45 protein-coding genes (2 of these 45 cut by a window edge) are annotated in these 57671 nt (G+C 37.6%); 24 read left to right on the top strand and 21 right to left on the bottom strand.

Going from position 1 to position 57671, the window contains the following annotated elements; genetic code table 11:
- Window positions 1–1164, bottom strand: partial view of an AAA domain-containing protein gene (locus tag CYTFE_RS0100600; protein ID WP_027470221.1) — the 5' portion only. 753 nt of this gene lie to the left of the window's left edge; 1164 of the gene's 1917 nt are visible here — the first part of the coding sequence; the start codon lies at window positions 1162–1164; the stop codon falls past the left edge of the window.
- Window positions 1165–1293: 129 nt separating this feature from the next.
- Between CYTFE_RS0100600 and CYTFE_RS0100595 the strand changes: the two genes are divergently transcribed.
- The 10 genes from CYTFE_RS0100595 (at window position 1294) to CYTFE_RS0100550 (ending at window position 13129) form a co-directional block, all read left to right on the top strand.
- On the top strand, window positions 1294–1626 hold the full coding sequence (locus CYTFE_RS0100595) for a zinc-ribbon domain-containing protein (RefSeq protein WP_027470220.1): 333 nt from the start codon (window positions 1294–1296) through the stop codon (window positions 1624–1626).
- A 329-nt stretch (window positions 1627–1955) separates the two neighbouring features.
- Window positions 1956–3551, top strand: a complete 1596-nt coding sequence (locus CYTFE_RS0100590) for a carboxyl transferase domain-containing protein (RefSeq protein ID WP_027470219.1) — start codon at window positions 1956–1958, stop codon at window positions 3549–3551.
- A 5-nt stretch (window positions 3552–3556) separates the two neighbouring features.
- Window positions 3557–4357, top strand: a complete 801-nt coding sequence (locus CYTFE_RS0100585; protein WP_044262454.1) for an enoyl-CoA hydratase-related protein — start codon at window positions 3557–3559, stop codon at window positions 4355–4357.
- The gene (locus CYTFE_RS0100580; protein ID WP_027470217.1) at window positions 4332–6311 is read left to right on the top strand and encodes an acetyl/propionyl/methylcrotonyl-CoA carboxylase subunit alpha; all 1980 of its coding nucleotides are present in this window, start codon (window positions 4332–4334) and stop codon (window positions 6309–6311) included. Before CYTFE_RS0100585 ends, CYTFE_RS0100580 begins: the two co-directional genes overlap by 26 nt.
- Window positions 6312–6370: 59 nt before the next feature.
- Window positions 6371–7513 (top strand): acyl-CoA dehydrogenase family protein, encoded by a 1143-nt coding sequence (locus tag CYTFE_RS0100575; protein ID WP_027470216.1) that lies wholly within the window; start codon window positions 6371–6373, stop codon window positions 7511–7513.
- Between the two features lie 138 nt (window positions 7514–7651).
- On the top strand, window positions 7652–8638 hold the full coding sequence (locus CYTFE_RS0100570; RefSeq protein WP_027470215.1) for a beta/alpha barrel domain-containing protein: 987 nt from the start codon (window positions 7652–7654) through the stop codon (window positions 8636–8638).
- Window positions 8639–8687: 49 nt separating this feature from the next.
- Entirely contained in the window at window positions 8688–10076 is a 1389-nt protein-coding gene (locus CYTFE_RS0100565) for a hydroxymethylglutaryl-CoA reductase (protein WP_235208127.1), read from the top strand.
- A gap of 46 nt (window positions 10077–10122) precedes the next feature.
- Window positions 10123–11070 (top strand): GYDIA family GHMP kinase, encoded by a 948-nt coding sequence (locus tag CYTFE_RS0100560; RefSeq protein ID WP_044212690.1) that lies wholly within the window; start codon window positions 10123–10125, stop codon window positions 11068–11070.
- Between the two features lie 43 nt (window positions 11071–11113).
- Entirely contained in the window at window positions 11114–12169 is a 1056-nt protein-coding gene (gene mvaD / locus CYTFE_RS0100555) for a diphosphomevalonate decarboxylase (protein WP_044212688.1), read from the top strand.
- A 3-nt stretch (window positions 12170–12172) separates the two neighbouring features.
- Window positions 12173–13129, top strand: a complete 957-nt coding sequence (locus tag CYTFE_RS0100550) for a mevalonate kinase family protein (RefSeq protein WP_027470211.1) — start codon at window positions 12173–12175, stop codon at window positions 13127–13129.
- A gap of 18 nt (window positions 13130–13147) precedes the next feature.
- Here CYTFE_RS0100550 and CYTFE_RS0100545 read toward each other — a convergent pair whose 3' ends face one another.
- Window positions 13148–13768: an aldo-keto reductase family protein gene (locus CYTFE_RS0100545; protein WP_027470210.1), complete on the bottom strand. Its 621-nt coding sequence runs from the start codon at window positions 13766–13768 to the stop codon at window positions 13148–13150.
- A 1126-nt stretch (window positions 13769–14894) separates the two neighbouring features.
- Between CYTFE_RS0100545 and CYTFE_RS0100535 the strand changes: the two genes are divergently transcribed.
- The 6 genes from CYTFE_RS0100535 to CYTFE_RS0100510 all read left to right on the top strand — a co-directional run bounded on the left by CYTFE_RS0100535 (window position 14895) and on the right by CYTFE_RS0100510 (window position 21982).
- The gene (locus tag CYTFE_RS0100535) at window positions 14895–15392 is read left to right on the top strand and encodes a hypothetical protein (protein WP_152541732.1); all 498 of its coding nucleotides are present in this window, start codon (window positions 14895–14897) and stop codon (window positions 15390–15392) included.
- 47 nt (window positions 15393–15439) lie between these two features.
- Complete coding sequence (locus CYTFE_RS0100530) at window positions 15440–16684, top strand: C10 family peptidase (protein WP_027470207.1); 1245 nt, start codon at window positions 15440–15442, stop codon at window positions 16682–16684.
- Window positions 16685–16999: 315 nt separating this feature from the next.
- Window positions 17000–17374 (top strand): BACON domain-containing protein, encoded by a 375-nt coding sequence (locus CYTFE_RS0100525; protein ID WP_027470206.1) that lies wholly within the window; start codon window positions 17000–17002, stop codon window positions 17372–17374.
- A gap of 4 nt (window positions 17375–17378) precedes the next feature.
- Entirely contained in the window at window positions 17379–19814 is a 2436-nt protein-coding gene (locus CYTFE_RS24315; RefSeq protein WP_052342895.1) for a TonB-dependent receptor, read from the top strand.
- 5 nt (window positions 19815–19819) lie between these two features.
- Window positions 19820–20734, top strand: coding sequence for a DUF4249 domain-containing protein (locus CYTFE_RS0100515; RefSeq protein WP_027470205.1), 915 nt, complete (start codon window positions 19820–19822; stop codon window positions 20732–20734).
- A gap of 117 nt (window positions 20735–20851) precedes the next feature.
- A complete protein-coding gene (locus tag CYTFE_RS0100510; RefSeq protein WP_052342894.1) occupies window positions 20852–21982 on the top strand; it encodes a clostripain-related cysteine peptidase in 1131 nt (376 codons plus the stop codon).
- 450 nt (window positions 21983–22432) lie between these two features.
- Here the strand turns inward: CYTFE_RS0100510 and CYTFE_RS24310 are convergent, their stop codons facing one another.
- The 3 genes from CYTFE_RS24310 to CYTFE_RS0100490 form a co-directional block, all read right to left on the bottom strand.
- Window positions 22433–23056 carry a GNAT family N-acetyltransferase gene (locus CYTFE_RS24310; RefSeq protein WP_052342893.1) on the bottom strand — a complete coding sequence of 208 codons (624 nt, stop codon included), beginning with the start codon at window positions 23054–23056 and terminating at the stop codon, window positions 22433–22435.
- A 383-nt stretch (window positions 23057–23439) separates the two neighbouring features.
- Window positions 23440–26067: a valine--tRNA ligase gene (locus tag CYTFE_RS0100495; protein ID WP_027470203.1), complete on the bottom strand. Its 2628-nt coding sequence runs from the start codon at window positions 26065–26067 to the stop codon at window positions 23440–23442.
- A 348-nt stretch (window positions 26068–26415) separates the two neighbouring features.
- Window positions 26416–29133: a DUF5686 family protein gene (locus CYTFE_RS0100490; RefSeq protein ID WP_027470202.1), complete on the bottom strand. Its 2718-nt coding sequence runs from the start codon at window positions 29131–29133 to the stop codon at window positions 26416–26418.
- A gap of 183 nt (window positions 29134–29316) precedes the next feature.
- Between CYTFE_RS0100490 and CYTFE_RS0100485 the strand changes: the two genes are divergently transcribed.
- From CYTFE_RS0100485 to CYTFE_RS24305, 3 genes are all read left to right on the top strand, one after another.
- Window positions 29317–30516 (top strand): pyridoxal phosphate-dependent aminotransferase, encoded by a 1200-nt coding sequence (locus CYTFE_RS0100485; RefSeq protein ID WP_027470201.1) that lies wholly within the window; start codon window positions 29317–29319, stop codon window positions 30514–30516.
- A gap of 157 nt (window positions 30517–30673) precedes the next feature.
- Window positions 30674–31918, top strand: coding sequence for an ABC transporter permease (locus CYTFE_RS0100480; RefSeq protein ID WP_027470200.1), 1245 nt, complete (start codon window positions 30674–30676; stop codon window positions 31916–31918).
- 631 nt (window positions 31919–32549) lie between these two features.
- Window positions 32550–33224, top strand: a complete 675-nt coding sequence (locus CYTFE_RS24305; RefSeq protein WP_044212683.1) for an NUDIX hydrolase — start codon at window positions 32550–32552, stop codon at window positions 33222–33224.
- On the opposite strand, the gene CYTFE_RS0100470 is transcribed toward CYTFE_RS24305, so the two are convergent.
- Both CYTFE_RS0100470 and CYTFE_RS24300 read right to left on the bottom strand, forming a co-directional pair.
- Window positions 33175–34599: an MltF family protein gene (locus tag CYTFE_RS0100470; protein ID WP_027470199.1), complete on the bottom strand. Its 1425-nt coding sequence runs from the start codon at window positions 34597–34599 to the stop codon at window positions 33175–33177. The genes CYTFE_RS24305 and CYTFE_RS0100470 overlap by 50 nt on opposite strands.
- 92 nt (window positions 34600–34691) lie before the next feature.
- Window positions 34692–36758 carry a putative porin gene (locus CYTFE_RS24300; RefSeq protein ID WP_044212682.1) on the bottom strand — a complete coding sequence of 689 codons (2067 nt, stop codon included), beginning with the start codon at window positions 36756–36758 and terminating at the stop codon, window positions 34692–34694.
- 379 nt (window positions 36759–37137) lie between these two features.
- Here CYTFE_RS24300 and CYTFE_RS0100460 point away from each other — a divergent pair, with 379 nt between their 5' ends.
- The 3 genes from CYTFE_RS0100460 (at window position 37138) to CYTFE_RS0100450 (ending at window position 40840) form a co-directional block, all read left to right on the top strand.
- Window positions 37138–37833, top strand: coding sequence for a DUF5020 family protein (locus tag CYTFE_RS0100460; protein WP_027470198.1), 696 nt, complete (start codon window positions 37138–37140; stop codon window positions 37831–37833).
- Between the two features lie 10 nt (window positions 37834–37843).
- Window positions 37844–39148 carry an NCS2 family permease gene (locus CYTFE_RS0100455; protein ID WP_027470197.1) on the top strand — a complete coding sequence of 435 codons (1305 nt, stop codon included), beginning with the start codon at window positions 37844–37846 and terminating at the stop codon, window positions 39146–39148.
- Between the two features lie 333 nt (window positions 39149–39481).
- A complete protein-coding gene (locus CYTFE_RS0100450; RefSeq protein ID WP_027470196.1) occupies window positions 39482–40840 on the top strand; it encodes an MATE family efflux transporter in 1359 nt (452 codons plus the stop codon).
- A 990-nt stretch (window positions 40841–41830) separates the two neighbouring features.
- Here the strand turns inward: CYTFE_RS0100450 and CYTFE_RS0100440 are convergent.
- The 8 genes from CYTFE_RS0100440 to nusB form a co-directional block, all read right to left on the bottom strand.
- Complete coding sequence (locus CYTFE_RS0100440; protein ID WP_027470194.1) at window positions 41831–42406, bottom strand: DUF6515 family protein; 576 nt, start codon at window positions 42404–42406, stop codon at window positions 41831–41833.
- Window positions 42407–42734: 328 nt separating this feature from the next.
- Window positions 42735–43187, bottom strand: a complete 453-nt coding sequence (locus tag CYTFE_RS0100435; RefSeq protein ID WP_235208123.1) for a DUF5606 family protein — start codon at window positions 43185–43187, stop codon at window positions 42735–42737.
- Window positions 43188–43286: 99 nt separating this feature from the next.
- A complete protein-coding gene (locus tag CYTFE_RS0100430; RefSeq protein WP_044212679.1) occupies window positions 43287–44024 on the bottom strand; it encodes a TerB family tellurite resistance protein in 738 nt (245 codons plus the stop codon).
- Window positions 44025–44110: 86 nt separating this feature from the next.
- Complete coding sequence (gene coaE / locus CYTFE_RS0100425) at window positions 44111–44701, bottom strand: dephospho-CoA kinase (protein ID WP_027470191.1); 591 nt, start codon at window positions 44699–44701, stop codon at window positions 44111–44113.
- Window positions 44698–45720 (bottom strand): CdaR family protein, encoded by a 1023-nt coding sequence (locus CYTFE_RS24295; RefSeq protein ID WP_152541731.1) that lies wholly within the window; start codon window positions 45718–45720, stop codon window positions 44698–44700. The genes coaE and CYTFE_RS24295 overlap by 4 nt, the downstream gene beginning before the upstream one ends.
- Window positions 45721–45776: 56 nt before the next feature.
- Window positions 45777–46097 carry a preprotein translocase subunit YajC gene (yajC, locus tag CYTFE_RS0100415; protein ID WP_027470190.1) on the bottom strand — a complete coding sequence of 107 codons (321 nt, stop codon included), beginning with the start codon at window positions 46095–46097 and terminating at the stop codon, window positions 45777–45779.
- 15 nt (window positions 46098–46112) lie between these two features.
- Window positions 46113–46433 carry a DUF1573 domain-containing protein gene (locus CYTFE_RS0100410; protein WP_162150062.1) on the bottom strand — a complete coding sequence of 107 codons (321 nt, stop codon included), beginning with the start codon at window positions 46431–46433 and terminating at the stop codon, window positions 46113–46115.
- Window positions 46434–46515: 82 nt separating this feature from the next.
- Window positions 46516–47463, bottom strand: a complete 948-nt coding sequence (nusB, locus tag CYTFE_RS0100405) for a transcription antitermination factor NusB (protein WP_027470188.1) — start codon at window positions 47461–47463, stop codon at window positions 46516–46518.
- A 379-nt stretch (window positions 47464–47842) separates the two neighbouring features.
- Between nusB and CYTFE_RS0100400 the strand changes: the two genes are divergently transcribed.
- The gene (locus tag CYTFE_RS0100400; RefSeq protein ID WP_027470187.1) at window positions 47843–48205 is read left to right on the top strand and encodes a DUF3276 family protein; all 363 of its coding nucleotides are present in this window, start codon (window positions 47843–47845) and stop codon (window positions 48203–48205) included.
- A 299-nt stretch (window positions 48206–48504) separates the two neighbouring features.
- Here CYTFE_RS0100400 and xseA read toward each other — a convergent pair whose 3' ends face one another.
- The 6 genes from xseA to hydE all read right to left on the bottom strand — a co-directional run bounded on the left by xseA (window position 48505) and on the right by hydE (window position 56314).
- The gene (gene xseA / locus CYTFE_RS0100395; RefSeq protein WP_027470186.1) at window positions 48505–49875 is read right to left on the bottom strand and encodes an exodeoxyribonuclease VII large subunit; all 1371 of its coding nucleotides are present in this window, start codon (window positions 49873–49875) and stop codon (window positions 48505–48507) included.
- A gap of 3 nt (window positions 49876–49878) precedes the next feature.
- Window positions 49879–51516, bottom strand: a complete 1638-nt coding sequence (locus tag CYTFE_RS24290) for a S8 family serine peptidase (RefSeq protein WP_052342891.1) — start codon at window positions 51514–51516, stop codon at window positions 49879–49881.
- Window positions 51517–51605: 89 nt separating this feature from the next.
- On the bottom strand, window positions 51606–52469 hold the full coding sequence (locus CYTFE_RS24285) for a toxin-antitoxin system YwqK family antitoxin (protein WP_052342890.1): 864 nt from the start codon (window positions 52467–52469) through the stop codon (window positions 51606–51608).
- Between the two features lie 242 nt (window positions 52470–52711).
- Complete coding sequence (pgl, locus tag CYTFE_RS0100375) at window positions 52712–53425, bottom strand: 6-phosphogluconolactonase (RefSeq protein ID WP_244880301.1); 714 nt, start codon at window positions 53423–53425, stop codon at window positions 52712–52714.
- A 66-nt stretch (window positions 53426–53491) separates the two neighbouring features.
- Window positions 53492–55027, bottom strand: coding sequence for a glucose-6-phosphate dehydrogenase (gene zwf, locus CYTFE_RS0100370; protein WP_027470184.1), 1536 nt, complete (start codon window positions 55025–55027; stop codon window positions 53492–53494).
- 207 nt (window positions 55028–55234) lie between these two features.
- Window positions 55235–56314: a [FeFe] hydrogenase H-cluster radical SAM maturase HydE gene (gene hydE / locus CYTFE_RS0100360; RefSeq protein WP_027470183.1), complete on the bottom strand. Its 1080-nt coding sequence runs from the start codon at window positions 56312–56314 to the stop codon at window positions 55235–55237.
- 316 nt (window positions 56315–56630) lie between these two features.
- Between hydE and CYTFE_RS0100355 the strand changes: the two genes are divergently transcribed.
- Window positions 56631–57671 carry the 5' portion of an acetate--CoA ligase family protein gene (locus tag CYTFE_RS0100355; protein ID WP_027470182.1) on the top strand. The gene runs 1017 nt beyond the window's last position, so 1041 of the gene's 2058 nt are visible here — the first part of the coding sequence; it begins with the start codon at window positions 56631–56633; its stop codon lies off the right edge, out of view.

Here is a 57671-nt window from a genome sequence, read left to right as displayed (position 1 = left end):
ACGATTGGCCTTTAATATAGGAATCCAAGTGGCAGGTTCCAATCCCTGTGCAGCCTCATCAATAAAAACAGTATTAAATCTTCGGTCTCTAATATGATAATTAGAAGCGCCCACCATAGTGCTGGCAATCACCTGAGCACTGCCCAAAATATCATTGATAATATAATACTCTAACTGTTCCACCTCCTTTTTCAGCTTACTGGATTCCTGCAACAACAACCTTCTTTGCTGACGTTCTTCATGCCCGAAATTACGTTTGTATTTCATGGCTGTACGATAGTATTCTTCGCTCTGTTTCTTTAGTGCCTTTAAATCTTTATAATTACTATGGTGCGCAATATTGGCATCAAGCGTTTTACTTAAAATCTCCTGTGTCACCCTTGCCGGATGTCCAATACGTACCACGCGCAACCCTTTATTTCCTAACTTCTCGCACAATAAATCGATGGCTGCATTGCTGGGAGCACATACCAGCACCTGGCTCTCTGACTTTAATGTATGGTAAATACTCTCCACCAAAGTCGTTGTTTTTCCGGTACCTGGAGGGCCATGCACAATGGCCAAATCATTGGCCGACAAGATACGATTCAGAGCTCTATTTTGACTTTCATTCAAATGGGGTATCACCACTTCTTGTTTATCTGCAAATGTGGCTTCTTGCGATTCCAGCAACAAACTTCTCAGATACATCAAACGATCATCCTGAGGATGCATCACGATACCCAAGGCTCTCTCCATCTCCAAATAAGCATTCTCATCGAACATCAATTGAACACCCACATTACCATCGTGCAACCATTGAGGTTCCTCATCGCTATTGAGTGTAATCATCATTTCGCTATCATTTGCTCTATTCACCACTCCACTAACCGCATGTTTATTTTCATTATTATTGCCCGAATTGGAAAATAAGGAAACCAATTTTCCTGACTGAAAAAGGTGTGACTCTCGGTGTTCCTTAGGTCTGGATACTTTCACCAACAAACGTTCTCCCGCATCAAATTTTGTACGCTCAATGCCTAAGGGATACCAACACACTCCTTCCCTTCTTCGTTCAACAACAGAAGTATCAGACACCTTACGTTTATACTGAAGCAAGTCTTCTTCCTTTTCCTTCAATAGAAGTGCATGTATTTTTTGAAGTTCCTTCATAATCCTACTCATAGAATAATTCAAATGATTGAATGGCGAAATTAACACTTCAAAATTTAATTATAAGCTATGGGCTTAAATTTATCTGTAACCATACCAAGACATTTACGTTATAGCTACTTTAAAACAAAAAAGTAAAATATGATTATATACGGATGGCGCTCGTCTCACATTAAAACACTACAATCTAAAAACATCACATGCCCCAATTGTCATGAAAAAGGTGGCATCGAGAACAGTTTTTACGGAAAATATTTTCATTTTTTCTGGATTCCCACTTTCTCTCTGGGAAAAAAAGGAGCATCCAGGTGTGTCAAATGCAACCATATCTATGAACCTAAGCACATGCCAGAAAATATTGATCGACAGTTTAGAGAGATGAAAAGCGAAGTAAGACTGCCTTTTTGGCATTTTTCTGGACTTATTATTATCGCTTTCCTATCCATTGCCATCGCCTTTTCCAGTACAATATAAACACCACTCCATTATAAATAAAAAAGTGCGAAGGCTAAAACTTTCGCACTTTTTTTATGCCCCCACATAAGACCAACGACTCCGCCCCTGTAAAGATCATAAATAATGCGCTTTACATTCAAAATAAATTAGTATTTTACAGTAGATATTTTAAACCCAGAAAATGCATTAGAAAATTTATAACGAAGATCTGATACATTATCCGGGTTAAACCGTACCTATGAGGTAGAAAAATGCTGGCCCTACAGAATACCTAAATACTTTGATAAATTTAGCAACGTGCAAACATTTTTCAGATCCCATGGTTATTTAAGCATGCCTTTTTATTCATGACAAAAATGACGAGTATCAGAAACAATAACACCATTCCCAATCACCCCGAGGTGAATTTGGAGATAAGTAAATTTAATCAAATCATACAAAGCCTCAATCAACTAAACACCAAGCAAAAAGAGCGTCACAAAAAGCGAGGCAAACTACTTGCTCACGAGCGGATCAACCTATTGATTGACAAGCAAACACCGTTTGTTGAGTTATCACCATTGGCAGCATACGGCCAATATAATGATAGTTTTCCTTCCGCCGGAATCATCACTGGTATCGGCATTATACAAGGACGCGAATCAATTATTATCGCCAATGACGCATGCACCAAGGGAGGCACTTACGTTAAGGAAACTATCAAAAAACATCTGAGGGCACAGGAGATTGCCGAACAAAATAATTTAGCCTGTGTCTACCTGGTTGATTCTGGTGGTATATTTTTACCCGAACAAGCCCAGGTGTTTCCCGACAAAGAAGACTTTGGGAGGATCTTTTATAATCAAGCCCGATTATCATCCATGGGTATTCCACAAATCAGCATTGTGATGGGATCATGTACCGCAGGAGGAGCATACATTCCAGCCATGAGTGACGAAACCATTATCGTTAAAAACCAAGGCACCATATTCCTCGGAGGCCCCCCCTTGGTAAAAGCAGCTACCGGAGAAGATGTTACGGCCGAAGAACTAGGAGGAGGAAAACTACACACCTCAGAATCGGGAGTGGCAGATCATTTAGCAGACGACGATCACCATGCCATTGAAATATGCAGAGAAATATTCAAATCTCTACCACACCCCTCTAAGGAGAACTACAAACGTACTCAAGAGGCTCCTCCTCAATACCCACGAGAAGCTATTTATAATGAGATACCCAACATTGGCAGTAAACAAAGAGATGTACGGCCATTGATTAAGTGTCTTACAGACCATAGCGAATTCAATGAATTTAAACCTGATTACGGTTCTACCTTAGTGACCGGATATGCGAATATCAATGGATTTTCGGTTGGGATACTAGCCAACAATGGCATTTTGTTTTCAGAGTCAGCACAGAAAGGAGCCCATTTTATTCAACTATGCAATAACCGCAACCTCCCTATGATATTTTTGCAAAATATAGCTGGATTTATGGTTGGCAAGGAATATGAGAAACGGGGCATTGCCAAAGATGGCGCTAAAATGGTCAATGCACTGGCCAACTCCCGGGTACCTTTTTTCACCATCATCACAGGTGGAAGTTATGGTGCAGGCAACTACGCCATGGGAGGACGGGCATTTGGCCCTCGCCTATTGTTTACCTGGCCCAACTCAAGTATATCGGTAATGGGTCCCCGACAGGCAGCCGATGTGTTGGCCACCGTAAAAAAAGACCAGGCCAAAGCGGCAGGTGTAGAAATATCAGAAGATGAATTAAACCAGCTTAAAAATAAAACCCGACAAGGCTTTGAGAAAGAAGCCTCTCCTTATTATGCCACCAGCCGACTATGGGATGATGGTATTATTGACCCTGCCGATACCAGAATGATTCTGACCATTGGCTTAACTATTGCACAAAATAAACCCAACAATACTTCTACTTACGGTATTTTCAGAATGTAAGCTCCATGAAAACAATCAAATTTTATATTGAAGATCGAATTGCTTTTTTAGGTTTAAACAGACCCGAAAAGAAAAACGCCATCAATAAAACGATGATAGAAGAAATAATTGGCACCCTCGCAGAAAATAAAGCCAACAGAAATTTCAGGGTACTGGTGATCTATGGTGAAAGTGATCATTTTTGCTCAGGAGCCGACTTAGAATGGATGAAAGCCGGGATACAACAATCCAAAACCGAAAACATCGACGATGCCAAACTATTCAACACCTTATTCGAGAGCATTCACACCTTTCCAACGCCAGTGATCTGTGAAGTCAAGAAATCGGCATTTGGAGGAGCCGTAGGACTAATGGCAAGCGCTGATATCGTAGTGTGCGAAGCCTGCTCTACATTTGCATTCCCGGAGGTAAAGCTAGGCATTATTCCAGCCACCATAGCGCCTTACATTATCTCTAAGATGGGCAACAGCAACGCACGCAAGCGTCTTTTAATACCCAATCCGTTTACTGCAAAAGAAGCACAAGCTGAATCATTGGTGCACTTCATTGCCGACAACGTTCCTATCCGAGAAAAGACACTCAGCATTGCACAAGCCGTTGCGCAAGGTGCTCCCGATGCACTGATACAAACCAAAGCCCTCATACAACGTCTAGAAGAATGTGTAGATGATGAATCGGCCTTTTTATTTTGTGCACGAATGATTGCCAATGCACGGATCTCCAGCGAAGGCCAGGAAGGTGTTAAAGCATTTTTTGAAAAACGAAAACCAGCATGGAACAATGAAGAAAATATACCATCAGTTTAATAGGATACTCATTGCCAACAGAGGCGAAATAGCCGTAAGAATCATAAAAACGGCCAAAGAAATGGGATTGGAAACGGTGGCCATTTATACAACCGAGGAGAAAGATGCCCTGCATGTTGAGAAAGCAGACCTAAAAGCCTTGATGAATGGAACAAGGCTTGAGGAAACCTATCTGAACGCGCATCAAATCATTGCTCTGGCACAACGCTACCAGGTAGATGCCATCCATCCCGGCTACGGATTTTTATCTGAGAATGAAGTATTTGCCGAGCTATGTAATCAACACAATATTGTTTTTATCGGCCCCGAAGCCCGCCATATTAAAATGATGGGAAACAAAGAGGCGGCCAATAAGATAGCTGCACGCTGCGAAATACCATTGCTGCAAAAAATAAATGGTTCTGTTGCACAAATACTGAAAGGCGCAAAAACACTAAGCCTACCCATTGTTATCAAAGCGTCTGCAGGAGGCGGAGGTAAAGGAATGCGCGTCGTTCACCACTTAAACGAATTAGAAAGAGAAATTAAACGCGCCGCATCCGAAGCTCTTAGATATTTTGGAAATGCTTCAGTTTACATAGAAGAATACATCCAAAACCCCAGACACATAGAAGTACAAATACTGGGCGATCATCATGGAAACACGGTTCATTTATTTGAGCGGGAATGCTCCATACAGAGGCGCCATCAAAAAGTGATAGAAGAAAGTCCTGCTCCCAATCTGGATAACACCACAAAACAAAAAATAATAGAAGATGCCTTGAAGCTTGCCCAACATATCGGTTATACAAACGCAGGAACGGTAGAATTTTTATTGACAACCGATCAAAAGCACTTTTTTCTGGAAATGAATACCCGTATACAGGTAGAGCACCCTGTTACTGAACTCATAACAGGCATCGACATTGTCAAGGAGCAAATACAAATTGCGGCAGGCATGCCCCTCTCCTATCAGCAAAATGAGATTGAATATCACGGACACGCCATTGAAGCACGCATATACGCTGAAGACCCCAGTGACAGCTTCGCTCCCTCCTTTGGAAAGATAATGGGCACCCATATTCCTTCCCACCCCCATATTAGAATTGATGGTGGTGCACAATCACAAGAGAACCTCAACCCCAACTTCGATCCCTTACTAAAAAAAGTAATTGCCTACGGTCAAGATCGCAACCAAGCCATCCTGCGCCTACAAAAGTTCTTGAATAACTTCGCTCTTTTTGGCGTTGAATCCAACAGAGAATTCATACTAAAGGCTCTGAAAGATCCCGATTTCCAACAAGGAAACTATTCCACCTCTTTTTTCGAAGCCAAGCAAGACTACCTCTTATCCAAGACGCCTGTGTTAAGTGCTGAACTGGAAATCATTGCAGCCGCCTTTATTACCCTGAAACATCACACTAAAATACCATCAGACAATATATGGAACACCCTTGGCTACTGGCGATTATACCAACAACACCAAATATATTTTGAAGGACATAAACTAACCATTGACCTCATCAACATCAATACCGAAACCATCACTATTCAAATAGATCAAGAAAAACCTATTGAAATTTCTTGCATCAGAATTGAACAAAATGAACTCTCATTCATTATTAACGAAAAACATTTTTGGGTCAATTATCTGGTGGCGAACGATGGCCTTTATCACATCCAGCATAATGGACGAAAAAGAATTATTAGCGATATACCTGAACGAATAAAAAGAAATAATGACACAGATAATGTGGAGGCTATAAAAACAATGAAAGCTCCCATGCCGGGAAGAATAATCGAAATTATGGCAAAAGAAGGTAAAGCCATAAAAAAGGGAGATACCCTCATGGTGTTGGAAGCCATGAAAACAGAAAACAGCATTCATGCTTGGAAGGACACTGTGGTTAAAAAAATTGCAGTTGATAAAGGTCAACAGGTACAGTTAAACCAGCTATTATTAGAAACAGAATAATACACAGACAAGAGCAAACAACCATTATTGACTATTGACAAACAACAAATAAGTAAAGTATGAATCCATATTACAGCGGAGAAAAAGAAGAATTCAGAAAAAAGGTAAGAGAATTTGCTGAAACTGAAATTAAACCTCTTGCACAAGCATTAGATGCCCAGGAAACTTTTTCGGTTGAGTTAACCAAAAAAATGGGACAACAAGGTTTATTTGGCATTGACATACCTCAAAAATATGGCGGACAAGGCAAGGATACTATCTCATACATTATTGCTGTGGAAGAAATAGCCAGGGTAGATGGCTCACAAGCAGCCACGCTCGCTGCACACAATTCGCTAGGCGCTTCTCCTATATACCATTTTGGCACCGAAGAACAAAAAACATCCATGCTCCCGGATCTCCTGAACGGAAATAAACTCTGGGCCTTTGGTCTTACCGAAATAACAGCCGGTTCTGATGCCAGGGGTGTTGCCTCAGAAGCCACCAAGACGGATGACGGATGGAGCATCAATGGTTCCAAAAGATATATCACCAACGGCAGTAACGAACTCATGGCAGGCATCACCGTTTTGGCAAAAACCGGAACAAAAAATGGCAAACCCACCTATTCTACCTTTATTGTTAAGAGAGACAGTCCTGGCTTTTCAACAAAGCGCACACTGGGAAAAATGATGTGGAGAGCCTCTGACACTGCCGAAATAACATTTAATAACTGTCTTATAAAAGATAGTGATATACTGGGAACACCCGAAAAAGGTTTATCTCAAATGCTTCAAACCTTGGATAGTGGAAGACTGTCCATTGCAGCTATGGGCTTAGGCTTGGCACAAGGTGCTTTTGAAATGGCTTTAGACTATGCCCAACAAAGAGAACAATTCGGAAAAAAAATTGCAGGTTTTCAGGCCATACAATTTAAACTGGCCGATATGGATCTAAAAATAGAACTAGCCAGAAACCTACTATACAAAGCCTGCTGGCTAAAAGACAATCACCAACCTTTTGGCAAAGAAGCTGCTATGGCAAAATTATATTGCAGCGAGGTAGCCGCTGAAGTATCTGACGAAGGAATGCAAATATTGGCTGGAGCAGGTTTATTTAAAAATCATGATATGGAACGGTTTTATCGTGACCATCGTATTTTACGTATTGGAGAAGGAACATCCGAGATACTTAAGTTGGTGATCTCTCGTCATCTCATGTAATAAGCGCACATTGTCATTAAAATAATGATACCCCAAACCTGAGGCTCTAATTTATATTTGTTCCGGTACGGGGCTTGTATCATCTATTTTTTTGGCGTAAATTCGATTCGTCCTCATAAAACCTTGTTTTTTTATCCTATGGAAGACAGAAAAAAAGAGCATCTTCATTTAGCTTTTGAAGCCACTGTAAGCCGGGCCCAAGCAGACCCTCGGTTTATGTACGAACCATTATTGTCGGCCCATCCCAATGGAGAGGTAAAGCCTTTTTCATTTTTAGGCAAAAAGATGAACCACCCTTTCTGGATTTCGTCCATGACTGGTGGAACACAGCGCGCCGCAGCCATTAATGTAAAATTAGCAAAAGCTACCGGTGAATTTGGATTGGGCATGGGACTGGGATCATGTCGTGGTCTTTTTGAATCAGATGATTACTGGGAGGATTTTAATGTACGCTCTTGGATAGGAGATGATTATCCTTTTTATGCCAACTTGGGCATTGCCCAACTAGAGCAACTACTAAAAAACAAGGAGAGTGAAAAAATCGACTACCTGAACAAACAGCTGAAAACAGATGGTACCATCATACACATCAACCCTCTGCAAGAAGCATTTCAACCCGAAGGCGATGTATTAAAACGCCCACCAATTGAATGTATCCAGGAACTGCTGGAGCAGGTTGAGTCTCCTATTATTGTTAAAGAAGTAGGACAGGGAATGGGGCTAGAGAGCCTAAGAGCCTTACTAAATATGAATATTGCAGCAATTGAGTTTGGAGCACTTGGGGGCACAAACTTTACCAAGCTGGAACAAATGCGCAGATTAGATATCTCCTCTATTTTCGAAAGCTTTACAACTGTTGGCCATACTGCCGAAGAAATGACACGCATGGTCAATCAAATTGTTGAAGAAGGCAATACGCAATGCAAGCAAATTATCATATCGGGAGGCATCAAATCCCTCTTAGATGGCTATTATCTGACCAAGATAAGCAAGCTACCCGCTGTATTAGGAATGGGTAGTGCTTTTTTAAATTATGCCCTCAAAGACTATCAGGAGCTACAAACATTTGTTAAAAATATGATTAATGCATGGCAACTGGCCGAAGCCTATCTGAAAATTAAATAAAACTGCAGTTCAAATAACCATTAACATCGAATAAAGGCTCTGTGTTTTCATGGAGTCTTCTTTAAATGAACACTATTTTTTAGGCCATATACATGATGTATTGATGGCACAAAGCAAAATACCAACAAATACTATGATCCAAGGTTTTTCAAAACGCTCTCAAGAAGAAAAAGTAGACATCCTACTAAATAACTTTAAGCTACCATCATCCCTCAAACAAACCCTCAACTCTCACCTTCACAAAAACTTACAAGACACATACAATCAATTCTCCGAAAACACCGTCAGTAACTTTTACCTACCTTACGGTGTTGCACCAAACTTCATCATCAACCAAAAAGAATATGCCATTCCCATGGCTATTGAAGAAAGCTCTGTGGTAGCAGCAGCAGCCAAAGCAGCTAAATTTTGGAGTAGGTTAGGTGGATTCCAAACAAAAGTAATTTCATCCATAAAAGAGGGGCAGCTTTTTTTTACAAGCGATTGGAAATTCGGGGAACTGAAAGAACACATGCCATATATCCACACTGCACTAATCCAAGGCATTACTGACCTTACGCAATCCATGGAGCAACGGGGAGGTGGCATTGTAGATATGCAGCTAATTCCCATAACAGATATCGACGACCAATCCTACTGCCTGCAGGTTCATTTCGAAACAGCTGACTCCATGGGGGCAAATTTCATCAACACATGCCTCGAAAGGATGGGAAACCATCTCTGTACCATACTAGAGGATAAAAACAAAACAAAACAAGTAACAATCGACATGGCCATTTTATCCAACTACACCCCCAGCTGTATGGTAGAATGTACAATCTCCTGTCCTATCCACTCTTTAGGAGCCTATGCCGGAAATTATACCTCTCAAGAGTTTGCCCGGCGTTTCGAGAAAGCTGTTTTATTGGCCAAACACAATACACCACGCGCTGTAACCCATAATAAAGGCATTATGAATGGTGTTGATGCAGTTGTTATGGCCACTGGCAACGATTATAGAGCCATTGAAGCCGGGGTACATGCCTACGCTGCCAGGTCAGGCAAGTACAGCTCACTCACTAACATTACCCTAACAGATGAACTATTCACCTACACATTAACCCTACCATTGGCTTTAGGCACTGTTGGAGGCCTCACCAAGATCCATCCTTTGGCTCATTTTTCACTGGCGCTTCTGGGAAATCCTTCAGCATACGAATTAATGCAAATCATTGCATCTGCAGGAATGGCCAATAATTTTTCGGCAATAGCAGCATTGGTTACTTCCGGCATCCAACAGGGGCATATGAAAATGCATTTATCAAATATTTTATTTACTTTTAATGCGTCCGATGATGAGAAAGCAAAAGCCTTCAACTATTTCAACAACCATACCGTTAGTCACTCGGCAGTAAAACAGTTTCTCGAATCTGAGAGACATACAGATAACGAAATATAGAAAAGCTATTACCACATTCTTTTCAGTTAAGTAGCAGGCAGTAAATATGAACAAAGAAATAAAACCAAGCCCCGTTTTTTCTTCCAGAGGCAACGGCAAGCTAATGTTGTCTGGAGAATATTTAGTATTAAAGGGCGCAAAAGCATTATCATTACCATTAAAGTTAGGACAAAGTCTGGACATTTATGAATCCAAAGAAAATGGATTTATCTGGGAGGCCACGCATGCCGACGGAGACTGGAACACCGTTAAATTCAATGATAAACTTACTATTACCAGCTGTACCGATGACGCATTTGCAAAACAACTGCAAAAAATCATTAGAAAAGCCATCAAATTAAGCCCACTCCAACTAGCTGATATACTAGAAAAGAGAGCTGTAACTCATTTGGAATTTATGCCACAATGGGGACTTGGCAGTAGCTCTACACTGCTATATAACCTTTCTGTTTTTTTTAAAATTGATCCCTATAAGCTTCTGCAAACAACATTTAAAGGATCTGGCTATGACATCGCCAACGCAGCCAACTCAATGGCTATCTTCTTTCTGCTCATAGATGATAAGCCCAAAAGTGTTGAAATCAACTTTGATCCTATTTTTAAAAATAACATTTACTTTGTTTATACCGGTAGAAAACAAAATTCAAAAGCTTCCATTAAAGGCTTTCATAAAAGAAATATTTCTTCTGAAGATATTGTCAAAATAAGCGCCATATCTACATACATGGCGGTATGCACCGAATTAACTGATTTTCAAGAACTCATAAACGAGCACGAAGATATCATTGGCAGAATAATAGATAAAACGCCCGTTAAACAAGAACATTTTAGCGACTTTGATGGTTCTATCAAATCACTGGGAGCTTGGGGTGGCGATTTTGTGATGGCTGTAAGTAAACAAACAGACGAATATGTTTTTGATTACTTTGGCAATAAAAAATTAAATACCATATATAAGTACGAAGAATTGGTTTTAAATAACCCTTGCAGGTAAAGTAACGTACAAAGTAAAATGAGCTCTCATTTATCCATAAATAATGACAATAACTGAGAAACAAGATTTAAGTGAAGGTAGTAAAATTCATGTTACCAGTCCTTCGAACATAGCCATTGTTAAATATTGGGGAAAAACGGGAATGCAAATTCCCTTAAATCCTTCTGTCAGTTTCAGTTTAAAACATTCCATCACCGACACCTCGATCAGTTACACCTTTCATCCTGGTCAGGAAAACATCTCCTTCCGTTTGATCTTTGCGGGTAAGGAGAACACTACATTTAAAAAGAAAACAGAGGTATTTTTCAAAAGGATCTTACAGATATTTCCCTGGTTAGTAAATTTTCATCTGAATATCGAAAGTAAAAACACTTTTCCTCATTCGTCAGGAATAGCCTCTTCGGCCAGTAGTTATGCAGCCTTGGCCATATGTTTAAGTAAAATACATCAACAAATAACCGGCCAGCAACTATCCGAGCAACAAATATCCAATGTGGCTCGTCTGGGCTCCGGTAGTGCCTGTCGATCGATATATGGTGGTTGGAATTCGTGGGGTAAATCAAAGCTAAAACAGAGCAGTAATATGCATGCGATTCACCTACAAGACAATATACACCCAAGCTTTACAAACATCCAAGACAGCATACTTATTGTCAGCGAAGATCAAAAAAAAGTGAGCAGTACCCTAGGGCACCAATTAATGGAAGGCCATCCCTATAGAGAAGGAAGAATACAACAAGCCAATGAGCATACAAATAAATTGTTCACTATTTTAAAAACAGGCGATTGGAATGCTTTTGTCACCTTGGCAGAAACGGAAGCACTAAGCCTTCATGCTTTAATGATGAGCTCCACACCCAATTACACCTTACTTTTGCCTAACTCCCTGAATATTGTTCAACAAATTAGAATATTTCGTGAACAAAACAATATTCCAGTCTGTTTCACCATCGATGCCGGTCCTAATATTCATGTTTTATATCCGGCTGCGAACAAAAAGCAAGTTCAGGAGTTTATTCACAATAATTTGATGTCATACTGTGTTCAAGGAAATTTAATACATGATGAGTTGGGCGATGGACCAGCAGAAATATTATAATAGATGTCTATAAACAATAAAAACAGCATTTTTTATTCTAAGGTTCTTCTTTTCGGAGAATACTCTATCCTTTTTGATTCCAATGGATTAACCATCCCGTACGCACATTTTAACGGGACACTTGATTTCATAAACTCAACCAGTTATACCGATTTGGACTTCGCAAAGAAATCCAACGAGCAACTAAAAAAGTATTCGGCATACCTGCAAGAAAAAGCCATTGATCTAGTGCATATTGATCAAATTAATGCGGATGTTGCAAAGGGCTTATATTTTGAATCTTCTATTCCCGAAGGTTATGGTTTAGGAAGTAGTGGTGCTCTGGTAGCTGCCTTCTATAAAAAGTACGGTAAAAATCGCATTGAAGCCAAAGCTGGGCTCTCAAACAAAGAAACACAAGAACTCAAAAGAACATTTTCGATCTTAGAGTCCTACTTCCATGGTAAAAGCTCGGGCATCGACCCGCTCATTTGCTATCTGAAGTACCCGCTTTTTATTAAGGATCAAAAAAATATTTCTTCCATTGGTATATCCCGAGAAAATATAAAATCAGATGATGCCGTATTTATTGTCAATACCAAACAGACAGGTAAAACAGGACCTCTGGTAGATTTATTCATGACCAAATGTCTCAACCCTAAATATATCGACCGAATAAAAAACGATTTGATACCAACAACCAATAAATGTATTCATTCCTTATTGGCAGGTGATTTAAATAGTTTTTACACACATCTAAAACAACTTTCTAAGTTTCAGTTTCAATATTTAAAAGAGATGATACCCAGCGAGTATTTAAAACATTGGGAAGAGGGATTTAAAAAGAACGATTACTTACTAAAACTATGTGGATCAGGAGGTGGTGGCTACCTACTTGGTTTTACTCGAAATTTCAGCAAGGTAAAAAAAGAATTGACAGACCAAGGTCTGGAGGTGATACCTGTTTATCAGGAGTTTTAAAGTGTTATGAGCATTTTTTTATGCTCTATTTCCGGCTGCATCTACAGTATAAACTTTAAAAGTTCCAGTTTCTGCAGTTTCAAAAACAAACGGAGATTCTTTAAGCACCTGAGGTTTATGCGCTACTTTTCCAATAATATTATCGTTTAAAACAATTTCATAATGAGAAATTGCATGCTCAGCTGCATAGGCGGTTTGCCAAGTGATTTTAGTTGTTCCATCAACAGCTTCTTGTTTTAAATCTCTAGGTGGTGTCATGTCTATTTTATCAAGCTGAAAGAAATTTGTTCTTTCTCCTGCTACCTGTGCTGTTTTTGCTTCTATTTCTCGTCTTTTCTCATCTGACATTGCATCAGGCCTAACTTGAGAAGCATAATAATTTTGAGTTAACTGACATTTAAGCGGATCTTCATCTATATGACCAATGTCTATAATTAAAGTATCTACACCTGGTGTGGTTAGAACATATTCTATAAGTTCATGACTTGGTAAATCTACAGAACCTACTTCACGATAAATTTGGTCAGGTCTTCTTGAGAATCCAGGAACTTCTTTGTACATGGTTCCGGCTCCAAATACTTTCATCCCAACAACACCAAGGCCTTTAGCTTTAGCTATTGGAATAACATTATGTTTCATATTGAAATACAGATGATCATTGGAATTTACTGAAACGAGGCATAGCACCGCTATGGTAAGTTGAAGAAAAGTAACGAAGTGACTTCTTTTGAAGCCATTTTAAGGCGTAATAGATTTTCTAATGCATTTTCCGGGTTATAGCTTTCTCTCCACCGCCGGCCACGGGGCTATTGTTCTGGCCAACACTGCAATCCACTAGCTGACAACCTCTTATACAAATGAAAGATGTCGATTAATTGAAAAACACAACTCAACAACTCCATGATTTTACCAACTCGCCATCCTAACAAGCTAACAAGCTAACGACCTAACTATCTAACAACTTAAACAACTCGCCATCTCAAAACAAAATTTTCATGAATAATAACTACATATAAAACGTGGAATCGTTTAATTAACAGAATATTAGCCCACCTCTCCTTTCCTACAACTTACTCTGGGGCCTATCGATGGATGCCAATCTAAAACTAGCTCCTTCATCCACGAAGCTATAATAAATCCTTTAACAAAAGATGCAGGCAAAATACAAAGCTCTGCTTATTAAAAGTCAACAAAAACCCAATAAGATTAAAAGCCCCCAACCACCATCACCCGAAAATGAACTGACTAATGAATTTGGTCAAATAGCTAATAAAAAAAGTATCCCCAAAGCCCCTTCCTCAGAAAATGCAATCAACAGAATCATCCCTAAAGAGAGGTTTACTTAGTAGGATTGTAAATTCCTTAAATAACATAAAGTAATACAATTTATTTTATAGAAAATAGTGTATTTATTATAATTTTTACTTTCTTTGTTATTACACAGTTTACAAAACCTTTAAATAACAATGCCTATGATGAAATAAAAAGAGAAAATAGGCTGGCTACCTTCCTTCCTAAAAGCCAAGAGGAATGATAAATCACATGATCCCACGAGAGTTAACGATTCTGGTCTCAATACCAGTTAGACTCTAAGTCGCACAAAGAATATGAAACGGGTATATTTAGCTATTTTTCTATTGCTGCAAGTTCAATTTCAATAGCTTTTATTTTGTTTATATGAAAATTATAAAGTCAATTTTTTATGTTGTAGTAGACAAGAAAAACTAAACGAAGTGGTATATTTATACTAGCAAAAAAATGGCGAATGAAACAGTTACTAATAATTTTATTAATAAGCTTTTCTATGTGTTTTTCTAAGGACAAAGTGCAGACCGCATCTAATGTGGATAGTCACATTGATGTATATCTAATAGATGAAAAGGGAGAAAACGTATTCGCTCCGGAGTATCAAGGGAAAAGAAATTTTGAAGTATTAACCCCTAAACGCAGGAGGTTTGTTAAATTCTACGACCCTCTAAGTTATGCTCCTAATGGATATGTAATTAATTCTGACTATAGTATTCGTATTTTTTTAAATCTCCCTTCTATAGGCGATTCGCACTCTTCCACTTATGTCAGATTTAATAAAGGGAAAATAATTAGGATAAAGACCGATTTTTATATCTCAATTCCTGATTCAGTAAACCAAACATTTGGAGGAGGCACTATTGCCAAAGAAAGAATATGGTTTAACGACCTGCTAATTTGGGAATCTTCTAATAATACAACAGTAACCCCTCGTGTTCAAACAGTTGATTTATAAATGTTTATTAACATTTAAAACCTATTAACTTTTTAACAATTATTATTATGATTAAGAATTTTTTTCTAATAGTTATTAGCTTCGTGCTGATATTTTTTTCAAGTTGCTCAGAAGATCTTGATAATTCAAATCTACAACCAAATGGGAACGCTCCTGAAATTAGTCCAACTACGCGAGTTGTTTCTGAGGAGCAAGGTCTGATTTTTGCGGAAAAAATGTATGCTGCCATTCAAGCAACAGAAACTCCTCAAACACGCTCTACTGCATCTACTCAATCTTGTGACATTGAGACCATCAAAAATGAGGACAATGTCCCTGTTATGTATATCGTTAACTTTGGTGACAACCAAGGCTATATGCTACTGTCCGCTGACAAGGAATCCCAAAGTTCACTAATTGCATTCAATACAACTGGGAAGTTAGACTTAGATGAAATGAATCCAAACTCTCCCATGAGATCGATGATCGATGAACAAATAGAAAAAATAACGAAAGACATAGACAAAACAATAAATGTAGATGACGAAAACTATAACATGTGGGAAAGCTTAGGAAATGAGAGCGATGGCGAAGAGATTGAAATAGAGCTGGTTGTAAACAACTCAGCTTCCACAACCAAAGGTAAACATAAAGGGTCATGGGGCTTGACGCCAATTGGGCCATCGAGTACTATCCAATATTGTGTGTGGGGACAAGCAAATGGCTACAATGCTGATGCAAAACGCCCCAACATCGATCTTGCTGGATGCCCTGCCGTAGCAGTAGGGTTATTGTGTAAGACATGGAAGTATCCAAGCGACCGAGGATTTGATTATGCAGCAATGCCCAATAGCCTGGCTCCCACCACCGATTCTAATCCTATTTCAAGAATGTTTAGAGATATCGCGGATGTAATTCCTGGTTATAGTTGGGGTACTGCAGCAAGCGGAGGCAGTGGAGCCAGTCAAGCTGGAATACTCACTGGGCTTAAAACTCTTGGCTACAATTCCGCTAAGTCAACTTCATATGACTTCAATACTGTATATAGCAATATTGAAGATTGGTATCCTGTTTTGTTAGGTGGTTTTACAAATACTGGTGGCCATATTTGGATTGCAGATGGTTATTCAGAGACTAAATGGAAAGTTACAAGAAAGTTTTTAGGTATTACGGTTAAAACATGGTACGAATATTCTGATCACATATACATGAATTGGGGTTGGTATGGCTCTAGTAATGGTTGGATTGATCAAGAAAGCTGGCCTTCATACAACAATAGCAGAATAATGTGGTATGATTTATTCCCACGTTAAACGACATCTTACACAAAACCATGGAATATTATCTTTCCATGGTTTTTGTGTATCCTAAATTCTATAAAGAAATACGATGAGCTTAACACCTTTTTAATAAAAAGAGGGCAAAGCCTTATTCTGACTAAAACTTGTAGAACAATTATAATATTGAATACTTCGTAAGCATAGAGAGTGCATTGTTATATTGGTATTTACCGGATGAGAAATTAAAAATTAATTAACATAAAACGAGCTATGAGAACGTGTTCACATACAGAAGAATGATTAATTTTGACGAGTTCCATATGGCCACTGAAAAATAAATTTAAACACATGAAAACTTTATTAATAAGAATAGTAAAACTGACATTTTTTTTATTTTGCATATCGTTTTTCTCTTGTTCTAAGGATAGTGATCCTGGTATAACCATCGAAGTAAATCAAAGTACGTTGATTTTTCAGCCGGGAGCTGAAACAAAGTCATTCGAAATTACAGCTTCTGAAGAATGGAATATAACTTCTGCCGAATTATCCCATTCATATGGAGGAAATTTTGCAGAAACTAACTGGTTTCGAATTTCACCTGTATATGGTGTGGGAAATGCCACTATCACCATCACTACAAAAGAAGATTCTAAAAATAATAATATCGAACTTCATATCGAATATGGAAACCAAGCAAAGACAATTACACTAATTCAGAATTAACTTTATGCGCATTGTAGTTACCTTCCTCTTTTTTTGTATTTTTTCTTTTGCAGTAAAAGCTCAAGTGTTACGCATTAATGGTTGTGTAACAGACATAAAAACTAAAGAAGTTCTGATTGGCGCAACTATCAGCAATAATGAAGCATCCTTTGGTGTAGTTACTAATTCATACGGTTTTTTTTCTTTTGAGCATCCTAAAGGTAATGTGCAGTTACTTTGTTCATATTTAGGTTATGAAACTGTAGTAATTGATTTATGTTTAACCAAAGACACAACGATTAACATACAGTTATCTCCTATAATACTCGAGATTTCCAGTGTGGAAATAATTGCAAACAAAAGCAATACCAGAATGGATAAAGGCTTAGGTATTATCACAGTTCCTATCTCAACAATAAAAAATAGACCTAAGTTATTTGGTGAGAGCGATTTGATGAAGTCGCTTCAATTTATTCCTGGTGTGCAACAAACAGCAGAAGGAAAGAGCAATTTAACCATTCGAGGAGGCAGCCCAGACCAAAATTTAATACTACTTGATGATATTCCAATCTATAATGCAGATCATGCTTTTGGCTTTTTATCAGTTTTTAATACAGAAGCTCTTAAAAATGTCACTTTGTATAAATCCGGCTACCCAGCCCGTTTTGGTGGACGGCTTTCATCAGTTATTGATATAAACACTAAGGATGGGAACAAGGAAGCTCTGGCCGGCTCAGCAACTCTGGGCTTACTGGCTGGCAGTGTTAATTTTGAAGGTCCAATTGTCAAAGACAGAACATCATTCTTCTTTTCCGCAAGGCGTTCTTTAATTGACCTTTATCTTATGGGGCTTCAAGAACAAGCAAATGCTGATGATTTTGAGACAAACAGGACGAATTTTAGTTTTTCTGATATTAATGCTAAAATTCATCATAAGATAAGTGATAAAACTTCTATATATACTATGCTTTATAACGGAAGGGATAAACTAATGAACAGAACTGGTAATAATGATATTTCCATCAATCAAGATGATATTCCGGATCGAAATGGCAATTCTGTTCTGAACAATATTCCTAATCAAAAAATCTCAAATTCAATATCAGAGCAAGATTGGAAATGGGGAAACACTATATACGCTATTCGTTTAAACAGTGCCGTTAGGTCTAATATGTTTCTCAACACTACCGTTTCTTATAATAAATACCAGTATGAAACAACAGTGGATAATAGCTTTGCTAATGATAGTGTCAATGTTATTGATGCGTTGAATTATTCGTCGGGTGTTAATGATTATTCTATTTCATTAAATTGTGAATATACGCCTTCTAATAAACATTTTTTGAGAAGTGGTTTACAATTTATTTATCATGATTTTTTTCCGGAAATTTTATTGCTTCATTCAAGCGGAAATGAAGCAACCACTCCCAATACCCAACCATCTCAGAAAGTACTTAGCCGGGAATACTCTTTTTACATTGAAGATATATGGAGTATATCAAAGAAATTGAAAGCCAATATTGGGACAAGATTCTCTTTATTCAACGTAGATGGTATAATGTACAATGCCTTTGACCCTCGTCTTTCATTGAGGTATATGTTGACTAATAAGCTATCGATAGTCGCCGATTATACACACATGGAGCAATATATTCACATGCTTTCAAATAACTCATTATTGCTTCAAACAGATTTATGGATGTCATCTACCAGTTCCATAAAACCAATGCGAGCTCGTCAGCTTTCATTGGGAGTTAATCAGACTATTACTTCACAACTCACTTTTTCTTTTGCCAGTTACTATAAAAACATGAATAATGTTATTGAATACAAAGATGGAGCTTCATTCTCTGGCACTTCTTCAGGTTGGGAAGAAAAAGTAGAAAGTGGTATTGGTCGAGCCTACGGAGCTGAATTTTCATTGGAGAAAAATTTAGGTAAGACTACAGGGACACTATCGTATACCCTATCTAAAACAGAAAAAAAATTTAACAAGATTAATTCTGGCGATTGGTTTCCATCAAAGTACGACCGCAGGCACAATATCAACCTATTAGTTATGCACAAACTAAACTCCAAAATTGACTTTACATTAAATTGGGTATACTCCTCCGGTAATATGATTACCATACCGGTAAACAGTGTTGTAACACCTGATATCCCTTATTATCCCGGTAAATTTGACGAATTGACTCAACTTGAGAATCGGAATAACTACAGGATGCCTGCATTCCACAGACTTGATGTAGGGATAAATTATACGCGCAAAAAAACGAAAAACAAAGGTGGAATTTGGAATTTCAGCATCTACAACATCTATAACCAAAAGAATGCTTTTAAATTATATGAAGAGGTAGATGTGTCGAGAAATGATGTAGGAAAACTTGTTTACACTAAAAAACTTAAACAAGTGACTCTTTTTCCGATTATACCTTCTATATCACATACGTATAAATTTTAGCTTGTATGAAATCAACAACATTTGGAATAATAGTTATTTTGGCCATAGGATTGATTTGTGGCGGGTGCGAAAAAGAGGTGAATTATAACGGTAAAGAGTATACTAAAAAAATGGTATTAAACTCCATGATTGATTGCAGCCAAGACACTCATTTTATCAAAATTTCAGAGAGTGTTTTCGTATACTCAAATCAAAATCCTCAACCCATAGATGACGCTAATCTCGAAGTAAAAATTAATAATTTGCCTGTTGGAGTCGTTTACGACCATAGCACAAATGAACATCGTTATTATAGGTTTGAAGCCTCATTGAATCCCAAAGACAAAATTGAAGTTACAGGCGATTCGCAATCACACGGTTATGTAAAAGGACAGGATATCGTCCCCAATCCTCCTCAAATATTAGCCGTAACACCGGAATGGTTTACCGGAATCAAGGATGGTATATCTTACTTACGTACAAAAATTAAAATTAAAGACATCCCTGATGAAGATAATTTCTATCGTATCGTCATCCACGATAAAGTTATATTTGAGGAAAGCAGTCCAGAAGAAGCAAAATGGTTTACATCTGATATTTACGTTGATCAGGAAATACTTTTTAAAGATATTTTAGGAACGCTTGGAGAAACGAATACAAGTCTTTTTGCTATTTTTTCTGACAAGTTATTTCAAGGACAAGAGTATTTATTGAATGTATATATACGAAAAGACAATTTTTCGGCATTAAATGCAGAACACTATGTAAAAGTTGAAATCCTTTCTCTTTCAGAAAATTTATATCGGTATTTGCGCTCATTGGAACTTGCCACAAATGGAGACAATTTTTCCGAGCCAGTGAAAATATTCACAAATATCGATGGTGGATTCGGCGTTTTTGGCTCATATACAATTGACCAACAAATAGTCAACATCGATTAACCAAGTGAAATCATTGCATATTTTATCAATAAAAATATAATTAAGAGCTACAATACAAAAATATAAGCACGAAACATTTTTTATCATTTTACATAATAAAGCCATTAACTTTCTACTATGCATTCATTATTCAAGTTATTTAGGTTCATCTTTCTCGTATCGTTTTTTTTCATTAGCTGCGAAGATGATGATTATCCTACTATACAAAAAGAAACAGTCATTGTTTATATGGTAGCAGATAATGATTTAAGTGATGAAGCATTTGATGACATAAATGAAATGGAGTATTTTTTTGAAAGCAAAGCCGGAAACTTAATTGTTTATATAGACTCTGGTGAAGAAGCTCCACGAATAATTAAGGTATGTCCAGATCAATCAGACAAGATCGTGAGTAAAACGATTATTACTTACCCTGAGCAAAACTCAGCAAGCCCCACGGTATTCAGAGCCGTAATAGATGATATTATGGAGTCATACCCCTCCGAATCGTATGGTTTAATTTTATGGTCACATGCCACAGGATGGCTCCCACCAGCTAACAATACGTTAAAATCCTTTGGTTTGGATGAAAATTTAGAAATGGACATTTTAAACTTGGAGGAAGCTATTCCAGACAAAACCTTTGAATATATTATGTTTGATGCCTGTCTTATGGGGAGTGTAGAAGTGGTGTACCAGTTAAGGTATAAAGCACCATACATTCTTGCTTCACCAACAGAAATACTTGCAAATGGTTTTCCATACTCAAATATCGTTACTTCACTGTTTGACCAAAACGAAAGCATTCAACAAAGGTTAGAAAATATTGCCAATGAGTATATGGACTATTACATGGCTCAATCGGGAAAATATAAATCTGCAAGTATTTCTCTTATCCAAACCAATGCTTTAGACGAACTGGCCTCAAAAACCTCTGAATTATTAAATTCTTACAGTCTGCAAAAATGGGAATACAAACAAAATATCGCTCAACGTTTGGATTTATTAGAGAGTGCACTGGCATTTGATTTTGAAGATTTTTTAGCTAATAATTATCCGGATACTGCTGTGGTGGAGGTAAAACAACAGCTTAATAACGCTGTTCTATATAAAGAGCATACTGAAGCATTCCTAACTATTAATCAAATTCATAAATTTTGTGGACTTAGTTGCTATATTCCTCAAGTAGAGTTTGAAAAACTGAATAATTATTACCAAAAACTATCATGGAGCAAAGACAGCGGATTTAATTTACTTTTTGCCGATTAATTCTACTTTGATACTTTTAATTTTTTATAAAAACATATGATGTATTAGAACTTCGTTATGAGCATTGAAATGGCCATAAAAGAAGACTTTTCTGACACGAGGCATAACGGAATTAAACCTGAAAGTTTCTTTACGCTCGAATTAATAATCAATCATCGCTTTAGAGTAAATTGTGTTTTACTTCATAGATGATACATCGCTTGCTCTTGAAATTTGCGTTAACGTCCTTTTTATCATTGCCACAAAAAGAACCCAAAAGGTCTAGAACAATATAAGATTAAAAGCCCCCAACCCCACTTAGTCGATGCTTTTGTTTGGGTTACAAATTTATTCTTTTCTCTATCAGAAACAGAAATTTCCGCCAAGTTATTAAAAGATCAAAATTTACAGTTTTATGCTGCCTGCCCATACTCGTTCATTAACATAGGCATTGCGTTATTCTTAGAAGCTTTAATTACAATAACTTACATAAGTAAAATACTTTTCTCCGTTTTCCGCTATTCCTTCTTCTGTTCTTTTCATTCCGCACTTCTCTGAAAGCCTTACTGAGGCGATATTCTTGGCATACATTCTGGCAATCAAAGTCTCCGTTTTCAGTACTTCAAATCCATATTTCAATAATCCACTACAGATTTCCTTGCCATAACCTTTTCCCCAATAAACAAAATCAAGTATATAACCTAACTCTAATTTTTTACAGTCTTGGAAAGAATTAAACAGTCCAGCTTCTCCAATTATATTTCCTGTTGACTTCTCTTCTACAATGAAAATTCCCATCCCGAATTTGCCGTATTTATTTACAGCTTCTACTTTTCCGCAAAGCTCTTCCATTGTCCAGTGATGCTTTCCTTTTGAAACGAACTGCATATTTCTGGCATTATTGTAAATCTCTAACAAGACCCTCAAATCTGTTTGTTCCAGATGGCGTATTAACAAACACTTTGTCTCAAATATAGTCATAATGTGATTTGAAATGGTTTGAAATAATTGTTCGTTTCGGACGATGTGTTCCCAATAATTGCGTTGCCATAATTTCCCGTCAAATGGTTTCCATTTTTTATTTTTTATCATCATCAATATGACCAAACAAACATTCACGTTTTTTTACGCAAATGGTAATGAAATACAATCCTGCCTACGAATAATCATATTCTTGATCTACGATGATGGATATTTGGATTGTATTTATTCATTATATCACCAAAATAATGTTCGCGATGTTGAATGTAGATGGTTACAAAACAGGTCGCATTGGAGCCGTAATCCCAATTGTCGATTTAGATAAACTTGTAACACTTGATGCTTCATTGTATTTATACCAATCAATTTACTAAAACTCCACAACATTAACAACTCGCCATTTTAAAGTCACTCGCCATGCACGGCAAACCAACAAGAGCTGTCTCCTTAGGCAAGAAACAGCTCTTTTCAGATTGTAATAAATTGGCAATAATCTTCTATTTCTTCAAATTGGCAATACTTTCTTCCAAGGCTTTAATTTTGGCCTCTGCATCCGCTTGCTTTTGTTTCTCAATGGCCACTACCTTTTCGGGGGCATTATTTACAAAGCGTTCATTGCTCAATTTTTTGGTAACCGAAATCAAAAAGCCTTTGTTATATTTTAAATCAGCTTCCAGACGCTCAATCTCTGCTTTCACATCAATCAAGTCGCCCATGGGAATAAAATATTCATTGGCTTTAACCATAAACGACAATGCGCCATTTACTTTTTGATTCACAAAGGTTATATCCTCAGCATTGGCCAGTTTAGCCAAGACGGCATCAAAAGTCTTATCATAGCTTCCTGTATTATCCAAAATACTCAAAGCGATACTATCTTTATGAGGGATATTTTTTTGCTTACGAATATTTCTAACGCCACCAATAGCTTCCTGTGTTAGCTCAAAACTTGCCAATAACTCTTCATCCACTTTATCGGGCTTTGGCATATCCGCCACCATCACGCTCTCCCCTTCGTTTCTATCATCCAATAGCTGCCATATCTCTTCCGAGATAAAAGGCATAAAAGGGTGAAGCAATCGTAATATTTTATCAAAATTTTCGATGGTTGCCTGATAAGTACAACTATCAATGGGTTGTTGATACCCTGGTTTCACAATTTCAAGATACCAAGAAGAGAAATCATCGCGAAACAAAGTATAAACACTCATCAAAGCATCCGATATACGAAACTTATCAAAGTGATCATTCACCAAAGTAATTGTTTGATTCAACTTATGGGTAAACCACTCAATACCTTTGGCTGCGCTTTCGGGCTGATCCAATGATTCATCCACTCTCCAACCTTTCACCAATCGGAAGGCATTCCAGATTTTATTGGAGAAGTTACGCCCTTGCTCGGTCAATCCTTCATCAAAAAGCAAATCACCCCCGGCAGGAGAACAAAGCAACATACCCACACGAACGCCATCTGCTCCATACTTAGCAATCAGATCCAACGGATCGGGGGAGTTACCCAACTGTTTACTCATTTTACGACCTTGTTTATCACGTACCATCCCTGTAAAATACACATTTTTAAAAGGGAAGGTACCTTTAAACTCATAACCTGCCATGATCATACGAGCCACCCAGAAGAAAATAATATCATGCCCCGTCACCAAATCACTGGTGGGATAATAATAATCGATCTCTTTTTTTTCTGGGTTAAAACCGTCGAATACAGAAATAGGCCATAGCCAACTGGAAGCCCAAGTATCTAACACATCTTCCTCCTGTCTTAAATCATCAATGGTCAATGCGGTGTTTCCACTTTTCTCCTGTGCTAGGCGTACGGCTTCCTCTTTACTTTTGGCCACCACAAAATCGCCATTATTCAGGTAATATACCGGAATACGGTGTCCCCAATAAAGTTGGCGTGAGATACACCAATCTTTCACATTCTCCATCCAGTGACGGTAAACATTTTTGAACTTGGCAGGGTGAAATTTAACCTCATCATTCATCACTGCATCCAAAGCCACTTTGGCCATGTCAGTCATTTTCAAGAACCATTGGGCTGAGAGCTTAGGTTCAATCACAGCACCTGTCCTTTCAGAACACCCCACCTTATTATCGTAGTCTTCGATCTTCAACAAGTTTCCTGCTTTTTTCAAATCAGGAATAATCTCCTCACGAACCACAAAGCGATCTTTACCTACAAACAGCTGAGCTGCTTCACTCAGTGTTCCATTATCATTTAAAATATCAATACTTTCCAAATGATGACGCATTCCAATTTCATAATCATGCAAATCGTGAGCCGGCGTAATCTTCAGACATCCTGTACCAAACTCCATATCCACATAATCATCTTCAATAATAGGAATAGAACGATTGATTAAAGGCACCAATACTCTTTTTCCTCTCAGATGCTGAAAGCGTTCATCGTTGGGATTAATACAAACTGCTGTATCTCCTAAGATAGTCTCTGGACGTGTTGTTGCAATAGTAACATATTCATCCTCACCTTCTATTTTATAAAGTAAATAATATAACTTAGAATGTTCTTCTTTATAAACCACCTCTTCGTCCGAAACAGCTGTTAGAGCGGCAGGATCCCAATTCACCATACGAACACCACGATAAATAAGTCCTTTTTCATAAAGCTTTACGAAGGTATCCATAACGGCCTCACTGCGTGTTTCATCTAAGGTAAAGCAAGTGCGATCCCAATCACATGAAGCACCTAGTTTCTTTAGCTGCTCCAAAATGATACCGCCATGTTTATCAGTCCAGTCCCAAGCATGTTTTAGAAACTCCTCACGCGAAAGGTCAGCTTTATCAATCCCCTCATTTTTCAATTTATTTACCACTTTAGCTTCCGTCGCAATAGAAGCATGGTCGGTACCGGGCACCCAGCACGCATTTTTACCCATCATGCGTGCACGACGCACCAATATATCCTGTATGGTATTGTTTAGCATATGCCCCATATGTAACATTCCTGTTACATTCGGTGGTGGAATGACGACAGTATATGGCTCTCTTTCATCCGGTTCTGAATGAAAATATTTATGATCCATCCAATACTTATACCACTTATCCTCCGTGTTGGCAGGATTATACGTGCTTGCTAATTCCATATTTGTTTAATTAGATTTTTAGATTTTTAGATAAGAGACAAGAGTGCGATAAAGGTCGCCACAGTATCTATTATATAATCGTCTAACTTATTTGCTTCATTAATAAGTTGCAAAAATATAAAAATTAAAAGAATGGAGAATAATGCCACCCAGCTTTTGATGGGAGTTTTTTACTTTCTGTCAAAACCAGGCACATATTTAACATGGATCGTTGGAATTAATCCATAAAGTATATTAGAAAATCTATATCAAATTAAAACCACTACCAATCAAGTCACCCGCTAACTTGTTTCAATGCACCCTAACACCTTTTTCTTAAAGAAGGAGGAACATTAAAGGTAGGCTCAGCTACTCCAGGCTTCCTAGATTAAAGCTAAGCCTAAATCCCCACCGCTCAAACTGCATCTCTTCGAACCCGGCAAACACACCAATATTGGCAACTAAAAAGAGCTGACTGATACCGTAACCTACCTCATTATAATTTCTAAAATCAGCTTGTGTTAAATGACTTAGGTAGATATTTTCATTCCAAAGTTTATCTTGTAAAAATGGTATGTTTTTTATCAACAAATAAGGGGTTGAATAACTAAAATGGCCTTCCAAATACCACTCATTGGTACTATACTCATAATCATTCAACAAATTAAAGTTACGCTCCCAGCTCTTAAACGAAACAGGTATTTCACTGGTATTAAAATGCTTAAAATGGGAAAAATGCATGGATGAATGATCAAAAAAATACCCGGCACTCATGTCATAAGTTAAATGATACATAAAGCTCCATTCCAACTTCTGACTGATACCCAACACCAACAAATCATAACGAGAATCGGCACTCCACAAATCACTAAATCCACCCTTATAACGCAGCATAAAAGTAGGATAATCCGAATGCACCATGCGTTTATAGTTACCATTAATTCTATAATAATACTTGGGGGTATAGTCTATTTGAGCTTCCACATCCAAGGCTCTTCGCCCTCTAAACAGCTCCGGATCCATGTGATACAATACCTCGTTATTATCTCTATAGTTTCTACCTGGATAGGCCAGAGAATACTGGGTACTATTTTCCATTCTATGCAGGTTTTGATAACGAAGCTGAAGATTAAACATTAATCCATTGGCAATATAGCTGCGTCCTCCTAATAAAAAATAGTTATCCTTATATAACTTCATATAATTGTCCTTCAACAAAAGCGACGAAACCATATTCACAAAAGGAGAAATACCACTTGTTCCATTAAAATCCCTGCTCCACTGTCCTCCTTCCATAAAAAATTTAGTATGCGTAATATAGTCGACTCCCCACACACTGCGTAACTTCCACATCATATTTTTTCTCCCAAAGGAATATTTCAGTTCAGGGAAAAAATCCACTCTACCTTTGGGATCTAATAATTTTTTGATTTTAAATTTTTGATGAAAAGTTAAACCATCCACCGCATTAAATCCAAAAGACATTGGGTTCAACAAGCCATCATATTTTATTCTGAACGTAGAATCAGATGAGTAGTGTTTCCCTCCGAATAAAATTTTACCATAACCTTTGCTAAAGGCCGAAGGCTCCTTCGCATAGTCTACGCTGTCTGCATTCATTCCTGCCAGGGCCAGTGTCAATGAATCGCGGATACCAAAACTTTCTATTTCACTCTTAGTAAGCGGAATAGGTCTTATCTCGTTCCAATCAATAGCATCAGCACTCACGGTATCTCTCACAATTTGATACAAACTATCCTGAGATTCCAGTCTCAAGCCCTTTCCAAGCGACTCTACACTTTTATTTTCCTTTTCCATCAAGCGTGATAGTTTCATCATTTCGCGGTTACTCAAATCGTCTTTTTTCAAGAGTGCCTCCACCTTTTGCTGATTTTTACTCAGCGGCTTCTCCGCTTCCATTTCTCTTAAGAAGGCCTGTTCCGACTCCACCTCGGCATAGGCTATTTTAAGCGACGAAGGCACAGGCAAGCCACTATTTAACTCCACCTCATCATATTTCACCGATCCACCATAATTGGCCTCAACATTAAAACCCATCATTTTTACATCCACATCAAAATGGTGACTCACAGGCAGCCAGGCCTTACCCTTCACTTGCTCTTGCACTTGCTTGATTCGGATCTTACCAAAAAACTGTTCATTAAGCAGGTCTACAGAATGTAAATTCCAAAGCTTATCAACAATGTAGATATAACCCGCAAAAAGCTTCTGGTTTTTACGCTTGGGTATTACTTTAATTTTATTTACATAATAATCACCCTCTTGAAAAAAGCCCTCATACCTATATTTATAAAAAGACAAAGCCTTACGCGATATGGGAGAAATGGCCAAATCACTTTCTGAGTCGTAAAAACTATAATTTAAAAAACCCAACACTTCATCTTCTCCATCATTAGGAATCGTGGAACGTTTAGATATTTGCTTATGCACATAACGATTGGGTGAGTTAAATGTAATTTCATTGACCGACTCGGCCAGGTAACTTTTTCCCTCTTCAATTCCTTGTTCTTTCAATTGTTTTCGGAAAAGACGTGGAACCTTATTCATATCAAAGCCACCTTTCAAATACACATTGGCTTTATAATGCTTGATCTGTCTAAGAAAATAAGGTGCCAGACCAATGGATTTCCGGATAATTCCATAAGCTGGGTCTTCGTTTCCCGAAAACACCCTCACTTCTTTTATCTTATAGTCTTGTGCCTTTAATTCAATATTTTTCACGATATCATGCCCCTCCATATTCACCTCCAACTGAACCTTTGCAAAGCTTAAGGCCTGAAACGACACATGAGATATGCCCGAAGGCAGTTCAACACTATATTCTCCCATTAAATTAGAAGTGGTACCCGTTGTTAATTCCTTAATATAGATAGAAGCAAAAGGAATAGGAGCTCCATCGGAAGAAGTAACCACCCCGGACAGGGTTTGAGCATAGGAACCAAAATTAAACAGGATAAACAAAAAAAACACAACGATCAGTTTCCTCCGATCAAGTTTAACAAGACCTTTTAATAAAATATTTATATTCTGGGGAGACTCCACACTTGGCATATCAATCATTTTCATTCTAGGTTCAATGAATATAACGCATAACCAGCCCAATAGTTACACGATAAATATAATAGATAATTTCCCTTAACATCAACAAACAAAGCACAATTTCTAAATTTCAGCGTCAAAAATATGATAAATGACAGGTTTTAGGTACTTTTGTCACTTCATTTTTGGCCACCACAAATAAAAATTAATATGCCATCTATTTCTAAACGCGGGTACGACATGCCCGCTTCGCCCATACGCAAACTAGTACCCTATGCAAACAGTGCAAAACAAAGGGGTATTAAAATATATCACTTAAACATTGGTCAGCCTGATATCCATACTCCTAAAGTTGCAATAAATGCCATTAAAAACATTGATCGAAAGGTGTTGGAATATAGCGACTCTGCGGGTATTCCTGCTTTACGTGAAAAACTTACCCATTACTATCGTGCACAAAACATTGAACTCTCGAAGGAAGAGATTATGGTAACGACAGGAGGATCAGAGGCCTTTATATTTGCTTTTTTCTGTTGTTTTAATCCTGGCGATGAAATCATCATTCCTGAACCTTTTTATGCAAACTACAGCAGCTTTGCCAATGCCATGGGTATTAACATAAAACCCATTTCTTCAACCTTTGAAAGGGGCTTTGCCCTTCCAACCATTGAAAAATTTGAGAAATTAATTACGCCACAAACCAAAGGTATTTTCATATGCAACCCCAATAATCCAACCGGTTATTTATATTCTAAAGAGGAATTACACCAGCTTAGGGATATTGTATTACAAAATAATTTATTTTTACTCTCTGATGAAGTCTACAGGGAGTTTTGTTACGACGAACGAGGGCATTTCTCTGCCCTAAACCTGAAAGGCCTTGAAGAAAACGTGGTACTCATAGACTCTTTTAGCAAGCGTTATAGTGAATGTGGCATTCGCATAGGCACTTTGGTTAGCCGAAACAAAGAACTTATCTCATCCGCTTTAAAGTTTGCGCAAGCACGATTAAGTCCTCCTCTACTTGGTCAAATAGCAGCCATCGCCTCTCTAGATGTGGCACCTAAGTACACAGCCGATGTTTACAAAGAATATCTTCAGCGGAGGGATGTACTGGTGGAAGGACTCAATAAGATACCCGGTGTAAAATCGTTGATTCCCAAGGGAGCTTTCTATACCATGGCTAAATTACCAGTAAAAGATTCTGAGCATTTTTGCCAGTGGATTCTTAGTGATTTTGAGTACCAAGGTCAAACCGTCATGATGGCCCCTGGTTCTGGCTTTTACAGCAGCCGCTATCTAGGAAAAGACGAAGTCAGAATAGCGTACGTTCTTAATGTAGAAGAGCTAAAAAAAGCACTGATTGTCATTGAAAAAGCCTTGGAAGTATACCCCGGAAAAATAAATTAAGCAACAAGAATCCATGGCAGTCATAAGAAACAATATACAATGACTTTTGGCTTAGATAATAAATAAGCTAGAGAAGCCATATGGAAGATGTTTGTTGTTAAGGACGAATCATTATCTTTGGGGTGTTTTTTGTATTTACTTAAAATGCCCCATTGTTTTGAACCTCAATTTATACATAGCCAACAAAATCAGAAAAGGAGAAATCACCGGTAAAAAATTATCGGGTCCTATCATTACTGTTGCTACCATTGGTATTGTTTTAGGTATAACAGTCATGATTCTTTCTCTATCCATAGGAACAGGTTTTAAAAGGGAAATCAGAAATAAAATCATAGGATTTGGCGCCCACATACAAATAGTCAATTACGACTACAATTCTTCATACGAAACCAACCCCATTGAACGAGACTCTGCATTTGTGAACCAAGTTTTAAAAATTCCGGGAGTAAAAAATGTGCAAGAATTCGCAACCAAACCCGGATTACTAAAAACAAAAGAAAACATACAAGGGGTCATTATCAAAGGCATTGGTAAGGACTTTAACTGGGATTACTTTGACCAAATTATTGTAGAAGGACAAAAACCGGATGTCACGCAAGAAAAGACATCCAATGACATTATTATTTCACGCACACTGGCACGTCTGCTAAAATTAAAAATAGGCGATAAAGTACCCACTTATTTTTTCCAAGATAGAATCAGACCGCGCAACTTTCGTATTTCTGCCATTTACGACTCCAGCTTACCCGAGTTTGACAAGGTATTTTTGTTTGTAGATATACGCCATATCATAAAATTAAACAAGTGGAACGACAATCAGGTTACAGGTTACGAAGTAACATTAAACGAGTTCGATGACATCCCTGAACTGTCCTCTCAAATAGATCTATTGGCCGCCTCTAAAATCTCTCCCGATGGCGGCTTATTGCGTACCACAACCATCATACAACAACAACCACAAATATTTGGCTGGTTAAACCTACTGGATACCAATGTGGCTGTTATACTCATATTAATCGTTTTGGTAGCCGGGTTCAATATGATCTCCGGTTTGCTAATTATTATACTGGAACGCACCGCCATGATTGGTATATTAAAAGCCCTGGGCAAGCAGAATCATAACATACGCAAGGTTTTTATATACCTAGCTACCTTTATCATTGCCAAAGGCGTACTCATTGGAAATTTTATAGGCATCTCTATTTGTCTTCTACAAAAATACTTTGGTATCATCTCATTAGATCCTGAAAATTACTACCTGAATACTGTTCCCATCCACCTAAATTTACTACACATTTTATACCTTAATATGGGTACAATTGTAGTCTCATACCTAATGATGATAGCACCATCGTATCTGGCAACAAAAATTACACCAGTGGAAGCTATACGCTTTGATTAACTTAAGTGATATATTTACCCATTTTTTAACGTTTTTTTTCATGAAGGCGGGAATACCATGAATTAAAACAATTTACACTACACATGTAGACTTTTAATTATAGAAACGGTATCCAATCATTTTCAACCAATGAGTTATTCCCATTTAAATACTCAATTACCAACAAATGAACCACAGAACAGGCCACAACAATACACCCAAGGCCGACATTGGCGAAAGGCTAATACCAAGAAAGAATTAGCACACCACTCCGTTGTTATGTTCTGCTTCGTACACCTACTGAACGATATCGGACACTTATCACAAGAAGCACACAAGAGCTAAACAACCTGACCTTCAACTTTTTTTTCACCCCTACACCTTGACCACCAAGCACTACAGACTATTACATAAATTATTTATCAGACACTTAGATCTTATGGCATGGTTTTTACTTATACCCTCTATGTATTTAATACAAAAGGTTTAAATTAAAGACAAGACAATGAGAAAAAATGCTGGAAACGTCCGGCATTTTTTTTGCCATCAACAAAGACAATAAGGTTATTCCATTGAATAAAAACAAGCAAGTAAGTGTAAATATTTCCGTTTTATTTAGTATATTAATTGCTCTATTAAGAATAAGATAAATATGCCAGATAATTTCATTCATCAACTTGCAGAACGTTTAAAAGAGGCTTTACCCGGGGCATATGCACAAAACAAAATGTCGCCCAATATTCGTTTTACAGGTCATATGACACCCAATACACACCCAACCAGAGAAAGCAGTGTGCTAATATTATTTTACCTAAAAAACAATGAATTATACATCCCTTTTATCCAGCGTCCCAAATACAACGGACCTCACAGTGGCCAAATAAGCTTGCCTGGCGGAAAATTTGAACCTCAGGATAAAGACTTACTTGACACCGCATTACGCGAAACATGGGAAGAGATAGGAGTTGGACCAGAAAACCTACAAATAATCGGTCGCTTAACGCCCACCTACATACCCAACAGCAATTTTAACGTAACGCCCTATATTGCTTATCTACCACAACAGCCAATATTTACACCCGACTCCTATGAGGTAGATGATATAATAGAGGCCAGGGTAACTCAGTTGATAGCTCCGGAAACCATTGATTTACTTATAAAAACAGTACAAGGCATACAAATAAGAGCACCCTATTTCAACATTGACAACCATCAAATATGGGGTGCCACAGCCATGATAATCAGCGAACTAAAGGAACTTATTTGCAAGCTAGATACTATTCCATCAAGTTCTTGTAATGTTCATAACGATCCAGAATCTCAGTGACATACAAATAAGGCTCTTCACCCCTACAGTATCCAAACTGAACCACCGGATCATTAAAATAGATAGGCTTAGATTTATTCAACAGATAAAAATCCACATTATCTTCCCACACCTTGGGGTTTTTACCATTTTTCTCAGCCAGTCGCATAGCATCCAACACATGTCCTAGTCCCACATTATAAGAAGCCAAAATAAATTTCAGCCGTTCCTCAGGGTCATCGATACGCAAGGCCAATCTAGAATCTAACCATTTCAGGAATTGTATTCCACCACGTATATTTTCCTGAGGCGAGGTGATATCGTGCACTCCAAAGCGTTTGGCTGTTTCCGGCATCAACTGCATGAGGCCTTGTGCTCCAGCCCAACTTTTAATTTCAGGTAAAAACCGCGACTCCTGATAGATCAAGGCAGCTATCAAGCGCCAATCCCAATCAATAGTAGCACTTTCTCTTTTAATGATATCATCAAACTTAGATACCAAACCTCCTTTTATGGAATTAAAACCCGAATCCACAATATGTGTAGAACGTCTATTTTCGAAATATTTTTTATAAATCAACCTATATTTGGTCGTTTTTCGGAAGCGTACCAACCAATTGTTAACCACATGAAGCAAATCAGGCGAGTTTTTGCGCACCCCCCAGGCTATCTTTTGCGGAAAACTAATGGCTGTTTCCACATCAATATTCTTATAATAGTTTAAATTTACCTTGGCTAGATTTTCATCGCATATAGTATAGGCAATTTCACCTTCGGCTACCAGTCCTATCAACTGTTCCGCTTCGTAATCCGGGATTTCGACAATATTAATACTATCACCTATCTCATCTGCCAGATGACGTAAACGCGTAACATACGAAGAACCTTTTTGAACATAAATGGTTTTTCCGGCCAAATCGAGCTGATTACGGATTAAATGATTAAACCTAATCTTTGCTTTGGCACTGTCCTTTTTCTCATGTTTACGCTGCACTAACACCTGACGTGAATAAGTATGCGGTTCAGTAAACTGTATCTCCTTGCTTCGCTCTCGCGTAACAGTGAGATTTTGTGCTATTAAATCTATTTTACCGGACTTTAGGTAGGCGATATTATCATGCACATCATTACTAACTTTCACTTCCAACTTAATACCCAGGTTATTACAAAACTCCTCCAACAGTTCCAGTTGGTATCCCATAGGTCTACCCTTATAAATAAAGTAGTTGGTAGAATTATAGTCAGTAGCCACTTTTAGCTTACCCCGTTCTTGTATACCCTCCAAATCAAAATCCACTTCTGTATCCATCTCTACCTGCTTTGTTTTCTTTGTTTCGGTAGTACAAGCTACCAAAACCAACATAAGCAAAATCCATGATTTCACAATTCGTCTCATACACAATTGTTTATCTTTAGCTGGACAAATATAATCGAAAAAACACTGTTTTCAAATTACCTTTGACGAGCAACACATCAAACAAAAACACTTTAATCGTAAAAGTTCCATGAGATACCCCATTTGAAACGAATCGGCGCATAAGGATAACCCACTGTTAAAAAGTAGTTTCTATCCATTAAGCTTTGATTAAAGTGATCAAACTTCACAAAAATACGGGCTCTTTTTAACTGAAGATTCATAAATGCATCCATAAAAGGATAGTTTCCTATTTTCATTTTATCCTGCAGATAAAACTGACCGGTAGCCGGCATATATGTCGGTGTATAATATTCGGTATGATATTTCACATCCATCCCAATCTGAACATTCAAAACACGCTTGGCTAGATAAAAATCGAAATAATTTGAAGATAGTCCCGCAAAATCAGGCAGAGGATAAAGATCTTCATGCGAAGTATATTGATATGCCAACTTATTATCGCTATGGAAGGCTCCTACTTTAAAATTCTTATACAGTGACACCTGAAAGGCATTTATAAGCTCCGACGATTGGGCTGGCACAGCCTCGTTATTCCAATAAATATAATCTGTTAAGGATTTAGATTCAAATGCCAACTTAAAGTTTCGTGTCGGTATTTTTATTCCAAACTCCACATCAACCTCTTTTTCTTGTTTAAAAACTTGATCCCAACTAAAATGATTAGAATAATATTTCTCAAGAAGAAACTCAGGCTGACTGAGATCTATTTTACCTCTGGCATAAAACCCTGCAGTATCCTTAAAAACTTTATATAAAGTATTCAAATTCCCCTCCAATAAAATATCTCCTGCTTTATACCCTTGCACATAAAGCTTTCCTCCAGCATTCCACCAAAAGTTTTTACCAATATTCTTAAAAATCTGTCCCCCAATATGTGTACTGACCAAACTCTTGGTATCGTAGTGATAGATTGCCTCATCCTGACTCTCATTAATGGTAGGCTCAATCTGGTATTTATAATTTTTAATTTCGTTGGTAACATAAGCTCGCACTCCAAAACGGAGCAAAGAATTAGCCTCCTCATTAAACTTAATCTGAAAGGTGTTCTTAAAATTGGTAAAGATGGTTGTATCACCTGTGGTCAATGGATAATCGTAGTTGGTATTATAAATGGGAAGTACACCATCGGCATCCATATAATTAGACAAATCATCTATTTTAAAAGCTCTTTTATAGCTACTTAGGTGCATAGTATGATACACGGTACTCACCGGTAGCTGCACCTCTTCATCCTGCCCTTCCACCGATTCTGATCCAGCAGACACTTCTGTCAATGAATCCTTATGAAAAACACTCCCTTTGTTTAATTTGATTTTACCTATACCCAAGGATTGGCTTACAAAAAACTGATAATTTTCTATTGTATTGGTTTGATCAGAATATTTGATGGGAATATTTTCTGCTTGGTCGTATCCATAATCGTCAGGATTTAAAATAACATCATGGTCATCATCATCCAGTCCACCATTTTCGTAGTGTTCAATTTTATTATAAGCCAACACGCCATACACATTATACTTATCGCCATTATAACTCATAAAAAAATTAAAATTACGATTGTCTGTTTGCTGCGCATTGTATGACCCAATAGACGAAACCAAGTTATAATGAAAACCAAGATTCACCCGTCTATTAATATTTTGCGTAAAAAAAGCGGATACATTTTCTTCCGACCTTCGTTTTGGCCCTGCATATATATATGTAAGGTTTGTATAAGGCACTTTACTATTGTAAAACTTAATATCTTCAGGCTGTACAAAATAAGCCTGTAACGAATTTAAGAATATAAATTCGTTATCATCATTTTTAAACGATAACAGATTGGATGTATAAGCGCCTCCGATATTACCTAAATGAATATTAGAGAAGCTATTTTTATAAATTGGATCGTATTGTTGAAAACCGGTGGTAACAGTATCTATGTCCAGAGAGTCCACCAAGGTAAAATCATCCAACAGTCTCCACGACCGTAATCTATCTTCAGGAGCCACCTGTACGCCCTTGTTATTCGCTTCATGTTCATCCTGCCCCTTTCCTCCCGGAGACAGACCTCTTTGACCAAGTACATTGACCGCGAAAGTCAACAGAAAAACTAAATATGTCCATTTTTTACTCATTGTGCGCAAAGATAGAAAAAATTGTTTCGAGCCAACAACTAGCTCATTTGTATTTAACTGCCATGTCTAAACAAATTTTACACCAAATAAAATGATTCATTCAAATTAATTCTTCATCGCAGACAAAATGATTTTAATCACAACTTAAAGTACTTATTACATGCACCTTACCCAATAATCCCTTTTAAAAAAAACACCCCATACCTTACATTCCTCCAGTAAATTACCATATATTTTTTTGAAGATGACGATTTTAAATTATTTTTGCGCCTTTAATACTCAAATAATTACACACTTCTACAATAAACTAACAATATGGTTATTTTATCACAAAATAGCCTTTGCCTTTAGTTTGCTGTAGCCTAGAAAACTTTTAAAAATGAAAAAACTTTTATTTGTTGCATTGGTTTTAGCTTTTGTAAGCACCATGAAAGCCCAAAATGTACAATTGCACTACGATTTTGGTGAAGAACGTCAAATGTTCACCACTACCTTTGAGATGTTCAAACCAGACAAGATGGGTAGCACTTTCTTTTTTATTGATCTTGACTATGATACTGACAAAAGAGGAGTAGACAATGGGGTTTCTTTGGCTTATATGGAGATAGCCAGAAGTTTCAAATGGAACGAGACACAAAAACTTGAGCCTCGTATTGAGTTCAATAGTGGAAATGCCTATTTCGGAGCTATTAAAAATGCCTGGTTAGTAGGTGCTCAATACACTTTCAATAATGCTGATTTTTCAAAGATACTAACAGTACAAGCCAACCTTAAGCATATACAGGATGGAAAAATCAATGAAGACTATTCTCAAGAAAACCTTCTTGGCTTTCAGTTAACAGCAGTATGGGGACTTCACTTTGCAGACAGAAAAATATCTGTAACTGGTTTTGCCGATTTCTGGAGAGAAGACAACTATTTCAATGATGAGAAATTTGTTTTCCTAGCTGAACCACAATTTTGGTACAATTTCAACAAAACCATTTCACTGGGTACTGAAATAGAGATGAGCAATAATTTTGCAGATGACAAATTTGTAATTAATCCAACCTTAGCCGCCAAGTGGACTTTCTAATTAACAAGATATGTTAGAGAAATTTTTTCAATTAAAAAAGAATAAGACAAACGTACGTACCGAAGTTATTGCCGGTATCACTACGTTTATGACCATGGCTTATATTTTAGCTGTGAACCCAGACATCCTCTCTGCAACAGGCATGGATAAGGGAGCTATTTTTACAGCCACTGCCATATCGGCAGCTCTGGGTACTTTAGTCATGGCCTTATGGGCAAAATTACCCTTTGCACTAGCTCCGGGCATGGGCTTAAATGCTTTCTTTGCTTTTGGTGTTTGCCTGGGCATGGGTATGTCTTGGCAATTTGCATTAACCGCTGTATTCCTTGAAGGAATTTTGTTTATACTAATGACCGTATTTAACATACGTGAGGTAATTATCAATGCCATCCCCACAAGTATGAAAAATGCCATCTCGGTGGGTATTGGTTTATTTATTGCTTTTATCGGAATGAAGAATGCCGGCATTATCGTAGCCCACGAAGCTACTTTTGTTCACTTAGGTGATATGCAATCGGCTAAAGTATTGCTGGCATTAGGCGGCATCGCCATCACAGGTATACTATTGGCATTAAAAGTAAGAGGAGCCTTACTGATCGGTATGATCGTTACCACAATTGTGGGTATTCCCATTCACGTAACAGAATTACCTCACTTTGATTTCTCCGTTCCTTCCATCTCTTCCATTGCCTGGCAATTTGAGTGGGACTGGATCAATACGGGCGAAGGTATCTTTACTATGATTACCGTCTTATTCACCTTTCTATTTGTAGATATGTTTGACACAGTAGGCACCTTGATTGGTGTTTCTACCAAAGCCAACATGCTAAGCAAAGACGGTCGCATACCCAATGTAAAACAAGCACTTATGGCCGACTCTATCGGAACCACACTGGGAGCAGCCCTGGGTACCTCAACCGTAACAACCTATGTGGAATCAGCTGCTGGAGTCGCCGAAGGAGGTAGAACCGGTCTAACAGCACTTACAACGGCAGGCTTATTCATCGTAGCATTATTTTTGTCGCCTTTATTTCTAATGATTCCGGCAGCCGCTACAGCATCTGCTTTGGTATTGGTTGGTGTTATGATGATGACCCCGGTGAAAAATCTTAATTTTGACGATTACACAGAATCAATACCCGCTTTTTTCACGCTTATTATGATGCCATTGGCATTTTCAATTGCAGAAGGTATTGTATTCGGTATGTTATCCTACGTAATCTTAAAACTGTTTACAGGTAGATACAAGGAGATATCAATCATCTCTTATGTTTTAGCCATATTATTTGTGATGAAATTCATCTTTATGGATTAATCATATTCGCGAGACCATAAAAACGCTTTGGCCTTTTTGCCAAGGCGTTTTTTATTGGTAACAAACACATACTGACTTTGCGTATTCACAACTTCTCTTTCCTCAAAAAATGGCCAAAAATAAATTGTACGAAACTAATTAAATGTGTTGCTTTGTAGGCGTGCTTCGTAAATTCTTATGAACAAAAAAAACACAGACAACCACCATCTCTAAGTTTTTACAAACTAATTATTTACATAAAGGCTTTGTGAAGGCACCATTAAAATGAACTTTTAACAGACATATTTCTTTTGATTTAGTTCTAGAGATCATTCAATAACATCAAATTTCTGCATGAAAGACCTTACAGTAGGAAATGAAGCAAAACTTATTTATCATTTTGCTTTACCCATGGTACTCGGAAATCTATTCCAACAGCTTTATAGCGTAGTTGACAGGATTATTGTAGGACGTTACATCGACGACACCGCATTGGCTGCCATAGGAGCTTCGTTTCCCATTTTCTATGCACTTATCTCATTTATGATTGGTATCGGTAGCGGTGCAACCATCGTTATTTCGCAATATTTCGGCGCCAAAGAAACCGAAAAAGTAAAGCGCGCTATCACAACAATTTTTACCTTTCTATTTTTTGCCAGTATAGTACTCATGTTTATTGGCATTTTTTTTAGTGAAGATATTTTTCGACTTCTCAATGTGGGCGAAGATGTACTTCCACAATCGGTCGAATATTTTACGGTTTATATGACAGGGATGATTGCCTTTTTCGGCTTTAATGGAACTTCGTCCATACTAAGAGGTCTGGGCGACTCTAAAACCCCTCTACGTTTTTTGATCTTTGCAACGATCTTAAATATTATACTAGATATTTTATTTGTAGCTGTCTTTAAATGGGGAATCAAAGCTGCTGCAGCAGCTACTGTCATTTCGCAATTTATTGCCTTTGCCCAGGCAATAATATATCTCGAAAAGAAACAGCATATCATTTCATTCAAATTAAAACAATGGGTTTTTGACTGGGAACTGTTTAAACAGAGCTTACGTATTGGTTTGCCTACCGGATTTCAGCAAACCTTTATTGCATTGAGTATGATGGCACTGATACGCATCGTAAACAATTTTGATTCCACTGTCTTAGCCGCCTATACTGTTGCCGGACAAATTGATTCCCTGGCAGCACTTCCGGCTTTAAATCTGGCCTCTGCCCTATCGGCCTTTGTAGGTCAGAACCTGGGTGCCAACAAGATTGACCGTATCAAAAAAGGCCTACGGGCAACTCTCTTCATGTCATGGAGCATCAGTTTTGTGGTCATGTTGATGACATATTTATTTAGCAAGCCTTTAATGGGCCTATTCTCCAACAATCCTGAAGTTGTTGGCTATGGCTCAAGTTACCTTCTAATTGTCAGCTCCTTTTACCTTATATTCTCAACCATGTTTGTATTACATGGTGTCCTAAGAGGTGCAGGAGCCACCCTAATTCCGATGTTTATCACACTGATGTCACTTTGGATCATCCGAATTCCTTTGGCCATATTCTTCTCAAGGGCATTTGGTGTAGAGGGCATTTGGTGGGCCATACCTGCAGGTTGGACGTTTGGAATGATCGGTTCCTTAATGTATTATTTAAGCGGCAAATGGAAACGTAAAGGTGTTATCAAGCATCAAACACCCAAATACGAAGACATTTGATCGTCTGACACTACCTATCAACGCCAATCTGGTTAAATATAAAAATCAATCCCCAAACAGCTAAAAAAACATCCAACTTCTCTTTTTCTGGAATAAAAGTAATATGTATTTATTATCTTTCAATAAACATAAGAGTCTTATTCCATTTAGATTCGGAGACTTATTTTTATCATTAACAAACACATATAAGAAAATACTATATTTAATTTTATCCAAATATTCTAATTCCCTTTTTAAATCCTTCATATAGTTAACAATAAAATCAGGTTTACGAAGTTGATTCGCTCTCCAATTCAATTGTATCGCTTTTTCTAAATAAGAAATGATCTCATCTATATTATAAGCAGAAGCCAAACCTTCCAACAGAATTTAAATTGTATTGAGAAGCCATACGGTATTCCTTTTAATGAATATCAGTTTGTAAAATAGTTGACCAAGTCTTTTTACTTGAAAATGTAGGTGTTACATAAATAGTTCTCGAATTAAATTCTTGAAACAGTTTATTAACATGTACATCTCCTTTGTCATATATTTTGCCATCCTATTTATAGGACATTACACCCTGAAATTTACAAAGAACGTTTAATGTTATATCGTGTCCGTCACTTCCTGCTCTTTGACGATACCAAACATCAAATTCAATATTGAAAAACACATGTCTATTTCCAGAAGGCTCATGGCTAAAATTGAATGTTTTTCTTGCAAATTTCTAAACCGAAAGATACAGTGAGAAAACAATAAAAAAAACAAATAATAGCTACTGCCAAACGGAAAGGTATTTCTGGTCCACAACAAAAGAGGTATGAAACTTTCCTGAAAGTAAATGATAAGCTTATACGTACGGGAGCACTTACCCATATTTGGTATTCGCAAGGGATGACTTCATATTTATGAAGTTAACAATATCCTTATCTTCGGTTAGCTCAAATAGAAATTTTACTAACATTTACTAATTATGGGTTGTAATAAACCTAAACACATATATCCTATCTATTCCATATCAATAATACCAACAATCTCATAGGCTCTTGTACCATCGACTTGTACTTTTTCATATAAGATATTAGCATATTCATAATAGATTTCATCATTAATTACTACCTTCTCAAAATCGTTCGGCAACTCATAAACAATGGTACCAACTTTTGGTTCAACAACTTCGTATCCTGCCTCAATTTGTGTATAAAAAATCCCATTTGCATAAAAATAATCATAGCTATTAAAATGCACCCTTTTAAAATTTGAGGGCAAGACCTTAATTCTAAACCCAACTTGTGGGGCAATAACAATATAACGATCACTAGATCGGGTATAATACTTATTATTAGCATAGTAATACATGCGTCCTTTGTGCTTAATAACTGTTTTTGCAGGAAGCGACCGAACTGTAACAACCTTTCTACTTGGTTTTTTGTACTTGACTTTTGTGCTCGGAATTCTCTTACTAATTATAACTTTTGATTCTTTCTTATTTTTCGTATAACGTCTGGATTGAGCTGATACTTGAGATGTAAGTGCTACCAAAAGTAATGATGATATTACATATGTCTTTAATAATATTTTCATAATGTATTTGTTTCAAAATAGTTCAACTTATTTTATGGGTCATTTTTTACGACTCCGTTATATTATACTAATTTTAAAGATATTTAAAATTACAAGGAATAAAAAAACAAGTAGATGGTTAACTGGATTTCACCTATAAATAAGATGAATTTAATGATATACTTCGAAAAAAGGAGGCACATTACAGAGGTTGCCATGAAACAAAAAGTTTACTCTTCATATTGCAAATAAAATTTCAAAGCATCTGTGTGTTTTAAGATAAAAACGGGCAAAACCCTATTGATTTTACCCGCTATCATTTATAAGCTATTTAGCTTTGCGTTCTTTTCTATGCTTTAGCTTCCTTCGATGCTGCTTCCACAGACTGTTCGGTATTAGCTTCCTCTTCCTCACCAAATTTAAAGATATTCTTATCTACCAATAAATTGTACCACATAATTACCTTCTTGATATCAGAAACATATACCCTATCTCTATCATAATCGGGCAATACTTCAGCAAAGTAACTTTTTAACTCATTCGCAGATACCTTATGACTGATAGATGGTCCTCCATTCTCTTTCTCGAAAATACTTTTAAAAACATCGACCAATTTCACATCCGCTTCTTCGGTAAAAATCGAAATATCCTCCAACGCACTAATTCTGGATGTTGCATAAGCCGGCATTCTTTTCCCATCAACCAATGACTCAACTATAATGCTGTTTTTTGCTTGTGAAATCATTTTAAACAATCCACTTTGTCCTGAAACAGCCAATATTCCCTTTAACATTTCACTCATTACATTTTTTTTTCGATTAAACTCCCTGTTGTTTTTTATGGGTCTAAAAATTCACTGCAAAAATAACAGAATAGGATGAACTACAAATTATTTAACAAGCTAATTAAAGCCTCTTTGTTTTTTAATGGTTTCAAAAGCTTCATTCACTTTCTGAAACTTCTCATTGGCCGAAGCCTGAAACTCCTCACCCAGATGAGCTACCTTATCAGGGTGAAACTTTACGGCCATTTTTCGATAGGCTTTTTTTATTTCATCATTACTAGCCGCTGGATCCACTTCTAATATCTTATAGGCCGACTCAGTACTTTTTACGTACATATTCATGACCGATTCAAAATCGCGTGTCGAAAGTCCCAGTCCGCTTGCTATCAAACGAATAACATCTTGCTCACTGGCAGGTATTGCACCATCGGCATTGGCCACGCCAAATAACATATGTACAAGCTGCACCTTGGAGTTATAATCCACATTTGCACTAATCTGCCTACAGACCTGCTGCAAGGGAATATCACGTTCCAATATCTCCCTCAACATCAATAAGGCTTCCGAAGCTTTTTCTTCGTTAAAAGCCTGACGCAAATATGCTTTAACAAAATCCAATTCCGACTTAACAATCTTTCCATCAGCCTTCATTACCGCTGCAATCAGCACCAGCAAAGACGCCACAAATCCATCCCTAGGATTACCTTCTGTTCTATTTTCCGTAGCCAATTCTCCAGATACCCCTTCGGCAAAAGAGCCCAGTACAAAACCCAAGACAGCCCCTACGGGTCCGGCGAACCACCAACCCAATCCTGCCCCTAACAATGAAGAGCCTGAAATTTTAAAAATATTCATTATTCAATATATTGGAATGATCCTATACAAAGATCTGTTATTCATATCACTCTTTTATCATTTTTCGTGCCAAAGCAATCCATCTGTCATGATTGACGCAAAAGTAATTGATGTATTTGAAGCACCTGAGGAATCACCAGATCCTTATCATTACACTGAATCACATAATCAGACATGCGGATTTTATCCTGTTCAGGCATTTGATGAAGGATCCGATCTTTTACTTCTTTCTCAGTCAATCCATCCCGTTTCATCACCCTTTTTATTCTAAGTTCCAGTGGAGCTGTGACGGTAACAACCTTATCCATTTGTTGATTTCCACCACTCTCAAACAATATGGCAGCTTCTTTTAACACATAATCACATTTCGCATGACAATGCTTCACCCAGTTGTTGAAGTGCTCTTTTACAAGAGGGTGCACAATACTATTCAGTTCCGACAAAAGATTCTTATTTGCAAATACCAAGGCAGCCACTCTTTTACGATCCAGCCGACCATCTATATAAATGTCATTGCCAAATAGTTTTTTCACACCAGCTACTATATCCGGGTGCACATCGGTTAACTTTCTTGCTTCCATATCGGCACAATAAACAGGCACTTTCAAAGCCTCAAAAATATGACTTACGGTAGTTTTTCCACTACCAATACCACCCGTTATTCCGACTTTAATCATTTCTTTTTTGACTTTTCAAACAAACACTCCACAAACAGAGGTGAATATGTTACATTCTTTACCCCTTCAGGTTTCTCCAACAGTTTTATCTTTAACCTATCCGGTAATCGCATACCCTCACTTTGGTTAAAATCAACCACCGCAGAAAAATCCGAGGCTTTTATATCATTAAAGCGACTAGCTGCCACTGTAAAGGTGATATGAATATCACCTGGAAAACTCTTTAAGGTTAAGCTATCTGGTATATTTAACTGGTCAACAGGAACCGTAAGACTCTTTTCGGTAAAAGCTTCCACCGGTATATTCACAACCACCCTATTGGGATGAAGCTCCACATTATGTATTTTTTCCAGTGCCACATTACGCAACAACGAGTCCTTCAATCCCACATAACTGGTATACTCCGTTCTAACAAAACCAATAGAATCGACCAATGAAGCGGGACCGGATATTTCAACGCTATCAGGTTTAAGAGAGATAAGGCCTGATTGGTAAAACTGTTGTTCAAAACTCAGTTTAGCATCAAACATAACAGGCACCTTTCGTTTTTCCTTCTTTTCAAAAAACACGAATAAAGTATCTGGATATATCTCCATCAATTCAACACCATTAGACAACTTATCACTAAAATCGTTCAGTAAATCTTTTGTAGATAGATAAGCACCATACTTATTCCCATTCTTGATTCTTCGGAACGAAGAAACATCCAGGGGTTCCGGATCAAGAATCTTACCCAAATGATAAGGCAATATACTATATCCCAAAGACTTAATTTTTAATTGCAATTTATTTTGCGGCTTTCCCAATAAAATAAAGTCATCCGGAAATTCCTCATATTTTACAGGATATGTAATAGTGGTGGTATACTCCTTGCGCAAAGCATTTAAAAACCATAAACCAGTGGATAATATCAGAAACAAAAGAAATGCTAAAAGGTCACGATTTTGCCTAAACGACCTAAAGGTTTCTTTGGTTGCGACAAACCACTTTTCGATATTACTTTTTAAACGTTCCATCATAAAAAAGGCCAATAACCACAAATTTAGTTATTGGCCTCATATAAAAAAATTATCTGTTATCGTTTTGCTTGCGCATCTGACATATCCATAATAATAGCGGACTTGTCGATTCTAACAGTAACCCCATTGGCGATTTCTACATTCACGTATCCTTCTTTAATTTCGGACACTTTACCATAGATTCCACCAGTAGTTATTACTTTATCCCCCTTTTTAAGTTCTTCGCGGTATTTTTTCAATTCTTTTTGACGCTTCATTTGAGGACGTATCATAAAGAAATAAAAAACCACAATAATTAAAACAAATGGTAAGATAGATGTTAACATATTTTGCCCTCCGGCAGGGGCAGCTTGTAAAAAAATACTTTGTAAGATCATTTTAAACTAATTTATCTAATTTATAACATTGGCCGAAACAACCAATTCTTTCATTTTATCTTCGATATTGGCATACACCTGTATCACTTTATATTGATACCCGGAGAAACCACTGGAATCAAACCTCACCTCTATTTCTGCTTTTTGCCCTGGCAACACAGGTTCTTGCGGATATTTAACACTTGTACATCCACAACCGGGATCCACCTTATTTATAAGCAATGGATACTTTCCTGTATTGGTAAAACCAAAGTAACATCCCACGGTTTCTCCACCAATTACTTTGCCAAAAACATGCGATGTCTTTTCAAAAGTAACTTGTGTATTATTTTTCACCGGCATTTTTTGTTTCTTCGAAGCACCACTATGGCATCCCCCTAACAAAAATATTGCAAGCACTAATATAATACAAACGATTTTATTTTGCCCCATCCAACAAACCTCTTCCTACTTTTTTTATTTTTTGTGCTTCCGTAAGCTCAATGATGGCCTTATCTAATATTCCATTGATAAAAACCCCACTCTTTTCAGTGGAATAGTGTTTAGCAATTTCGATATATTCATTCATGGACACTTTAATGGGTATATTCGGAAATTCCACCATCTCAGCCAATGCAATCTGCATTAATATGATGTCCATGAAAGCAACACGATCCACATCCCAATTTTTGGAGTGTTTTTTTATTAATTCCAGATAATCGTTATGGTTCACCGCTGCCTTTCTAAACAACTGCTTTACAAAGGCCTCATCATCCTCATCTTTGAATTCGTGCATAACCTTCACTGGAGCATCCTCTTCCATGCTTTTTACGGTTTTCACCACCATGCTCAGCACAAATTCCACCTCATCGTTCCAGTAAATACTTTGTTCCTCAAAAGTTGGATATAAGGGTTCAAAATAAGCGATTACCTTTTCCAATAACTTTGTTATGAATTTCTTATCTATCTCGAATGAACTTTCGGTATTCGACATATAATCTTTATACTGCTGTGAATTGATCACTTCGGTATACAGACTCTTAACAACTTCCTTATAATTTGCCCAGTTGTTGCCTTTTTGATCCATAAATGTGCGGACATCTTCGCTTTCTGCAAATTTAGAAAGCACCTTATTGGTTACAAATCTAGTATTCGGATTCAGTTCCTCTGCGGATGCCATTTTTTTATTTTTTCCAAACTCTATGCGACCTATGGCATAATCTCTCACTTCTAACAAAAGAAGAATGTACAAATAATATAGATCAAGAGATTTGGAAATACTGTGAAATAATTCTTTCTCAGAATTTTGGATGGTGGTTTCATTATGTTGATAGTGTGCATACAAAACCTGCATCACTTTCACCCTAAGTAGTCTTCTATTTAACATTTCTCAAAGAACTTTTAATAATTGATTATGCGGCAAAAATAGGTCTTTTTTCATATCATACCATAAAAAAAAGAATTTTTAAAACATTAAAGTATGTATACTTTTACAATTTTGAATACAAACCTCTAAAATAACACAATAAATAACACAATATTATCCATACCGATAAATATAAATAAGCCCCAACCCTTCTTTTAGTAATTGATTACCCAATTATTGAGTACATATTGACGCAAAAAAGCAAGTATTTATTATCATTTATTAATGATTATAGTAAATTTTGTTCATAAAGGTTAGATTAATTAAAAAATAATTCCCATTTTTGGATTGCAAACAACAAACTAGTGTATTTTATATCAAAACAACTAATTGATTGACGATGGAAGGATATGAGAAAAAAGAAGGTTTTGAAAAGAATGATAGAGAAGAAATCTTTTCAAAAGCAGTAAGAGCAGGAAAAAGAACCTACTTTTTTGATGTTAAGGCTACTCGTAAAAATGATTATTACTTAACAATTACAGAAAGTAAAAAAAAGTTTGAACAAGACGGAAGATTTCATTTTGAAAAACACAAAGTTTTCCTTTATAAGGAAGATTTCGAAAAATTCTCTGATGGGTTATTGGAAGCTGTTGAATACATTAAACAAAACCAACCTCTTATAGAAGACTCCGAAGAACAACTAGTTGAGGCTATACCCAGCAACGAGTACACCAACGTAGAATTTGAGGATTTAGCTGAATAACAGCTTCACTTATATAAAGATTTAAGCTGCCAACTGGCAGCTTTTTTTTTGCCTACAATATAGCAGCAAATTGCAATCTCCAACAGAAGTTGGGATCGCGCCCCAAAGTTGGGGCTGTGAAAAAAATATTTATTTAGCTGTTAAATAGTCTTTGCAAGAAAACTCCAAATACTGCGTTATTCTCATTTTTGAAACAGCCATTTACAATCAGTAAACACCTTGGTTTCAAAAATATAGAAAGCCTTGTCTTTGAAGCTTTCTTATCAAAGACAGAAAAAACGGTCGTTTTCTTGCAGCCACTATTTACGAACGATACTTTCCACCGTTCCTTGGTCAAATCTGGTACTTATTTCATCACCACTTTTAAGGTCTTTGGCATCTTTCAACACCTTTCCGTTATGATAAGTAATAGAGTATCCTTTTTTCAGGATATTATCGGGATTAAGCAAGTTGTTTGTCTTCTCATGCAAATTTAGCTGAGATTTTTTCGTTTGAAAAAAATGGTTTATTCGACTATTTAACTGCGCCGGAATGTGATCTAAATCACCACGCCGATACTGAATAGAGCCCTGCGTTGAAGACTTTAGGTTTTGAACCGCCTGACCTAGTCTATTTTTTTTACTTTCAATAAATCGCTGCGAAGAATTACCCAGTTGACGCACCAGTCCGTCCATTTTATTCTTTTGAACCAAGAGCGCATGGTTCACCACCGGCTTAAACTTATGATAAGCCATTTCTAAGGAGGTCCTGCTATCACTAATTATTTGGTGGGTTAGTCCCAGTACTTCATCTTGCAGACTTGTAAGACGACCTTCAAATGCACCCACCAACTCAACGAGATGTTCGGCAACAGCAGTAGGAGTTTTCAGACGCGTATGTGCCACAAAGTCAACTACTGTTTCATCACGCTCATGCCCTATTCCTGAAAAAACAGGTAAGGGAAACTGAGCTATATTATAGGCGATCCAATAGTTATCGAAGCACATCAAATCGGATGTTGAGCCTCCTCCACGAATAATAACAACCACATCAAACACATCCTCATATTCATAAATTCTATCAAGGGCAGCAATAACCGAGGCCTCGGTTTGTTCTCCCTGCATGACGGCCGAAAAAAGCTTCACATAGAATTGGTAATTACCCGAATTATTGTTGAGCTGATTACAGAAATCCTCATACCCTGCAGCTGTTGATGAGGAGATGACCGCTATTTTTTGTGGCACCAAAGGCACCTCTAATTCCTTGTTCATATGGATAACTCCCTCTTCTCCCAACTTATTGAGAATGGCCTTTTTCTTTTGTGCCATATCACCCAAGGTATATGTGGGATCGATATCCCGCACATTTAAACTAAAACCATAAATCTCTTGAAAATCAATACTCACCCGAACCATCACCTTAAGACCCGAAACCAGTTCCTGACCGGTAGCTGAAGTAAAATAAGGCTTAAGCATCCGGTAGGTATAAGCCCATATGTTAGCCCTTGACTTGGCAATAATTTGCTCTGTCCTTTCATCCTTTTCTATCAGCTCCAAATAACAATGCCCTTTGCGCACTTCTCGTATCTCACTTATTTCGGCAATAACCCAATAAGTGTCTGCAAAAGATGAATGGATTGTTTTCTTAATTTTCTGGTTTAACTCAAAGAGAGAAATTGAAGATTCAGACATATGCTATTTTTTTACTATTTTTCTTGTAAAGGTAGCGTGCGGTGCTTTTACTTGTATCAAATATATTCCCGAGGGCAAATTTTGTAATCCGTCCACTTTAAATGGCAACACGATTGATTTTTGTTGATACACCCTATTACCTGCCACATCATATATGGATACATGATCTACATAAGTGAAAGTACTTTTTATTTTTAGGTAAGTATCAAATGGATTTGGAAACACAGCTATACTATGTCCCAGCTCACCTGCCCTATTCATATCCAAGGCCTTTTTAAAATCAGGAACTCCATACCCCATTGCATCATCAGGATCGTCAAACAAATGGGAGCTTTCTCTGATCAAGGTCAGCAGCTCTGTATTCTTGAGTTGTGGGTGTGCCTGCCACAAACAAGCTGCAAACCCACAGATAAGAGGCGTTGAAAAACTAGTTCCATTCAAGGATACCATATCTCCATCTACCCCCTGCCCAATAACACCCAGTCCCATAGCACTCACATCAGGCTTCACCCTGCCATCGGCCGATGGTCCATAACCACTAAAGGAAGCCGGCACACTATCTCTACCCATAGCTGCAACTGCCAGTATATGTTCTCCATCGGAGGGAGAAATAATACTACCCCATTGGCTATTCCCTTCATTTCCGGCACTACACACCACCATCATTCCCTTTGAAAAAGCGATTTCTGCTCCCTGAACCACGATCGTAGTCTGACCATCCATGTCCTGCCTGGAGTAGTTACTGTAATCGCCTATAAAATTATAATAGCCCACAGATGTATTGATAATATCTACGCCAATACTATCGGCATATTCAGCAGCCACCACCCAATTATATTCTTCAATAGGCGCCTCGCTAGCCCCATCTTCTGTGCGCAACAAGTGATACTTGGCTTCTGGCGCACTCCCCTTAAACTCGTCTCTCAGGTACCCGCCCATCACTGACAGTACCATTGTGCCATGCGTATCACTTTGAAAGATATCTCCTCCCGGATGAACAAAATCACGACAAGAAAGTATCTGTCCATTATTCCAAAGATGAGAAAAGAGCGGCAGGGTATTCACCTTAAAAAATCCGTTATCTATAACAGCCACCTCTATACCCTGGCCTTCAAAACCATTTTGGTGCAAATAATGCCCGTTTAAGGTTTGCGTCTGATCCCAAGCAGCGCCATACGTCCCCATACTCTTTAAACTAGTAATCTGGGCCGTTTGAGACTCCTTAAACTTGCTTGTTAGAATTCCGTATGTTGGTGAATAAATAATTTTGACATCTTGAACAAAGGAAACAGAGGTAATGGTATCCATTAAAGATTGATGATCACTTTCAACAATAGCTCCATTTAACCATTTTGATGCCCAAAGAACGCGCACCCCCATATTTCTCACACTATCCAAATAAGATGGTGTAACCGGCAAATCCTGTTCTGTAATCACCACATGGTGTTTCGCCCGGCGATCAATAGCTTTCTGGCTCAAGAATTTTTCAGGTGCATTGATGGAGTATGCATTATTATTCTTATCCGAAAAAGAAATAAAATACTTCTGCGCTTCCCCAGAAAAAACAGCAACAAATAAAAACAAAACGATATGTGCAACCTTTCTTAGATGCAAAAAACTGAATAATTCTCCATTGTTCATTTTTTCCTTGTTAGCCTATTTTGCAAGCATCCCTCCTCTGGCGTCGGTACCAGCACATGCCAGCACATCCTCAATATACAATCATGAGGTCAAAAACCTCTCATATAACTATCCGGATCATGCTTAAACTCCTCGGGATCTTTCAATTTACCTTTATTTTTTTCAAACTCCTCAAACAGTTTCTGTTGTTTTTCATCAAAATCTGCAGCATTCAATGTTTTACCTTCCTTATATTTTATTTTATAGGCCACATTACCAGCATGCGTAAACACCACCCAGGTTCCCTCCTCAAGTCCGTTTTCAAATTTACCTTGAACCTCTAGCTTTCCATCCGGATAGAACACGACATATTCACCATCAATCTTACCTTTCTTATGAGAAGAAGTCATCTTAAGACGTCCATTTTCATGGTACTTTTTCCAGATTCCTTCTTTCACACCATCTTTCCAACCCACTTCTTCAGCCACGTTACCTTTCTTAAAAAAATGAGTAGTCATTCCATTTTTCAAACCATCCTTATACAACTCATTGGTATACAAAATACCTTCAGGTGAGAAGAACTGCCATAGGCTATCCTTTTTAGTCCCCTTATAAAAACCCTTTGCCGTCATCTTACCGTTCTCAGCATATAATATGGCAGGGCCATATTGGTTTTCATCATAATCTATCTCTATTTTCTTATTTCCATTCAAGTAATAACGAATCATTTTCCCCACCGGTCTATCATCTTTAAACGTGACGGTATAGGCTGGCTTTCCATTACTAAAACGCTTTTCCCAATAACCTTGCTTTAAGCCTTGTTCGTCTTTTTGATTATGATTTGATGAAACCCCGGTATTACTGGCACCCTCTTTAGCTGGCACACGATTGCCAAAAACATCGGTTACCTGACCCAATAATACGTTTGCAGAAAAAACAAATGAAATAATTGTAAAAAATAGAATTCGCATCATGAAAATAATGAATTTAATAATGAGCCTCAAATTTAAGCGTAAAAGTTTAAATAATCGTACTACTATTGATTTTATCTTAAATGGTGAATTGAAACGAACCAAAAGGAATTATTTTACACAAAGAGATGATTAATCTAGGCGAGTTACATATGACCATTAAAAGAAAATATAAATATGAAACCAGTTAGCCGGCAACTTTCCTGGCAGCCATTTTAATCCATAGTAGAGCATTGATGAATAACTCAGGTTAACTTAGCTGCCGCTTCCTTATCCAAAAGCCATACAGGATTTACAACCAAGGCAGCAGGGTAACTCGTACACGCTTCTTTTTGATGAATGATTTCATCCAATTTTTCTGCTTTACCAGCTCCTGTTACCAGAAAGAACACTTCTTTGGAGTGATTAATAACCTTTCCGCTTAAAGAAATACGTTTCTGGCCCGACTGAGGATGCGTTGCTACCACACAATTAGCTTGTGCGTTCCACAGTCCTATTTCATGGGGAAAGATAGAAGCTGTATGTCCATCATCTCCCATGCCTAACAAGACCATATCAAACTGCGGCACCCCCTCTGTCCACGTCAATTGTTTTTTGAGCACCTCTTCATAGTCCATACAAGCCACCGAAGGCTCCTTTTCACCTTTCACCCTAAAAACATTTTCTTTGGGAATAGGCACTTTGGACAAAAGGTGTTCTTTGGTCATATTATAGTTACTCTGGGCATCATCAGGAGGCACACATCGTTCGTCTCCCCAGAACAGAAACACCCGTTCCCATCTTATTACACTGGCATATTTCTCTGCCAGTTCATCAAAAATAGCTTTAGGCGTACTTCCGCCCGAGAGAGCAATATTGATCCTTTCATGATGCAATGCACGTTCCTTGATTAGCTCACCAAAGTACCCAGCAAGCATTTTTTTAGTGTCAAATATTTGTATATTCTTATGTTGATTCACGGTATATAAGATTCTAGAGATTCCACAATTTGATGTCTATTCAAAAGAATTACGGCATCATAAACATTATAATTCACAATAGTTACCATCATTGGCCAGGTTTTTACATGGATACCGCCAGGTTAAATGTGGTTCTTCAATTAAGTCATCGGCCACATCTGGCCCCCACGTACCTGCGGGATAACCATGCACTTTAATATCCTTGTTATTTTTCCAGGCCTGCTGAATAGGTCTTACAAAAGCCCATGCAGCCTCAACGGCATCACCTCTGGAGTAAAGCGTAGAATCTCCCAACATACAATCATGGAGCAAGCGTTCGTATGCACTTGGTAAATAAGCATCTGCCAAATCAGAATAATGAAAATCCATATTTACATTCTGCACATTAAAACCTGCTCCCGGCACCTTCATACCAAATTTCAACAGCAATCCTTCATCCGGTTGAATCCGAATAACCAATTGATTTTGTTGCTGTAAAACAGAAGTATTACTAGCAAATAAATGATGCGGTGTAGGTTTAAAGTGAATCACCACTTCGGTTACCCTGGTGGGCAACATCTTACCTGTTCGAATATAAAAAGGCACACCACCCCACCGCATATTATCGATGAAAAATTTCATGGCCACATAGGTCTCTGTTCTAGATTCAGGGTCAACCCCATTTTCATCCCGATAGCCGTTTACCTTTTGGCCTTTTACAGTAGAGCCCACGTACTGCCCGCGTATAACGTATTTTTCAACATCTTCCTCTTTAATGGGGCGCAGCGACTGTAACACTTTAACAATCTCATTTCGAATACTATTGGAGTCAATCAAAGCAGGAGGCTCCATACCCACCAGTCCTGCCAAAAGCAATAGGTGATTCTGCACCATATCGCGCAAAGCCCCCGATCCCTCATAATAACCACCTCTGTTACCAACACCAATACTTTCAGAAGAAGTAATTTCCACATGACTCACATAGTTCCTATTCCAGAGCGGTTCATAAATCGCATTTGAAAAACGCGTCACCAATAAATTCTGAACTATTTCTTTTCCCAAATAATGGTCAATCCGATAAATCTGCTCTTCATCAAAATTGTTAAGCAAACTGGCATTTAATTCCTTCGCGGTTTCCAAATCATAACCAAAAGGTTTTTCAACAATTAACCTTCTAAATCCTTTTTCTTCATTACTCAATCCGTGCTTGGCCAAGTGACAAGGGATAACAGTATACATACTCGGAGGAGTAGCCAGATAAAAGATAAAATTTTCATCGGTACCCAATTGTCCATCCAATTCAAAAAGTCGGTCTTTTAATCCTCCATAATCACCCTCCTCTTTGGTATTAAAACCGTGATAAAAAAGCTTTTGAAGGAAATGATCAAGCGCATCATTTTGGGCCATATTTTTATGATTTAGCGCAAATTTCTCGATCCCCTCCTTCATTTTGCTTCTAAAGTCATCATCACTCAGCTGAGTTCTTCCCAATCCTAATATGGCAAAGTGTTCCGGCAATACATTTTGGGTAAATAAATCAAATACCGCAGGTACTAATTTTCTAAAAGTCAGGTCGCCCGAAGCGCCAAAAATAACAAGTATGTGGTTTTGAGGTTTTTTCATTTTAAATATTTTATAGCGTAACGATCATAAGATGTCCAAAATATCATTTTATTTTTGATTTTACTCCATTTATACACCTTCGTTTTTTCATATTTGATGTCAATACCGAATTTCAATTTTAAACAATTCAAACACTATTTGGTTGAGATGGTCCAGTCAACACAGGCAATTAGTCCTTGACAAGCTTGTAGAAATCACTTCCACACCTCAGTCTTTTCTGTTCATAAAATGCTTTGAATCACCCCACTCTCCATAGCCAACTTCGCGATCTGCCAATTCGATACGCATACTTAAACAATTGCTACAATCTTCAGCTCCTTCATCAGCACAAGGTTTATTTTCGTATAACAGGTAATCTTTACGATGCAAGGTTGGTGTAACATTAGGCATGATGACATTGGCTCCTATCCGTAAGGCCTTTTCTCTTCCCATAGGGTCAATGGCCTGCAGGGCAGTTGCTGCTGCAATATTGATATCTTTCATTAATATACGCAACACAGCTATCATATTTAAGGTAACAGAAAAACGCGTTTCTATAGGCCACAGCTGCGCTCTATTTTGAAACAATGGTGTTTGATGATGTTCTATATAAGGCCCCATACCGCACATATCAATATCAAAATCTCTCATAAAAAGTAAGTCGCGCGCCAAATCATCATACGTTTGCCAAGGCAGTCCCACCATAACACCTGTACCTGTTTGGTAGCCTATTTTTTTTAAGCTGTGCAAACAACGCACTCGATTTTCAAAATCATGGGCATCGTTATCTGGATGAATTTGATTATACAATACTTTATTGGACGATTCTATTCGTAATAGGTAACGATGTGCGCCACTATCGAACCACCTTTGGTAAGTTTGATCACTCTGCTCGCCCAACGAGACAGTTATTCCCAATTCACCATTGCTCAACACCTTAATATCTTTTAATAAACGATCCACCCTATCCACAAAAAAATCATCACTCCGTTCACCGGCTTGCAGCACAATAGAAGCATAATTATTCTCATAAGCAAAACGAGCAGCTTCCAGCACCTGTTTATCCTCTAAATGATACCGCACCACCTCCTTATTATCTTTTCTGATGCCACAGTAAAAGCAGTTTTTAGCACACACGTTAGAAAACTCCACCAAACCGCGATAAAACACCTTTCTACCAACATATTCGAGTTGCACCTCCTGTGCCTTTGCAAACAATAATTTTTGTTCGTCTCCTTCTGTTTGCAATAGAGTTGCAATATCCTTTGTATCAAGCTCTTCTTTCTGGAGTATATCTTGAATAGTCATGTTATTCGTTTTAAAACTTACCAAACAAAGACAAGTTAAAGTTATGGAGTTATAGAAATCAATGTATACCTCTATGGATTCATCCTGGTAAGTGTGCAAAATTAATAAAATACTAGCATCTAATACCATTAAAAGTAGATTAGAGACCGAAAGCTCCCTTTGCGTTATCTCAACGCAAATTGATAATACCCTAAATGAAAGATGAAAACCACAAGACTGATTTTATTCATTGTTAACCAACAAAAAAATAGTCAATTTTGGTCAACGCTTAAAATCAATTTCGTAGGAGGAAACGAAAATTAATACTGATTCTATTATGATTAACGAACAATTAATTAATCCCCAAAGCATAGTTGTGGTTGGAGGATCTAATGATTTACAGAAACCCGGTGGGAAAATTCTTCATAATATCCTGGAGTGTTACCGAGGCGAAATATTTGTTCTCAACCCTAAACAAGACCTTGTTCAGGGCGTAAAATCATGTAAAGAAATCAAAGAACTTCCTACAGAAGTAGACTTGGCAGTGATTGCGATCCCGGCAAAATTTTGTCCTGCCATAGTAAAAGAGCTCATTCAGAAAAAAGACACAAAAGCATTCATCATTATCTCTGCTGGGTTTGGAGAAGAGAATGAGCAAGGAGCCCAATATGAAAGAGAGATTGTTGAACTCGTCAACAAAGCTGGAGGTTGTTTAATTGGGCCTAATTGCATTGGAGTCATCAACCATCATCATCATAGCATCTTCACAGAACCCATTCCGATGCTGGATCCCAGCGGAGCGGATTTCATATCTGGCTCAGGAGCCACCGCTGTATTTATTTTAGAAACCGGCGTTGGCTTAGGTCTCAAATTCAACAGCATATTTTCAGTGGGTAACAGTGCACAAACGGGAGTGGAAGATGTTTTAGCTTATTTGGATGAGACATTTGATCCGGACAAGAGCTCAAAAATTAAGTTACTCTATATTGAAAGCATCAAAGACCCCGACAAACTATTGCGACATGCCAATTCCTTGGTAAACAAAGGATGCAAAATTGCAGCCATTAAATCAGGAAGATCAGAAGCTGGCATGCGCGCTGCACAAAGCCACACTGGAGCCATGGCGAGTTCAGATATGGCAGTGGATGCATTATTTAAGAAAGCTGGCATTATACGTTGCCATGGCCGATTGGAATTGGCCACCGTGGCCGCTGTATGCATGGCCAAAGAACTGAAAGGCGAAAACATGGCTGTTATCACACATGCCGGCGGACCTGCGGTAATGCTCACCGATTCTCTTGCTCAAGGAGGTATTCAAATACCTACCATAGAAGGTCCTAAAGCGGAGCAGTTACAAGCCAAACTGTTTGAGGGATCA

Source organism: Saccharicrinis fermentans DSM 9555 = JCM 21142, assembly GCF_000517085.1.
Lineage (GTDB): Bacteria > Bacteroidota > Bacteroidia > Bacteroidales > Marinilabiliaceae > Saccharicrinis > Saccharicrinis fermentans.
Note: the sequence above shows the minus strand (reverse complement) of the source record. Positions and strands in the feature narration are given on the sequence as shown.

Bases quoted from the DNA above. Each gene is read 5' to 3' on its own strand.
- CYTFE_RS0100595 (WP_027470220.1), top strand. From the start codon at position 1,294: ATGATTATATACGGATGGCGCTCGTCTCACATTAAAACACTACAATCT.
- CYTFE_RS0100590 (WP_027470219.1), top strand. From the start codon at position 1,956: ATGACAAAAATGACGAGTATCAGAAACAATAACACCATTCCCAATCAC.
- CYTFE_RS0100585 (WP_044262454.1), top strand. From the start codon at position 3,557: ATGAAAACAATCAAATTTTATATTGAAGATCGAATTGCTTTTTTAGGT.
- CYTFE_RS0100580 (WP_027470217.1), top strand. From the start codon at position 4,332: ATGAAGAAAATATACCATCAGTTTAATAGGATACTCATTGCCAACAGA.
- CYTFE_RS0100575 (WP_027470216.1), top strand. From the start codon at position 6,371: ATGAATCCATATTACAGCGGAGAAAAAGAAGAATTCAGAAAAAAGGTA.
- CYTFE_RS0100570 (WP_027470215.1), top strand. From the start codon at position 7,652: ATGGAAGACAGAAAAAAAGAGCATCTTCATTTAGCTTTTGAAGCCACT.
- CYTFE_RS0100565 (WP_235208127.1), top strand. From the start codon at position 8,688: ATGGAGTCTTCTTTAAATGAACACTATTTTTTAGGCCATATACATGAT.
- CYTFE_RS0100560 (WP_044212690.1), top strand. From the start codon at position 10,123: ATGAACAAAGAAATAAAACCAAGCCCCGTTTTTTCTTCCAGAGGCAAC.
- mvaD (WP_044212688.1), top strand. From the start codon at position 11,114: ATGACAATAACTGAGAAACAAGATTTAAGTGAAGGTAGTAAAATTCAT.
- CYTFE_RS0100550 (WP_027470211.1), top strand. From the start codon at position 12,173: ATGTCTATAAACAATAAAAACAGCATTTTTTATTCTAAGGTTCTTCTT.
- CYTFE_RS0100545 (WP_027470210.1), bottom strand. From the start codon at position 13,768: ATGAAACATAATGTTATTCCAATAGCTAAAGCTAAAGGCCTTGGTGTT.
- CYTFE_RS0100535 (WP_152541732.1), top strand. From the start codon at position 14,895: ATGAAACAGTTACTAATAATTTTATTAATAAGCTTTTCTATGTGTTTT.
- CYTFE_RS0100530 (WP_027470207.1), top strand. From the start codon at position 15,440: ATGATTAAGAATTTTTTTCTAATAGTTATTAGCTTCGTGCTGATATTT.
- CYTFE_RS0100525 (WP_027470206.1), top strand. From the start codon at position 17,000: ATGAAAACTTTATTAATAAGAATAGTAAAACTGACATTTTTTTTATTT.
- CYTFE_RS24315 (WP_052342895.1), top strand. From the start codon at position 17,379: ATGCGCATTGTAGTTACCTTCCTCTTTTTTTGTATTTTTTCTTTTGCA.
- CYTFE_RS0100515 (WP_027470205.1), top strand. From the start codon at position 19,820: ATGAAATCAACAACATTTGGAATAATAGTTATTTTGGCCATAGGATTG.
- CYTFE_RS0100510 (WP_052342894.1), top strand. From the start codon at position 20,852: ATGCATTCATTATTCAAGTTATTTAGGTTCATCTTTCTCGTATCGTTT.
- CYTFE_RS24310 (WP_052342893.1), bottom strand. From the start codon at position 23,056: ATGATGATAAAAAATAAAAAATGGAAACCATTTGACGGGAAATTATGG.
- CYTFE_RS0100495 (WP_027470203.1), bottom strand. From the start codon at position 26,067: ATGGAATTAGCAAGCACGTATAATCCTGCCAACACGGAGGATAAGTGG.
- CYTFE_RS0100490 (WP_027470202.1), bottom strand. From the start codon at position 29,133: ATGAAAATGATTGATATGCCAAGTGTGGAGTCTCCCCAGAATATAAAT.
- CYTFE_RS0100485 (WP_027470201.1), top strand. From the start codon at position 29,317: ATGCCATCTATTTCTAAACGCGGGTACGACATGCCCGCTTCGCCCATA.
- CYTFE_RS24305 (WP_044212683.1), top strand. From the start codon at position 32,550: ATGCCAGATAATTTCATTCATCAACTTGCAGAACGTTTAAAAGAGGCT.
- CYTFE_RS0100470 (WP_027470199.1), bottom strand. From the start codon at position 34,599: ATGAGACGAATTGTGAAATCATGGATTTTGCTTATGTTGGTTTTGGTA.
- CYTFE_RS24300 (WP_044212682.1), bottom strand. From the start codon at position 36,758: ATGAGTAAAAAATGGACATATTTAGTTTTTCTGTTGACTTTCGCGGTC.
- CYTFE_RS0100460 (WP_027470198.1), top strand. From the start codon at position 37,138: ATGAAAAAACTTTTATTTGTTGCATTGGTTTTAGCTTTTGTAAGCACC.
- CYTFE_RS0100455 (WP_027470197.1), top strand. From the start codon at position 37,844: ATGTTAGAGAAATTTTTTCAATTAAAAAAGAATAAGACAAACGTACGT.
- CYTFE_RS0100450 (WP_027470196.1), top strand. From the start codon at position 39,482: ATGAAAGACCTTACAGTAGGAAATGAAGCAAAACTTATTTATCATTTT.
- CYTFE_RS0100440 (WP_027470194.1), bottom strand. From the start codon at position 42,406: ATGAAAATATTATTAAAGACATATGTAATATCATCATTACTTTTGGTA.
- CYTFE_RS0100435 (WP_235208123.1), bottom strand. From the start codon at position 43,187: ATGAGTGAAATGTTAAAGGGAATATTGGCTGTTTCAGGACAAAGTGGA.
- CYTFE_RS0100430 (WP_044212679.1), bottom strand. From the start codon at position 44,024: ATGAATATTTTTAAAATTTCAGGCTCTTCATTGTTAGGGGCAGGATTG.
- coaE (WP_027470191.1), bottom strand. From the start codon at position 44,701: ATGATTAAAGTCGGAATAACGGGTGGTATTGGTAGTGGAAAAACTACC.
- CYTFE_RS24295 (WP_152541731.1), bottom strand. From the start codon at position 45,720: ATGATGGAACGTTTAAAAAGTAATATCGAAAAGTGGTTTGTCGCAACC.
- yajC (WP_027470190.1), bottom strand. From the start codon at position 46,097: ATGATCTTACAAAGTATTTTTTTACAAGCTGCCCCTGCCGGAGGGCAA.
- nusB (WP_027470188.1), bottom strand. From the start codon at position 47,463: ATGTTAAATAGAAGACTACTTAGGGTGAAAGTGATGCAGGTTTTGTAT.
- CYTFE_RS0100400 (WP_027470187.1), top strand. From the start codon at position 47,843: ATGGAAGGATATGAGAAAAAAGAAGGTTTTGAAAAGAATGATAGAGAA.
- xseA (WP_027470186.1), bottom strand. From the start codon at position 49,875: ATGTCTGAATCTTCAATTTCTCTCTTTGAGTTAAACCAGAAAATTAAG.
- CYTFE_RS24290 (WP_052342891.1), bottom strand. From the start codon at position 51,516: ATGAACAATGGAGAATTATTCAGTTTTTTGCATCTAAGAAAGGTTGCA.
- CYTFE_RS24285 (WP_052342890.1), bottom strand. From the start codon at position 52,469: ATGATGCGAATTCTATTTTTTACAATTATTTCATTTGTTTTTTCTGCA.
- zwf (WP_027470184.1), bottom strand. From the start codon at position 55,027: ATGAAAAAACCTCAAAACCACATACTTGTTATTTTTGGCGCTTCGGGC.
- hydE (WP_027470183.1), bottom strand. From the start codon at position 56,314: ATGACTATTCAAGATATACTCCAGAAAGAAGAGCTTGATACAAAGGAT.